This is a genomic window from Deinococcus marmoris (genome assembly GCF_001949125.1).
GTDB classification, from domain to species: domain Bacteria; phylum Deinococcota; class Deinococci; order Deinococcales; family Deinococcaceae; genus Deinococcus; species Deinococcus marmoris_A.
The window spans coordinates 1-53,892 of the sequence record NZ_MSTI01000035.1 but is presented as its reverse complement, the minus strand read 5'-3'; the positions used below and the strand labels follow the sequence as shown (position 1 = coordinate 53,892).

The 53,892-nt window shown below is 64.2% G+C and carries 62 protein-coding genes and 1 riboswitch (1 of these 63 only partly in view); of the genes, 36 read left to right on the top strand and 26 right to left on the bottom strand.

Annotated elements, in window-relative coordinates; translation table 11 throughout:
* The 5 genes from BOO71_RS05140 to BOO71_RS05125 all read left to right on the top strand — a co-directional run.
* A protein-coding gene (locus BOO71_RS05140; protein ID WP_075830886.1) for a TAXI family TRAP transporter solute-binding subunit crosses the window boundary here: on the top strand, window positions 1-827 show its 3' portion. It extends 154 nt beyond the left edge of the window; 827 of the gene's 981 nt are visible here — the last part of the coding sequence; its start codon lies beyond the left edge, outside the window; it ends in the stop codon at window positions 825-827.
* Window positions 828-969: 142 nt separating this feature from the next.
* The gene (locus tag BOO71_RS05135; protein ID WP_075830885.1) at window positions 970-3,093 is read left to right on the top strand and encodes a TRAP transporter permease; all 2,124 of its coding nucleotides are present in this window, start codon (window positions 970-972) and stop codon (window positions 3,091-3,093) included.
* 76 nt (window positions 3,094-3,169) lie between these two features.
* Entirely contained in the window at window positions 3,170-4,366 is a 1,197-nt protein-coding gene (locus BOO71_RS05130; RefSeq protein WP_075830884.1) for an AI-2E family transporter, read from the top strand.
* 70 nt (window positions 4,367-4,436) lie between these two features.
* A complete protein-coding gene (locus BOO71_RS26765) occupies window positions 4,437-4,589 on the top strand; it encodes a hypothetical protein (protein WP_368482864.1) in 153 nt (50 codons plus the stop codon).
* Window positions 4,590-4,624: 35 nt separating this feature from the next.
* Window positions 4,625-5,140 carry an AAA family ATPase gene (locus BOO71_RS05125; protein ID WP_303046715.1) on the top strand — a complete coding sequence of 172 codons (516 nt, stop codon included), beginning with the start codon at window positions 4,625-4,627 and terminating at the stop codon, window positions 5,138-5,140.
* Here BOO71_RS05125 and BOO71_RS05120 read toward each other — a convergent pair.
* Entirely contained in the window at window positions 5,137-5,715 is a 579-nt protein-coding gene (locus BOO71_RS05120) for a C39 family peptidase (RefSeq protein WP_254843030.1), read from the bottom strand. The genes BOO71_RS05125 and BOO71_RS05120 overlap by 4 nt on opposite strands.
* Before the next feature lie 123 nt (window positions 5,716-5,838).
* Between BOO71_RS05120 and BOO71_RS05115 the strand changes: the two genes are divergently transcribed.
* Together BOO71_RS05115 and BOO71_RS05110 are read left to right on the top strand one after the other, a co-directional pair.
* On the top strand, window positions 5,839-6,420 hold the full coding sequence (locus tag BOO71_RS05115) for a VUT family protein (protein ID WP_083653017.1): 582 nt from the start codon (window positions 5,839-5,841) through the stop codon (window positions 6,418-6,420).
* A gap of 154 nt (window positions 6,421-6,574) precedes the next feature.
* Window positions 6,575-7,060 (top strand): hypothetical protein, encoded by a 486-nt coding sequence (locus BOO71_RS05110; RefSeq protein ID WP_254843029.1) that lies wholly within the window; start codon window positions 6,575-6,577, stop codon window positions 7,058-7,060.
* 23 nt (window positions 7,061-7,083) lie between these two features.
* On the opposite strand, the gene BOO71_RS05105 is transcribed toward BOO71_RS05110, so the two are convergent.
* Together BOO71_RS05105 and fba are read right to left on the bottom strand one after the other, a co-directional pair.
* The gene (locus BOO71_RS05105; protein WP_254843028.1) at window positions 7,084-7,794 is read right to left on the bottom strand and encodes a hypothetical protein; all 711 of its coding nucleotides are present in this window, start codon (window positions 7,792-7,794) and stop codon (window positions 7,084-7,086) included.
* A gap of 171 nt (window positions 7,795-7,965) precedes the next feature.
* The gene (fba, locus tag BOO71_RS05100; protein WP_075830881.1) at window positions 7,966-8,883 is read right to left on the bottom strand and encodes a class II fructose-1,6-bisphosphate aldolase; all 918 of its coding nucleotides are present in this window, start codon (window positions 8,881-8,883) and stop codon (window positions 7,966-7,968) included.
* Between the two features lie 247 nt (window positions 8,884-9,130).
* Between fba and BOO71_RS05095 the strand changes: the two genes are divergently transcribed.
* The 7 genes from BOO71_RS05095 to dusA all read left to right on the top strand — a co-directional run bounded on the left by BOO71_RS05095 (window position 9,131) and on the right by dusA (window position 14,468).
* Window positions 9,131-10,357, top strand: a complete 1,227-nt coding sequence (locus BOO71_RS05095) for a PLP-dependent aminotransferase family protein (protein ID WP_439823016.1) — start codon at window positions 9,131-9,133, stop codon at window positions 10,355-10,357.
* The gene (locus BOO71_RS05090; protein WP_254843027.1) at window positions 10,357-10,662 is read left to right on the top strand and encodes a hypothetical protein; all 306 of its coding nucleotides are present in this window, start codon (window positions 10,357-10,359) and stop codon (window positions 10,660-10,662) included. Before BOO71_RS05095 ends, BOO71_RS05090 begins: the two co-directional genes overlap by 1 nt.
* A complete protein-coding gene (murI, locus tag BOO71_RS05085) occupies window positions 10,659-11,465 on the top strand; it encodes a glutamate racemase (protein ID WP_075830879.1) in 807 nt (268 codons plus the stop codon). Before BOO71_RS05090 ends, murI begins: the two co-directional genes overlap by 4 nt.
* Window positions 11,466-11,475: 10 nt before the next feature.
* Window positions 11,476-12,213 carry a ribonuclease PH gene (gene rph, locus BOO71_RS05080; RefSeq protein ID WP_075830878.1) on the top strand — a complete coding sequence of 246 codons (738 nt, stop codon included), beginning with the start codon at window positions 11,476-11,478 and terminating at the stop codon, window positions 12,211-12,213.
* 254 nt (window positions 12,214-12,467) lie between these two features.
* Window positions 12,468-12,827: a DoxX family protein gene (locus tag BOO71_RS05075; RefSeq protein WP_075830877.1), complete on the top strand. Its 360-nt coding sequence runs from the start codon at window positions 12,468-12,470 to the stop codon at window positions 12,825-12,827.
* A 279-nt stretch (window positions 12,828-13,106) separates the two neighbouring features.
* Window positions 13,107-13,334, top strand: a complete 228-nt coding sequence (locus BOO71_RS05070) for a hypothetical protein (protein WP_075830876.1) — start codon at window positions 13,107-13,109, stop codon at window positions 13,332-13,334.
* Between the two features lie 66 nt (window positions 13,335-13,400).
* Window positions 13,401-14,468, top strand: coding sequence for a tRNA dihydrouridine(20/20a) synthase DusA (dusA, locus tag BOO71_RS05065; protein ID WP_075830893.1), 1,068 nt, complete (start codon window positions 13,401-13,403; stop codon window positions 14,466-14,468).
* On the opposite strand, the gene BOO71_RS05060 is transcribed toward dusA, so the two are convergent.
* From BOO71_RS05060 to BOO71_RS05045, 4 genes are all read right to left on the bottom strand, one after another.
* A complete protein-coding gene (locus tag BOO71_RS05060; RefSeq protein WP_075830875.1) occupies window positions 14,455-15,456 on the bottom strand; it encodes a hypothetical protein in 1,002 nt (333 codons plus the stop codon). The genes dusA and BOO71_RS05060 overlap by 14 nt on opposite strands.
* A 140-nt stretch (window positions 15,457-15,596) precedes the next feature.
* Window positions 15,597-15,980 carry a Fur family transcriptional regulator gene (locus tag BOO71_RS05055; protein WP_075830874.1) on the bottom strand — a complete coding sequence of 128 codons (384 nt, stop codon included), beginning with the start codon at window positions 15,978-15,980 and terminating at the stop codon, window positions 15,597-15,599.
* 96 nt (window positions 15,981-16,076) lie between these two features.
* Window positions 16,077-16,880 (bottom strand): hypothetical protein, encoded by an 804-nt coding sequence (locus BOO71_RS05050; RefSeq protein WP_075830873.1) that lies wholly within the window; start codon window positions 16,878-16,880, stop codon window positions 16,077-16,079.
* Window positions 16,880-17,860, bottom strand: coding sequence for a phage holin family protein (locus BOO71_RS05045; RefSeq protein WP_075830872.1), 981 nt, complete (start codon window positions 17,858-17,860; stop codon window positions 16,880-16,882). The genes BOO71_RS05050 and BOO71_RS05045 overlap by 1 nt, the downstream gene beginning before the upstream one ends.
* 87 nt (window positions 17,861-17,947) lie before the next feature.
* On the opposite strand from BOO71_RS05045, the gene BOO71_RS05040 reads away from it, so the two are divergent.
* Together BOO71_RS05040 and BOO71_RS05035 are read left to right on the top strand one after the other, a co-directional pair.
* Window positions 17,948-18,631: a class I SAM-dependent methyltransferase gene (locus BOO71_RS05040; RefSeq protein WP_075830871.1), complete on the top strand. Its 684-nt coding sequence runs from the start codon at window positions 17,948-17,950 to the stop codon at window positions 18,629-18,631.
* Window positions 18,632-18,746: 115 nt separating this feature from the next.
* Window positions 18,747-19,646: a phytoene/squalene synthase family protein gene (locus tag BOO71_RS05035; RefSeq protein ID WP_083653016.1), complete on the top strand. Its 900-nt coding sequence runs from the start codon at window positions 18,747-18,749 to the stop codon at window positions 19,644-19,646.
* Between the two features lie 104 nt (window positions 19,647-19,750).
* Here BOO71_RS05035 and BOO71_RS05030 read toward each other — a convergent pair whose 3' ends face one another.
* Window positions 19,751-21,313: a bifunctional metallophosphatase/5'-nucleotidase gene (locus tag BOO71_RS05030; protein WP_075830870.1), complete on the bottom strand. Its 1,563-nt coding sequence runs from the start codon at window positions 21,311-21,313 to the stop codon at window positions 19,751-19,753.
* A 363-nt stretch (window positions 21,314-21,676) separates the two neighbouring features.
* Window positions 21,677-21,788, top strand: a riboswitch (SAM riboswitch).
* 127 nt (window positions 21,789-21,915) lie between these two features.
* Here BOO71_RS05030 and BOO71_RS05025 point away from each other — a divergent pair.
* Window positions 21,916-23,277 carry an O-acetylhomoserine aminocarboxypropyltransferase/cysteine synthase family protein gene (locus BOO71_RS05025; RefSeq protein WP_075830869.1) on the top strand — a complete coding sequence of 454 codons (1,362 nt, stop codon included), beginning with the start codon at window positions 21,916-21,918 and terminating at the stop codon, window positions 23,275-23,277.
* Entirely contained in the window at window positions 23,274-24,290 is a 1,017-nt protein-coding gene (locus tag BOO71_RS05020) for an alpha/beta fold hydrolase (protein ID WP_075830868.1), read from the top strand. The genes BOO71_RS05025 and BOO71_RS05020 overlap by 4 nt, the downstream gene beginning before the upstream one ends.
* 132 nt (window positions 24,291-24,422) lie before the next feature.
* Here the strand turns inward: BOO71_RS05020 and BOO71_RS05015 are convergent, their stop codons facing one another.
* Window positions 24,423-25,145 (bottom strand): metal-dependent transcriptional regulator, encoded by a 723-nt coding sequence (locus BOO71_RS05015; protein ID WP_075830891.1) that lies wholly within the window; start codon window positions 25,143-25,145, stop codon window positions 24,423-24,425.
* Window positions 25,146-25,240: 95 nt separating this feature from the next.
* Here BOO71_RS05015 and BOO71_RS05010 point away from each other — a divergent pair, with 95 nt between their 5' ends.
* From BOO71_RS05010 to BOO71_RS04980, 7 genes are all read left to right on the top strand, one after another.
* On the top strand, window positions 25,241-25,852 hold the full coding sequence (locus tag BOO71_RS05010) for an RNA polymerase sigma factor (RefSeq protein ID WP_368482863.1): 612 nt from the start codon (window positions 25,241-25,243) through the stop codon (window positions 25,850-25,852).
* Between the two features lie 39 nt (window positions 25,853-25,891).
* On the top strand, window positions 25,892-26,149 hold the full coding sequence (locus BOO71_RS05005) for a hypothetical protein (RefSeq protein ID WP_075830867.1): 258 nt from the start codon (window positions 25,892-25,894) through the stop codon (window positions 26,147-26,149).
* Window positions 26,146-26,946, top strand: coding sequence for a transcriptional regulator (locus tag BOO71_RS05000; protein ID WP_254843026.1), 801 nt, complete (start codon window positions 26,146-26,148; stop codon window positions 26,944-26,946). Before BOO71_RS05005 ends, BOO71_RS05000 begins: the two co-directional genes overlap by 4 nt.
* Complete coding sequence (locus BOO71_RS04995; protein WP_075830865.1) at window positions 26,943-28,265, top strand: DUF1800 domain-containing protein; 1,323 nt, start codon at window positions 26,943-26,945, stop codon at window positions 28,263-28,265. Before BOO71_RS05000 ends, BOO71_RS04995 begins: the two co-directional genes overlap by 4 nt.
* A gap of 106 nt (window positions 28,266-28,371) precedes the next feature.
* Window positions 28,372-29,544: a DUF1501 domain-containing protein gene (locus tag BOO71_RS04990; RefSeq protein ID WP_075830864.1), complete on the top strand. Its 1,173-nt coding sequence runs from the start codon at window positions 28,372-28,374 to the stop codon at window positions 29,542-29,544.
* 11 nt (window positions 29,545-29,555) lie between these two features.
* Entirely contained in the window at window positions 29,556-30,008 is a 453-nt protein-coding gene (locus BOO71_RS04985; RefSeq protein WP_254843025.1) for a hypothetical protein, read from the top strand.
* Window positions 30,009-30,368: 360 nt separating this feature from the next.
* Window positions 30,369-31,376 (top strand): LacI family DNA-binding transcriptional regulator, encoded by a 1,008-nt coding sequence (locus tag BOO71_RS04980; protein WP_075830862.1) that lies wholly within the window; start codon window positions 30,369-30,371, stop codon window positions 31,374-31,376.
* A gap of 9 nt (window positions 31,377-31,385) precedes the next feature.
* Here the strand turns inward: BOO71_RS04980 and dinB are convergent, their stop codons facing one another.
* Window positions 31,386-32,456, bottom strand: a complete 1,071-nt coding sequence (gene dinB, locus BOO71_RS04975) for a DNA polymerase IV (protein WP_075830861.1) — start codon at window positions 32,454-32,456, stop codon at window positions 31,386-31,388.
* Window positions 32,457-32,599: 143 nt separating this feature from the next.
* Between dinB and BOO71_RS04970 the strand changes: the two genes are divergently transcribed.
* Entirely contained in the window at window positions 32,600-32,854 is a 255-nt protein-coding gene (locus BOO71_RS04970) for a ribbon-helix-helix domain-containing protein (protein ID WP_075830860.1), read from the top strand.
* A 46-nt stretch (window positions 32,855-32,900) separates the two neighbouring features.
* Window positions 32,901-33,254: a type II toxin-antitoxin system PemK/MazF family toxin gene (locus BOO71_RS04965; RefSeq protein ID WP_075830859.1), complete on the top strand. Its 354-nt coding sequence runs from the start codon at window positions 32,901-32,903 to the stop codon at window positions 33,252-33,254.
* A gap of 68 nt (window positions 33,255-33,322) precedes the next feature.
* On the opposite strand, the gene BOO71_RS04960 is transcribed toward BOO71_RS04965, so the two are convergent.
* The 7 genes from BOO71_RS04960 to BOO71_RS04930 all read right to left on the bottom strand — a co-directional run bounded on the left by BOO71_RS04960 (window position 33,323) and on the right by BOO71_RS04930 (window position 39,434).
* Window positions 33,323-33,703, bottom strand: a complete 381-nt coding sequence (locus BOO71_RS04960) for a PIN domain-containing protein (RefSeq protein WP_254843024.1) — start codon at window positions 33,701-33,703, stop codon at window positions 33,323-33,325.
* A complete protein-coding gene (locus BOO71_RS04955) occupies window positions 33,703-33,969 on the bottom strand; it encodes an AbrB/MazE/SpoVT family DNA-binding domain-containing protein (protein ID WP_075830857.1) in 267 nt (88 codons plus the stop codon). The genes BOO71_RS04960 and BOO71_RS04955 overlap by 1 nt, the downstream gene beginning before the upstream one ends.
* Before the next feature lie 103 nt (window positions 33,970-34,072).
* Window positions 34,073-34,462, bottom strand: coding sequence for a PIN domain-containing protein (locus tag BOO71_RS04950; RefSeq protein ID WP_217694847.1), 390 nt, complete (start codon window positions 34,460-34,462; stop codon window positions 34,073-34,075).
* Window positions 34,463-34,470: 8 nt separating this feature from the next.
* Window positions 34,471-34,671: a type II toxin-antitoxin system VapB family antitoxin gene (locus tag BOO71_RS04945; protein ID WP_075830855.1), complete on the bottom strand. Its 201-nt coding sequence runs from the start codon at window positions 34,669-34,671 to the stop codon at window positions 34,471-34,473.
* A 199-nt stretch (window positions 34,672-34,870) separates the two neighbouring features.
* Window positions 34,871-35,965 (bottom strand): AbiTii domain-containing protein, encoded by a 1,095-nt coding sequence (locus tag BOO71_RS26275; RefSeq protein ID WP_175607368.1) that lies wholly within the window; start codon window positions 35,963-35,965, stop codon window positions 34,871-34,873.
* Window positions 35,962-39,039, bottom strand: coding sequence for a carbamoyl-phosphate synthase large subunit (gene carB, locus BOO71_RS04935; RefSeq protein ID WP_075830853.1), 3,078 nt, complete (start codon window positions 39,037-39,039; stop codon window positions 35,962-35,964). The genes BOO71_RS26275 and carB overlap by 4 nt, the downstream gene beginning before the upstream one ends.
* Window positions 39,040-39,107: 68 nt before the next feature.
* Window positions 39,108-39,434 (bottom strand): hypothetical protein, encoded by a 327-nt coding sequence (locus BOO71_RS04930; protein WP_075830852.1) that lies wholly within the window; start codon window positions 39,432-39,434, stop codon window positions 39,108-39,110.
* Between the two features lie 168 nt (window positions 39,435-39,602).
* Here BOO71_RS04930 and BOO71_RS04925 point away from each other — a divergent pair, with 168 nt between their 5' ends.
* Window positions 39,603-39,893: a hypothetical protein gene (locus tag BOO71_RS04925; protein WP_075830851.1), complete on the top strand. Its 291-nt coding sequence runs from the start codon at window positions 39,603-39,605 to the stop codon at window positions 39,891-39,893.
* Window positions 39,893-40,333 carry a PIN domain-containing protein gene (locus tag BOO71_RS04920; protein ID WP_075830850.1) on the top strand — a complete coding sequence of 147 codons (441 nt, stop codon included), beginning with the start codon at window positions 39,893-39,895 and terminating at the stop codon, window positions 40,331-40,333. Before BOO71_RS04925 ends, BOO71_RS04920 begins: the two co-directional genes overlap by 1 nt.
* An 18-nt stretch (window positions 40,334-40,351) precedes the next feature.
* On the opposite strand, the gene BOO71_RS04915 is transcribed toward BOO71_RS04920, so the two are convergent.
* The 5 genes from BOO71_RS04915 to BOO71_RS04895 form a co-directional block, all read right to left on the bottom strand.
* Window positions 40,352-41,359 carry an alpha-ketoacid dehydrogenase subunit beta gene (locus BOO71_RS04915; RefSeq protein ID WP_075830849.1) on the bottom strand — a complete coding sequence of 336 codons (1,008 nt, stop codon included), beginning with the start codon at window positions 41,357-41,359 and terminating at the stop codon, window positions 40,352-40,354.
* A complete protein-coding gene (gene pdhA / locus BOO71_RS04910) occupies window positions 41,356-42,504 on the bottom strand; it encodes a pyruvate dehydrogenase (acetyl-transferring) E1 component subunit alpha (protein ID WP_075830848.1) in 1,149 nt (382 codons plus the stop codon). The genes BOO71_RS04915 and pdhA overlap by 4 nt, the downstream gene beginning before the upstream one ends.
* A gap of 286 nt (window positions 42,505-42,790) precedes the next feature.
* Window positions 42,791-43,717: a DUF4384 domain-containing protein gene (locus tag BOO71_RS04905; protein ID WP_083653012.1), complete on the bottom strand. Its 927-nt coding sequence runs from the start codon at window positions 43,715-43,717 to the stop codon at window positions 42,791-42,793.
* Between the two features lie 136 nt (window positions 43,718-43,853).
* Window positions 43,854-44,405, bottom strand: a complete 552-nt coding sequence (locus tag BOO71_RS04900; RefSeq protein WP_075830847.1) for a hypothetical protein — start codon at window positions 44,403-44,405, stop codon at window positions 43,854-43,856.
* A 247-nt stretch (window positions 44,406-44,652) separates the two neighbouring features.
* Window positions 44,653-45,258 carry an RNA polymerase sigma factor gene (locus tag BOO71_RS04895; protein ID WP_075830846.1) on the bottom strand — a complete coding sequence of 202 codons (606 nt, stop codon included), beginning with the start codon at window positions 45,256-45,258 and terminating at the stop codon, window positions 44,653-44,655.
* A 140-nt stretch (window positions 45,259-45,398) separates the two neighbouring features.
* Here BOO71_RS04895 and BOO71_RS04890 point away from each other — a divergent pair, with 140 nt between their 5' ends.
* Window positions 45,399-45,761: an FUN14 domain-containing protein gene (locus BOO71_RS04890; RefSeq protein WP_075830845.1), complete on the top strand. Its 363-nt coding sequence runs from the start codon at window positions 45,399-45,401 to the stop codon at window positions 45,759-45,761.
* Between the two features lie 24 nt (window positions 45,762-45,785).
* On the opposite strand, the gene BOO71_RS04885 is transcribed toward BOO71_RS04890, so the two are convergent.
* Window positions 45,786-46,361: a Uma2 family endonuclease gene (locus tag BOO71_RS04885; RefSeq protein WP_075830844.1), complete on the bottom strand. Its 576-nt coding sequence runs from the start codon at window positions 46,359-46,361 to the stop codon at window positions 45,786-45,788.
* Between the two features lie 41 nt (window positions 46,362-46,402).
* On the bottom strand, window positions 46,403-48,040 hold the full coding sequence (gene pgi / locus BOO71_RS04880; protein WP_075830843.1) for a glucose-6-phosphate isomerase: 1,638 nt from the start codon (window positions 48,038-48,040) through the stop codon (window positions 46,403-46,405).
* A 223-nt stretch (window positions 48,041-48,263) separates the two neighbouring features.
* Between pgi and BOO71_RS04875 the strand changes: the two genes are divergently transcribed.
* The 3 genes from BOO71_RS04875 (at window position 48,264) to BOO71_RS04865 (ending at window position 50,681) form a co-directional block, all read left to right on the top strand.
* The gene (locus BOO71_RS04875) at window positions 48,264-48,506 is read left to right on the top strand and encodes a hypothetical protein (protein WP_139322754.1); all 243 of its coding nucleotides are present in this window, start codon (window positions 48,264-48,266) and stop codon (window positions 48,504-48,506) included.
* 74 nt (window positions 48,507-48,580) lie between these two features.
* Window positions 48,581-49,093 carry an NfeD family protein gene (locus tag BOO71_RS04870; RefSeq protein WP_075830841.1) on the top strand — a complete coding sequence of 171 codons (513 nt, stop codon included), beginning with the start codon at window positions 48,581-48,583 and terminating at the stop codon, window positions 49,091-49,093.
* A gap of 49 nt (window positions 49,094-49,142) precedes the next feature.
* Entirely contained in the window at window positions 49,143-50,681 is a 1,539-nt protein-coding gene (locus BOO71_RS04865; RefSeq protein WP_075830840.1) for a carboxypeptidase M32, read from the top strand.
* Between the two features lie 57 nt (window positions 50,682-50,738).
* On the opposite strand, the gene BOO71_RS04860 is transcribed toward BOO71_RS04865, so the two are convergent.
* On the bottom strand, window positions 50,739-50,990 hold the full coding sequence (locus tag BOO71_RS04860) for a hypothetical protein (RefSeq protein ID WP_075830839.1): 252 nt from the start codon (window positions 50,988-50,990) through the stop codon (window positions 50,739-50,741).
* 333 nt (window positions 50,991-51,323) lie between these two features.
* On the opposite strand from BOO71_RS04860, the gene BOO71_RS04855 reads away from it, so the two are divergent.
* The 3 genes from BOO71_RS04855 to BOO71_RS04845 all read left to right on the top strand — a co-directional run bounded on the left by BOO71_RS04855 (window position 51,324) and on the right by BOO71_RS04845 (window position 52,724).
* Complete coding sequence (locus BOO71_RS04855; protein ID WP_029477988.1) at window positions 51,324-51,713, top strand: helix-turn-helix domain-containing protein; 390 nt, start codon at window positions 51,324-51,326, stop codon at window positions 51,711-51,713.
* A 208-nt stretch (window positions 51,714-51,921) separates the two neighbouring features.
* Window positions 51,922-52,302, top strand: a complete 381-nt coding sequence (locus BOO71_RS04850) for a helix-turn-helix domain-containing protein (RefSeq protein ID WP_075830838.1) — start codon at window positions 51,922-51,924, stop codon at window positions 52,300-52,302.
* Window positions 52,299-52,724 (top strand): type II toxin-antitoxin system VapC family toxin, encoded by a 426-nt coding sequence (locus tag BOO71_RS04845; protein WP_075830837.1) that lies wholly within the window; start codon window positions 52,299-52,301, stop codon window positions 52,722-52,724. The genes BOO71_RS04850 and BOO71_RS04845 overlap by 4 nt, the downstream gene beginning before the upstream one ends.
* Before the next feature lie 223 nt (window positions 52,725-52,947).
* On the opposite strand, the gene BOO71_RS27640 is transcribed toward BOO71_RS04845, so the two are convergent.
* On the bottom strand, window positions 52,948-53,892 hold a 945-nt coding region (locus tag BOO71_RS27640; protein WP_175607367.1), incomplete at its 5' end, for a hypothetical protein.

Below are 53,892 nucleotides of genomic sequence, written 5' to 3'. Positions count from 1 at the left end.
AGATGATGAACGACGCGGGCGGCGGCCTGCGCGCCAACGCCCGCTCCACAGGCGGCAGCGTGTTCAACATGAGCGCGATGGCAACGGGCGAGCTGAACGCCGCCGTGGCCCAGAACGACGTGGTGTTCTATGCCTACACCGGCACCGGCCTGGACGCCTTCAAGGGCAAGCCCGACAAGAAGCTGCGCACCATGGCCGTGCTGTACCCCGAAGTGCTGCACGTGCTGGCGCGCAAGGATTCGGGCATCAACTCCATTGCCGACCTCAAGGGCAAGAAAGTCGTGATCGGCGACCTGGGTTCGGGCACCGAGCAGACGGCGGCGCAGGTCATGGAAGCCTACGGCCTGAAGTTCGACGATCTGGGTCAGGCGCTGCGCGTCTCGCCGTCGCAGGGCATTTCGCTGATGCAGGACAAGCGCGCCGACGCCATGTTCTACACCGTGGGCGTGGGCGCAAGCGCCATTGCCCAGATCGCCCAGACGGTGGACGTGAAACTGGTGCCTGTGGCCGGCAATCAGGCCGCCAGCCTGATCAAGAAGTACCCCTTCTACGTGCGCTACAACATTCCCGCCAAGAGCTACAAGGGCATCGACGTGACCGTGCCCGGCGTGGCGGTGCAGGCCACTCTGGTGACCACCAGCGCCGAGAGCGAGGACACCATCTACAAGGCCATGAAGGCGGCCTTTGGTGACGAGAAGGCGCTGAAGGCCATTCACCCGGCGCTGGCCACCAACTTTAGCTACGCCAAGGCCGTCAAGGGCCTGCCCGCCCCGCTGCACCCCGGCGCGGTCAAGTTCTTCAAGGAAATGGGCGTCAGCGTCAAGTAAAGTCCGTTGACCAGAGAGGGGGGCAGCCAAACAGAACGCGGGAGGCTGGCCCCCTCTCCCTTGAAAAGGAGATGAGCAACCAGTGAGTGATCCCACAAGACCGATCAGCAGTGACCCGAGCCTGGAGCCGCCTGGCTTTGAAATGACCGAGGGCGAACGCCGCGCCCTGGAGATGGTGGAAGCCTCCGAAACCGGGGGGCGCAAGCTGTTCGGCTGGCAGAAACTGATGGTCACGGTCATCGCCGTGGCGTGGTGCGTGTACCAGATGTACGCCGCGCAGGTGGGCAACATCGACACCCTGACCCTGCGCGCCATTCACCTGGCGTTCGCCTTCAGCCTGGCCTACATGGTCTTTCCCTTCCGCAAGTCGCCGGGAAAACCGCAGACGAAAGTGCCGTGGTACGACTGGATTCTGGGGATTCTGGCCACCGGAACGGCCATTTACCTGATCGTCAAGTATCCGGCGATTGCCACCGTGCAGGGCGGCTCGCTGCTGCCCATAGACGTGTGGGTGGGCAGCGGCATGGTCATTTTGCTGCTGCTGGCGGCGTGGCGCACCATCGGGATCGCCATGCCCATCGTGGCCTCGGTGTTCATGCTGTACGCGCTGACCGGGCCGCGCGGCCTCATTCGCGGTGATCTGGGGCCGCAACTTCAGCTTCATGCCGGGCAGACGTGGCCGCAGGTGGTGGGGCAACTGTTCGCCAACACGGAAGGCATCTTCGGCACGGCGATTGGCGTCTCGGCGCAGATCGTCTTTCTGTTCGTGCTGTTCGGGGCCATCTTCGACAAACTGGGTGCGGGCGACTGGTTCATGAACGTGGCGCAGGGCGCGCTGGGCGGTTTCCGGGGCGGCCCAGCCAAGGCCAGCGTTCTCAGCAGCGCGCTGAACGGCATCATCAGCGGCTCGGCGGTCAGCAACGTGGTCACGGGCGGCAACATCACCATCGGCACCATGAAACGGGTGGGCTACAGCGCCGAGAAGGCCGGGGCCATCGAGGTGGCCAGTTCCAGCAACGGCCAGTTGATGCCCCCGGTGATGGGCGCGGCGGCCTTCATCATGGCGCAGAACCTGAACATCGAGTACCGCACGCTGATCCTGGCGGCGGCCATTCCGGCCTTTCTGTGCTACGGCGCGCTGCTGGTGGTGGTGCATCTGGAAGCGCTGAAGTTGGGGCTGAAGGGCCTGCCCAAGAACGAGTTGCCGCGCGTGCGCCAGACGCTGGTGAAGGGCTGGTACTACCTGATTCCGCTGGGCTACCTGATCGGCACGCTGACCATCAACCCGGAGGCCACCCCTGAACGCGTCGCGCTGAACACCATTTTCATGATGATCGCCATGATGTTCATTCAGGAAGTGTATTTCGGGAGAAAGAATGGCCTGAGCGTGACGCAGGGCCTGCTGGACGGCGGTAAAAAGCTGATCGACGCCTTCGAGGGCGGGGCGCGCAGCATGATCGGCATCGCCATCGCCACCGCCGCCGCCGGGATCATCGTGGGCATCGTGACCATCACCGGGCTGGGCTTCGGGCTGGCCGATATCGTGCAACTGGTCAGCAACGGCGTGCGCGAAATCCTGCTGAACGTGGCGGGCCTGATTCCAGGGGTGGACGCCGGGGCCGTGGCCGGATTCGGGGCCATCCTGATCGTGCTGATGATGGCGCAACTGATCGCGCTGATCCTGGGCATGGGCCTGCCCACCACCGCCAATTACATCCTGATGAGCGCGCTGATCGTGCCGATTATCGCCAAGATCGCCGGGCTGGACAACACCAACCCGGTGCAGATGCTGCCCGTCCATATGTTCGTCTTCTACTTCGGGATCATGGCCGACAGCACGCCGCCGGTGGCGCTGGCCGCCTTCGCGGCGGCGGCCATCAGCGGGGGCAATCCGGTGGCAACAGGTGTGCAGGCGTTCAAGTACGAGTTGCGAACGGCGCTGCTGGCCTACATGCTGTTCTTCAACCCGGAACTGCTGCTGATCGCCAACAACAAACTCAGCGGGCTGGGCTTCGGCGACGCGATTTTCATGATCCTGTTCGCCTTTACCGGGCTGGTGGCCTTCAGCGCCGCCACCATGCGCTTTCTGCACCGCAAGACCAACCCCTTGCAGGCGCTGATGCTGCTGGTGGCCTCGTTCATGCTGATCATTCCCACCAATATCCTGATCAATCTGCTGGCGCTGGGATTGATCGCCGCCGTGTACTTCTGGCAGAAGGCGGCCAGCCGCAGCGAGCCGCCGAGTTCGGTTCCGCTGGCGGCCTAGGCACCGCCCTTCCCTGCGCCCCCGGCTTGTACAGCGGGGGCGCACTTTTGCTGTCCCAAAGTGGCAGGATAGGGCCATGACCCAGCCGCCCTCCTCTGCCCCGCGCGGCCCTTCGGGCGACTGGAAAACCGCCAGGGACGTGCGTGACCTGATCCGGCGGCTGTGGGCCATGCCGCTGGTGCGGATGATCGTGTACGCGGTTCTAATCGTGGTGGCCGCGCGGGCGCTGCTGTGGGGCAGCCAGCTTCTCGCCAGCGTGATCCTGACCGTGCTGACCGCCTACGGACTGGCCTTTCTGGTCAACCCGATTCTGGAGTGGCTGGAACGCCGCCGTATCGGGCGGATGGTGGGCGTGCTGCTGCTGATTCTGCTGACGCTGGGGCTGACCACGCTGCTGCTGGTGACCCTCAGCCAGCAGGTGGCGGGGCTGGTCGCCGGGATTCCGACGATTGCGGTCAACCTCAAGATCGCGCTGTTCAATCTGCTGGACCGGCTGGACACCATTCCCGGCGTGCAGGGCCTCAAGAACAGCGTCAGCAGTTATATCGACGAGCAGACCACCAACATCACCCAGAACAGCGGACCCGTGCTGGAACGGCTGCTCAACTCCGGCCCCAACGTGCTGAACACGCTGTCCAATCTGGTGGGCTGGCTGGGGCAACTGGGCTTTATCGTGACGCTGGCGGCCTATTTCATGCTGGATTACGAGCGGGTGGGCCACAGCCTGCTGCGTGTGTTTCCGCGCGCCTCCCAGCCCACGGTGCTGCGGCTCTCGGAGGACGTCAGCCAGAGTTTCGGCGGCTTCCTGCGCGGCCAGTTGCTGCTGATGCTGACCGGCGCGGTGCTGTCCACGCTGGGTCTGCTGGCGCTGCATGTGCCGAATGCGCTGGCGCTGGGTGCGCTGAGCGGCCTGCTGAGTCTGGTGCCATACATCGGGATCGTGCTGGCCGCCGTGGTCGCCATGTTGCAGGCCATTCCGCAGGGCGGGCTGACCATCGGGCTGGTGGCGGCGCTGTTCTTTATCATCAACCAGTTGCAGGGCAACGTGCTGGGGCCGCTGATCATGGGCCGGGTGGTCAGCCTCAGCCCCGCCGCCATCCTGATCTCGCTGCTGGTGGGGCTGGCGCTGGCAGGGCCGGTGGGCGCGATTATCGCCATTCCCACCGCCACGCTGCTCAAGCGCTGGCTGGAAAGGTACTGGATGACCAGCGCGGCCTACCGGGGTGTGGCTGGCGCAGTGCCGGAGGATCTGGAAGTCAGGGTGGAGAAGTAGGAGGAGGGGGTAAGCCGGGCCACCCACCCCGTTCACCCCCACTTCCCCGCCTCCCGTTATCCTCGCCCCTATGACGGTGCATCTGGCGCTGGGCCGCAGCTACCCGGAAATGGATGGGATGAACAGCAGAGGCATCCACTGGGATTTAATTACTGATCTGCGCGGCGGCGGACGCCTCAGCACGGACGGGGATGTGCTTCAGGAGGGCGGGCGATTTCTCTGAAGACACAAGCTCTGAACGGCCCCATCTGGGTCCTGTTGGGAAGTCCGGGCGTGGGCAAGTCCAGCGTGGCGCACGCCCTGCTCCAGCACTATCCGCGCGGCCTGCACCTGCCTGTGGATGACCTGCGCGAACTGGTGGTGTCGGGTCTGGTGCATCCCAGTCTGGACAGCCCGCCCGAGGCCACCCGGCAATTCGCGCTGGCCCGCCGCGCCGCCGCCTTTCACGCCCGCCTGTACGCAGAGGCAGGCTTTGCCGTGGTGGTGGACGACGTGCTGTGGCCCACCGATCTGGAGGCGATGCGCGTTCACTGGGCCACACAGGAGGGGCAGGAGCTGGATGTGCGCCCGGTCTTCCTCTGTCCCACGCTGGAAGTCACGCAGGCACGCAACGCGGCCCGCGTGGGCAAGGCGTTCGACACCCTGAATCTGGTGCCGATGATCGCCGCCCTTCATCCGTCCATGCCGCCTGCCGATTACCGCGCCGCTGGCTGGCGGGTGCTGGACACCTCGAACCTGAATATCGAGCAAACTGTAGAACTGCTGCTGGCCTAGCCGATCACCTTGCGGACTGTTGCGGAGAGTCTGGGCGGGTACATCAGCGCGAACTGGCCCCGGTGGTCCGCCCAGACGCGGGCGAAGTCGTCATAGCCCATCGCCACATAGCCCAGCAGCGGGTCCATCAGGTAGGTCTGCCGGGCAGCGTCGTTGTAGCCCACCACCACGCGCCAGTGGGGAATGACCTGCCCGCTGGGGCTGACATAGGTTTGCAGGGCGATCACGGGAACGCCGTTTTTGATCGCGGTCCGCACCGTGTTGATCGAGCCGCCCGAATACAGCCGCGCCTCCATGCCCGCGCGCGGCGCGAAATCCAGAATCGCCTGCGCGGTCATGTACGAGGTCTCGGACGGGCGGGTGTAGTGGCTGACCGTCGCCATGTCCACATTCACGCCGTAGTACCGCAGAACCTGAGTCAGGCTGGCGGGGCCGCAGGCGTTGTAGCTCTGGCGGATCAGCGGCATGCCCGACAGCACGTAGCCGGGTGGGGACGTCGCGGCCTGCGCTGGGTTGGCAAGCAACTGCGCTGGATTAGTAAGCAACAGGGCGAGGAACAGAAAACGGGAACGCACCGCAGCAGTCTGCCGCACCGGGCATCACGGCGGTCTTTCAAGCCCCCCTGATCCGGCTGCGGGTCTGCTACCCTGATCGGCGGCCCGTGACCTTTGCAGTCGCCCAGGCCGGAGGTCAGACCCATGAACCATTTTTCTGCCCACTCCGCTGAACGGGGACGCCCTGCCCCATCTGGCAACACACGGTTGCCGCTGCTGCTGATCGCGCTGTACGCGCTGAGCATTCTGGCCGCCAACATCACCCTCAACAAATTCATCCCGCTGCCGGTGTACGGCCTGCTCAGCGTCGGCACCATCTTCTTTGCCGCCGTGTTCACGCTGCGGGACCGGATTCACCGCGCGGGCGGGTTGAGTGCCGTGTTTATCGCCATCGCCGCCGCGCTGATCATCAATACGCTGGCCGCCCTGCTGACCGGCACCGAATGGCGTTTTATCGGAGCGTCTTTTCTGGCGATCCTGGCGGGCGAACTGGCCGACACCGCCGTGTATCAGCGCCTGCTGCACCGCAGTTGGTGGACGCGGGTGCTGGCCAGCAACGCCGTGAGCGTGCCGCTGGACTCGGTGCTGTTCAATCTGCTGGCCTTCCTGGGAATCATGTCCGGGGGCGAGATCGCGCAGATCATCTTCGCGGATATTCTGGCCAAGTACCTGATCGCCGCGCTGTTCGCGGTGCGGGTCTTTCACACCAGCCGGGCAGCGGTCTGACGATTTCTTCACAAACCGTCGGGGGGAGTTGGATGGGGGTTCTGGAAAATCCTTTCCAGCACTACAATGATGCTCGGCACATCACGGCTGCCCCCACACCCCACAGGAGCCTCGAACACCCTTGACCCTTCCCGCCAGCGATCAAAATTCAACTGTGACCGCCTATCAGGTGGGGGTCTTTGCCCTGGTGCGGCAGCGCGATACCTACCTGATCGTGCGGCCCCGCGTGCCGCTGCTGCCGGGCGGGCTGCACGGGCTGCCGGGGCTGATTCTGGGTGCGCCCAGCGGCGAAAATCTGGTGGAATCACAGTTGCGCCGCGCCCTGCTGTCGCAGGTGGGGCTGGCGGTGGCCGAGTTGCGGCTGGTCGGCTCGCACGCGGCGCGCGGGGTGCAGGGCGGGAACGGCGACGCACGGCTCAACCTGATCTTCGGCAGCGAGTACTGTTCGGGCATCCTCAATCCCCAGGACAGTGAGCTGCTGGGGGCCGAGTGGATGAACGGCGCTGACCTGTTCCGCGCGGGCGTGCCCGAATACCTGCTGGCCGCCGTCCGCGAACTGGAAACCTCGATTGCCCCGGCCACCCCGCCAGCCCCGGCCAGCACAGGACGCTTTCCCCGGCTGTTCGGCAAGCAGAAGTAGAGTGGGACAGCCAACTCTGATCCTCAGCGTTCGTAACCGACGATGATCTCGCCCTCGGTCAATTTGCGGTTGATCATGCTGGTGCGGGTGTAATTGAGGACGATCATGCCGCTGCCCAGTTCCAGCAGGTTGAGGGTACCCTTGACACCGTTTCCGGCGGTGGCGTCGCTGCCGATCATTTTCCACTGAAAGCCGCTGCGGACATCCAGCACCCGGTCCGGGGCAGTGCTGGGCGGGACCAGGGTGGGCAGGGCGCTGTAGCCTTCCGGGCCGCGCATCTCGCCGGTTCGCAGGTTGATACTCACACCGTCCAGCACGCCGTTGAGGCCAGCGGTATTACCGAACAGCACGCGGGTGGTATCACGCGACAGCAGCAGCCGCAGGGTCTTGCCCGTGGAGGCCAGCACCGACTGGAACACCAGATACTGCTTGTATTCCTCCTCGGTGATGCCCAGCCGGGGATCGTAGGGCGCACGCACGCCCTTGCTGGCACTGACGATGACCTGATACAGCGCTTCCGGGCTGCCGCCCACCCGCAGCACCCGCGTCTGCAAGCCCACGGTGGACAGGTTGGGCCGCTTTTCCAGCACATTAGCAGACTGGCCCGGCAACGGCAGCAGGGCCGCCAGCCGCGACACATTGCCCGCCGTCAACGGGGACAGGACCTCGGTCGCCTGGGAGGAGACCAGGGTTGCCGAAAAGACCAGAAAGAGAAGAGTACGGGCCGCCTTCATGCCAGTTTCGAGCATAGGGCGCGCGGGTGAGAACTCCTGGTGGGAATGCTCACCTGAAGATCAGCAAAGGCGGCGCTGGAACGCCGGGCAGGCCGTACGCCCGTCTCCTCCGAAAGCCAAAAGAGAGGGCGGAAGCCGCAGCCCCCGCCCCACCTCTGAATTTGAAGGTGTTTAAGCCTTACCGACGCTGCCCAGCACGCCCATCTTGTGTTCGATCACCTGCGACATCACGTCTCTAGCACGGCCAAAGATCTTGCGCGGATCGAATTCCTTGGGTGTGGCCTGCAAGACCTCGCGGATTCCTACCGTACTGGCCAGTCGCAAATCGGTATCTACGTTGACTTTGGCGATGCCAAACTGCGTGGCGCGCTGCAAATCCTCGTCGGCAATCCCTGCCGCGTCGCCGATCTCGCCGCCCGCCGCGCGGAAACGCTCGACGATTTCCTGGGGCACGCCACTGGAACCGTGCGCCACGAGGGGAATCCCGGTCATGCTGGCAATCTTCTCGATGCGCGCGTGATCAATGTACGGACGGCCCTTGCCCTTGAACGCGCCGTGGCTGGTGCCGATGGCAATCGCCAGATAATCGGTGCCGGTCTGCTCGATAAACCGCACGGCTTCATCAGGATCGGTCAGGAAGGCGTCCTTCTCGTCCACGACGATATGTTCCTCGATGCCGCCCAGACGGCCAATCTCGGCCTCCACGCTGATGCCCATCGCGTGGGCGGCCTCGACCACCCGGCGGGTTTCCCGGACATTGCCCTCAAAGTCGGAGTGCGAGGCGTCGATCATCACGCTGGTAAAACCCATGCGGATGGCGTTCAGCGCCGACTCGTAGCTGCTGCCGTGATCGAGGTGCAGGGCGACAGGAACGGTGGCGCGCTTTGCCAGATCGATAACGATGTTCGCCAGATCCTGCCCGCCGTACTTGATGGCCCCCTCGCTCATCTGGACCATCACCGGGCTACGCAGCCGCTCGGCGGTGTGGATGATCGCCTCGGTGATCTCCATGTTGTTGGTGTTGAACGAGCCGACGCCGTACTTGCCAGCGCGGGCGGAAATCAGGATGTCATTACCGGTTACGAGCATGATTGCCTCCTTATAAGCCCCTCTACTGTACCCGGCTGACGCGGGCGGGGGTCAGGTCGTTTGAGCAGGGGTGTGGGCTGTGGGTTGTGGACTGTGGATTGGGAACTGTGGGAAAAGAGGTCTGGCTCAGAATCTTTTTCCCTTCTCACCTGCCGAAGAATGAGGAGACCACCGGGCAGACCGCCCCTCTGACAGCTTGCCGGGGCTTTCGAGCCTGCCGCCCCGGCCCCGGCGTACCATGAACCCCATGACCCCAGCCCGCCCTGCTGCCCAATTCAAGGCACCCGACTTCACGGCCCTGCTGTCTGACCGCGCCCGGCGCATGAACGCCAGCGCCATCCGCGAGATTCTGAAGATCACGCAGCAACCGGACATCATCAGCTTTGCCGGGGGGTTGCCCGCGCCGGAACTGTTCCCACTGGAGGAAGTGCGGCAGGCCACCAACGCCGCGCTGGACCGCTACGGCCCCGCCGCCCTGCAATACAGCACCACCGAGGGCCACCCGCCGCTGCGGGAATGGATCGGAAACAGGGCCGGGATTCCCGCCGCCAACGTGCAGATCGTGACGGGCAGCCAGCAGGGCCTGGATTTGCTTGGCAAAATCTTGATTTCAGAGGGCGACACCGTACTGGTGGAAGCCCCCACCTATCTGGGCGCGCTGCAATCCTTCCAACCCTACGGTCCCAGCTATGTTCAGATGCCCACGGATGACGGCGGTATCGACCTGGACGCGCTGGAAGCCATTCTCAGGACGACTCCGGCCAAGTTGCTGTACGCCGTGCCCAATTTCCAGAACCCCACCGGGCGCACGCTGAGCGCCGAGCGCCGCCGCCGTCTGGTGGAACTGACCGGGCAGTACGGCGTGCTGGTCATCGAGGACGATCCCTACGGCCAGTTGCGCTTCACGGGCGAGGCCGCACCCAGCCTGTACGAACTGGGGCTGGAGTACGCCGGGGACGTGAATGCAAACCATGTCATCTACTGCTCCAGCTTTTCCAAGACCCTGGTGCCGGGCCTGCGCGACGCCTGGGTGCAGGCCGCCGCGCCAATCATTTCCAAGCTGATTCAGGCCAAGCAGGGGGCGGATTTGCACACGCCCACCCTGAACCAGATGATCGTGACCGAGCTGCTGGACGAGGTGCTGCCCCGCCAGATCGAGAGGGTCAGGAAGGCATACGGCGAACGCGCTGCCCTGATGCTGGGGCACATCGAGGAGGAGTTCCCTGGCGGTGTGGACTTCACCCGGCCCGAGGGCGGCATGTTCCTGTGGATCACGCTGCCGGGGCAGATTGACAGCACGAAGATGCTCGTGCGCGCCCTGACCCGCAACGTGGCTTACGTGCCCGGCAACCCGTTCTTTGCCCTGGGCGGCGGCGAGAACACCCTGCGCCTGAGCTACAGCAACGCCACGCCGGAGCAGATTGAACGCGGCATAAAAGCGCTGGGCGAGACGATCCGCGAGGCGCTGGACTGATGTCTGAATTGATGACCGGAGCAACGGCGGGCGTCCTGGCCGAGATTCTGGCCGAACGTCAGCGGCAGAACGCGAAGTGGGGTCAGCAGGACCACGATCCTTCCACCTGGCTGATGGTGCTGGCCGAGGAAGTGGGCGAGGCGAATCAGGCCGTGTTCGAGACGCTGTTTCCCACCTACGACAAACGGGCGGCCCAGCGCGGCCCGCGCACCCTCGCGGAGTACCGCCAGGAACTGATTCAGGTGGCGGCGGTGGCCGTGGCCGCGATTGAAAGCCTGGACCGTCAGGATCAGTCGCCCGGATGAATCGCGCCCCCATCGGAGTCTTCGACAGCGGCGTGGGCGGTCTGAGCGTGCTGGCTGAACTGCGCCAACTGCTCCCCCACGAGGATTTTATCTATCTGGCCGACACCGCGCACATCCCTTACGGCGCGCGGCCCGGCGAGGAAATCCGCGAATTGACGAACCGGGCTGTCGCAGAACTGCACGCACGAGGGGTCAAGGCCGTGGTGGTGGCGTGTAATACGGCCTCGGCATTCAGCCTGGAACATCTGCGCGCCCGTTTCGAGATGCCGATCATCGGGCTGGTGCCTGCGCTGAAGCCTGCTGTGGCGGCCACGAAAACGGGCGTGGTGGGCGTTCTCGCCACCCCCGGCACACTGCGCGGCACGCTGCTTCAGGACGTGATCCACACCTTTGCGGGTCCGGCAGGCGTGCGAGTGCTGACTGCCGTGAGCGCGGAACTGGTGCCGCTGGTGGAGGCGGGGCAGGCAAACGCCGAACGCACCCGCGAAGTGCTGCGCGAAACGCTTACGCCGCTGGCAGAGGCAGGCGCGGACCAACTGGTGCTGGGCTGCACGCACTACCCGTTTCTGGCAGGCAGCATCCGGGCCGAATTCGGCGATACCTTCGCCCTGCTGGACAGCGGCGCGGCGGTGGCGCGGCACACGCGCAACGTGCTGGAGACTGCGGGGCTGCTGAATGACCATCATCAACAGGGCAAAGCGTCCTATTTCGTGACCGGGGATGTGGAGGCCGCCCGCCCCGTCTTCGCGGCCCTCAGCACAGGCCAGACCGAACCTCTGCATCTGGCGGCAGCCGGGGGATAAGCTGCGGGCCATGTCGTCTCCCTCTGGTTCCCATAAAGTGCCCGTCCGCGAGGGGCGTGACCTCCTCCAACCCCGCCCCCTGACCGTGCGGCGCGGCGTCAACCCGTATGCGCCGGGCAGCGCGCACCTGACGCTGGGGCGCACCGAGATTCTGGCCACCGTGACGCTGGAAGACAAACCCGCCCCGCACATGCGCGGCAAGAAGGAGGGCTGGCTGACCGCCGAGTACGCCATGTTGCCGCGCGCCACGCATGACCGGACGCCGCGCGAGCGTGGCCTGCAAAACGGGCGGCGGCACGAGATCCAGCGCCTGCTGGGCCGTGCCCTGCGCGCCAGCATGGACCTGCGTCCCTTTAAAAACCAGACCATCTACGTGGACTGCGACGTGCTGGTGGCCGACGGTGGCACGCGCGTGGCGAGCATCCTGGCGGCGCACGCGGCCCTGCACGACTTCTGTGACCGACTGGTCAAGGGCGGCACCCTCAGCGAGTGGCCCCTGCTGCACAGCGTCGGCGCGATCAGCGTGGGCTACGTGGGCGCGGAATTGCGCGTCGATCTCGATTACGCCGAGGACAGCACCGCGCGGGCAGACCTGAACATCGTCGCCACCGACGCCGGACTGATCATCGAGGCCCAGGGCGGCGCGGAGGATGGCCCGCTGACTGTGCCCGAATACATGGCCCTGCTGAACGCGGGGACCGAAGCCGTGCAGGGCGTGCTGCGCGAGCTGGGGCGGCAGTTGGCGTAGAAGAAACCCCCTCAGCTCCCCTCAAGAGAAGCCGAGAAGGCACTTCTGGCTGGGCAATTCCACAACTCCTGCCTCCCTTCTGAGGGGAGGTGCCCGCAGGGGGTGGACTCGCAGAGCTACGGAGCAGAGGGGTTAAGCCGTGGGGGCCACCCAGCCAAACTGCCGTCAGTAGAACCTCAACCCTGTCTTCACGTCGCCCCCGCCTCTCCCCGGCCCCCTGCGCTAAACTCCGCCTATTCCCAAGGAGGATCACCATGAGCGTAGCGAAATTTATCGGGCGGGCGCTGCTTGCCAGCATCTTTATCAAGAACGGTCTGGACCATCTGCAAAACCCTGAACCCATCGTGCGTGCCGCGCGGGGCGCAGAAATCCCGCAGCCCGAAGTGGCCGTCCAGATCAACAGCGGCGTGATGGTGGGCGCGGGCGCGCTGCTGGCGCTGGGGCTGCTGCCGCGTCTGGCCGGTACTGCACTGGCCGCCAGCCTGGTGCCCACCACCGTCATCGGCCATCCCTTCTGGGACAAGAACGGCAAGGAGCGCGAGCAGCAGCAGACGCAGTTCCTGAAGAATCTGGCGCTGTTCGGCGCGCTGATCTATGTGACCGGGCAGGACTGATACGGACTCCGATTGAAAGGTGTTAGAAACACTTGGAAATCCGAACGAGCGTCCAAGCGTCCTCTCTGCGAGCTGTACCAGTCATGGGCGCTGCTCTGGACAAGACAGTGAGCAGGAGAAAAACGGGTTCCAGGCGTGGAGTGCGGGAATCGGCGCTGTCCCGATTTCCGCATGGAACAGACGGAATCCGTATGAGCGCGCCAGTCGGGCGGGCCTTGCCGCAAGTGTGCGTAAAGGCCCGCCTTTCCACGCCGCGCGCCCTCATGCCTACACTGCCGTATGACCAAGACTCCGAATGACGATGACCGGCAGGGCGGCCTGCCCGACGATCTGGGCAACGGCATGAGTGACCGCAGTGGCTACTACGACGAGTCCGAGACGGGCATGACCGATACGCCCATTGGCCGCGAGCGCCCTTCCCCCAAGGCGGTGCCGGATCATCCCAAGGACACCGACAATTCGGGCACGACATTCGATGCGGATACAGGAACGGGACGGGAACTGTAGCCCCTGACAACGGGGAGGCGCGTGGGCACTTTTGCCCCACGCGCCTCCCTTTACAATTCCCCCTGCATGCCCGCCTCTGCCCTGCCCCGTCAACCCCTGCCCCCCCACACCCTGTCCGTCGCCCCGATGATGGACTGGACGGACCGCCACTGCCGGGCCTTCCACCGCACGCTGACGCGCCGCACGCTGCTGTATACCGAGATGATCACCACGGGCGCGATCCTGCACGGGGACCGTGAGCGGCACCTGTCGTTCGGGGAGGCCGAACATCCGGTGGCCTTGCAACTGGGCGGCAGCGACGCGGCGGCGCTGGCCGAATGCGCCCACATCGCCACGGGCTACGGCTACGACGAGATCAACCTGAACTGCGGCTGCCCGTCGGACCGCGTGAGTAGCGGCTCTTTCGGCGCGTGCCTGATGGCCTCGCCGGACGTGGTCGCCCGCGCCGTGGAAGCCATGTGCGGCGCAACCCCCCTGCCCGTGACCGTCAAGCACCGCATCGGCATCGACGATCTGGACAGCTATGAACACCTTCAGGGTTTTGTTCGGACGGTGGCGGCGGCGGGTTGCGAAACCTTTATCGTCCACGCGCGCAAGGCGTGGCTGTCGGGCCTGTCACCCAGAGAAAACCGCGAGATTCCGCCACTGCGCCACGACGTGGTGCGGCAACTCAAGGTGGATTTCCCAGACCTGACCATCGTGCTGAACGGCGGCCTGCTGACGCTGGAAGACGCGCAGGACGCCCTGGCCTGGGCCGACGGCGCGATGATCGGACGGGCGGCGTATGGGACGCCGTACCTGCTGGCAACGGCAGATCAGGATGTGTTTGGAGACGAGCTGACGCCGCCCACCCGCCGCGAGGCGATAGAGGCGTTTCTGCCCTTCGTGGCCGCCGAGTTGCAGGCCGGGCAGCCCCTCAACCGCATGATGAGGCACACGCTGGGGCTGTTCGCGGGGCAGCCTGGGGCGCGCCACTGGAAACGCACCCTCAGCGAGCGGGGACACAGGCTGGGCGCGGGCCTGGAAGTGGTGCGCGAGGCTCTGGCAGGCGTGCCGGAGGGCGTGCTGGACGCCCAACCAAATACGCTGCGAGGGCAGGAGCTTCAGCCCCCTGCCGACGCTATTTCAGGGTGACTTTCCCGCCGAACGTGGCCGAAACGTTGAACTGCTCGGGCAACACCTCGGCAAAACTGCTGAGGTCGCCGGACATGGCCGTGATCCAGGTGTCGTAGGAGCCAGCGGTCACCGCACTCCCCACGTTCAGCGTGGTCGGCAGCGCCGTGGAATACACCGAGACGGCCAGCGGGTCCTCGGGCTGTTCCGCCTGACCGCGAAGAACGGCGGTCTGGCGGCTGGTCAGGGACGAGGTCTCGACCCGGCTGTTGGCCACGTAGGAGTAGAGCCACTTCGCATCGGCAGGCAGCTTGCCCCCGAACGTGACCGCACGCTGGTTGATCGTCGCTGCGCCCCCGTCCACGAAACCGAGGGTCGCGCCGGGTTTGGGCAGGGTCGCCGTGGTCGCGTAGACCAGACCGTTCTGGATCAGGCCCGCGCGGTACTCTCCAGCCGGGTATTTGGTGGCGTCGGGCAGCGCCCACCAGCACCAGTTGTTGACATTCTTCGGGGACAGCTCGCAGCTCAGGCTTTCATTGCCGGGGGCCGTCACCGTGAAGGTCGAGGCCTGTGTCTCGCCGCTTTCCGGGCGGTAGCGCACCGCGATGAAGCGTCCCGGCGCGGCCCCGAAGGGTTGGAGATTCCACACGTAGGTGCCCACCGCCAGTTCCAGACCATAGGTGGAAACCGCCAGCGTCGCCGTCTTGCCGCCCGCGCTGGCCGTGATTTGTACCGGACTGTCGGTGGCGGTGAGCCGCTTGACCGTCAGGTTGCCCGGAGCGTCCACCCCGATGACACCGGGCTGGCTGGAGGTATAGGTCACCTGCGTCGGCAGGGCCTGACCGTTGGCGTCGCGCAGCACGGCGCTGAGCTGGGCTGGTGCGCCAATGGCCAGGGACGTGCCCCCCATGAGTTCGAGGGTGGCGGCGGTGGGCGTCAGATCACCCCCACCACAGGCACTGAGGACGGCGGTCAAGACGAGGGCGGCGGGCAACAGAACTCTGGGCATGAAGGCTCCTTAATTTTAAATCATAACCGGAATTTCTGACCGGGCAAACACCTGATGGGGGCATGACAGCCGGGCATTGTGCCAGACACCGTTATTTCAGACGCCGCTATTTTTAGACGCTGCTGTGTCTGGTGGTCAGTTCAGTTCGCCGCGCACTCCGGGCACTGGCCGTAGAGGGTGACCTCGTGCGCCTCCACCACGAAGCCGCCGGGGTAGACCGTGCCACTGGGCAGCGTGACAGGGCAGGTGTGCAGCGTGAACACGCGCCCGCAGCGGGTGCAGGAAAAATGATGGTGATGGCCCTTGCCCGCCGCCTCGTAGCGGGTCTCGCCGTCCAGCGTGACCGGGTGGATCTGGCCCTGCTCGGTCAGCAGTTTCAGGGTGCGGTACACCGTGGCGATGCCCAGGCCCGGCAGGTCACTCTGGGCCAGTCCCAGGATCTCGGGCACGGCCAGCGGCCCCGTTGCACGGCCCAGGACCTGGGCGATCACGTCGCGCTGGCGGGTGCTGCGGGTGGCGGTCATGGCACCGAGGCTAGCAGACCGGGCCAGCAGAGATCAAAAAGCAGCCCACCATTGCGCGGCGGGCTGCACTAGGGAGACTTCTGTAGGCGGATGAACTCAGCGCAGGTTGGGGTTGCCCTTCTCGTCGGGGGCGATGGCGCTGCCCTGGGCTTTGGCCTCCACCACGCTTCTGGGAATGGGGACCACGCCGGGATGATCGTGGCTGGCGGCGATGGGGGGCGCGCTGCCCTCGGCCCCTGCCTGAACATTGTGGCTCTCGGCCTGATCGTTGAAGCTCTGGGCCTGCCCGGTGGGGGCGCTGGGCTTCAGGAAAGAGGCGGTGGCGCTGGGACTGGTGGTTGCGGAAGTGGCAGACGCGGAACCGGTAGATGCCGTGCCCATCGGTCTGGGGCCACTGCCAGCCGACGCCACAGGAGCCTCGCTCTTGCTCAGCGAGGGTCTGGTTGAAGCTGCCGAACGGTCCAGCGGCCTGGGCTGAGCAGCTTTGGGGCTGGGAGCCTCGCCGGATTTTTCCAGCATGTTGTTGGCGATTTCTTCCAGCTTGGGGGTCAGCACGCGGTCCGACAGGGTCTTGACCGCCAGCGTGCCCAGGGTGGCCAGCAATGCGCCGCCCACGCCTCCGCCGCCCCGCTGGGATTTCTGGGCCTTGACCAGTTCTTTCTGGTACTTGACGGGACTTTCGGCGTCCACATAAATCTTCTTGGTCCGCTTGAACTGCGTGCCGATCAGCAGACCCAGAACCGCGCCCACGGCAGACGCGCCGCCCAGCATCTTGACCGGCTCCTTCTGCATCTGCACCTGAAGGTTGGCGCGCTCGGCCAGCACGTCCAGACTGACTTTCAGGCGTTCACGGGCGGCCTCGCGCTCCGTCAGACCAGAGGTGGAATTGGAGTCGGCCATCAGTATTCACCTCCGCCCTTTTTGATGTCGTCTTTGTAGGTGGGATCGGTGCTGACCGGGATGCCGGGAGCGTCGCTCAGCACGACGGGTTCCTGCAAGCGGGGATCGTGCTTCTTGCCGCCGTGCGCGCCAGTCTCGGCGTGGCTGGCGCTGGGCACCTCGCCCTTGTCCAGCTTCTCGTTCAGGGAGCCGCCGTACATTTTTGCGGAACCGTCCGGCTCGCTTTCATAGACCGGCACGGTGGAGGTGCCGCCCTCCACGCGCACAGTGGCCTGCTGGCCATTTCCACCCACGTAGCGGTTCTCGCCGCCAGCATACAGACCCGGATCGCGGGGCACTTCCACCGAGGTCCGGCTGGCGGGCTGGCGCGAATCCTGGTCTTTGGCCAGATCCGGTGCGCCCACCTGCGCCTGCTGATTCCCGGCGGTGTGTTGCACGGATGCGCCCAGGCCAGCGCTGCTGCTGCTGGCCTGCACTGCACTGGACTGCACCGGGGCTGGCTGAGCCGCAATGCCCTGAGCCGCAATGCCCTGAGCCGCAGTGGCCTGCGCTGCACGGCGTTCCTTCGCAGCCTTCTCGGCCTGTTCGGCCTGATAGTTGGCTTCCAAGCGCTCGTCCTCGCTCATGGAGGAAAGACTTTTGGCACGGGGTTCGTCGATTTCCACTTCCGCGCCCAGCTTGCGAATACCCAGCAGGACCATCACGCCCGTGACCACGAAGCTGAACACGGCGATCAGCAGCGCGGCGGCCCAGGCCCCCAGCCCCAGCCGCATCAGGCCGTAGAAGACGAACAGGATCAGGAAGATCAGCGCCAGCACCAGCGGCCCGGTGGCGGCCAGCAGCAGCACGACGCCCAGACCCTTGGCCTTGGCGATCTCGCTGAATTTTTTGACCAGCGCATTGATCTCGGATTTGACGAGGGTTACGCCCGCATCGAACACGTCGACAATGGCCCCTCCCATACTCTTGCGTTCTTCCATGCATTCCCTCCGGGGAGCGGCCCCACGCCCGAGCAGCGTGAACAGACAGGCCAGATAACGCCCAGCATAATAGTTAACGTGCCGCAAATGCCCCAGATGCAAGGAAACCTGAACCCTCACGCCGCCCCGCCGGAGCTGAGTCTGGCTCAGCACAGCAACAAACTGGAGTTGACCGCACGCGGTTACATGCTGTGGCGCGCGCAATCGCTGGGTCTGCTGAGCGGCGCGCCCTTCGGTCTGGAGCGTGAGGCCCGGCTGTTCCGTTCCCTGTGCAGCCCGCAACCGGGACAGGACTGGCTGGACGCCGGAACCAGCGCGGGCTTTTACGCGGGCATCCTGGCTGGGGCAGGCTGTCGGGTGCTGGCCGCCGATCTGAGCGCCCCGATGCTGCGCGAGGGCCAGCGCCGCGAAACGAGCGGCAAGATAGACTGGGCACTGCTGAATCTGGAGGACAGCGGCCTGCCGGAAGCGAGTTTTGACGGTGTGGCGGTGGGCGCGACGCTGAACGAGACCCACGATCCGGCCCGTTTCCTGCGGGAGCTGGCGCGCATGCTGCGTCCCGGCGGCCAGTTGTGGCTGATGTACCTGCCGCGCACGGGCGGCCCCCTGCAAAGCCTGCTCTCCAGACCCGCGCTGGGCGGCCTGAACTTCCCAGATCCGGCCTGGGTGGGGCGGCAATTGCCCGGAATGCACCTGACCGACGGCCTGGGCATCGGCGCAGTCAGGTTCGGGCGCTATGTCAAAAACCAGCCGGAGTCGGACGCTGTGTAAAGGATTGATCTCGTCTTCTGCACCCACACGCGTGCCCATCTGCCAGGAGTCTGTAAGAATGTGGGAGGTTTGCCGCTGCCAGACCCCCTAGACTCTGCGACAAGGAATTGTGCCCATGATCAAGACGTCCCTGCCCTCCTCCCACAACCCCGCTGCCCCGGTGCAGGCGGTGGCCTATTGCCGGGACGTGACGCGTGACCACAGCAAGACCTTTTTTCTGGGGTCACGCCTGTTTCCGATGCAACAGCGGCAGGCGGTCTGGGCGGTCTACGCGGCCTGCCGCACCGGGGACGACATCGCCGACGAGTCCACCGCTGACAGCGTGAGCGCCGAGCTGGACGCATGGTGGAACCGGATTCAGAGTGCTTTCGCCGGGCGGCCCGGACCCGATCCGGTAGATGCGGCGCTGGCCTGGGCCGCCGGCACCTACCCGATTCCGTTGTCGGCCTTTGCAGAGCTGCACGACGGCCTGCGGATGGACCTGGGGAGGCACGTTTACCGCGACATGGATGACCTGACGCTGTACTGCCGCCGGGTGGCCGGGGTCATCGGCTTCATGATCGCCCCGGTCAGCGGCTTCAGCGGCGGCGAGAAAACCCTGCAACACGCCCTGATGCTGGGGCAGGCCATGCAACTGACCAACATCCTGCGCGACGTGGGCGAGGACCTGACGCGCGGGCGGGTCTACCTGCCCCAGAGCCTGCTGAGCGAGTACGGCGTCACGCCCGCCGATCTGGAACGCGGCGTGGTGACCCCTGAATACCGCGCGCTGATGGCCCACCTGTGCGCCCTGGCCCGCAACTGGTACGCCGAGGGCCGCGCCGGGATTCCCTGCCTGCACGGCAGCGCCCGTCTGGCCGTCGCCACCGCCGCCCGCGCCTACGAGGGCATTCTGGACGATCTGGAACGCGCAGGCTACGACAACTTCAACCGCCGCGCCTATGTCAGCGGCACCCGCAAACTGCTGATGCTGCCCCGCGCGTGGTGGGAACTACGGGGCGCGGTGGGCGGCTAAGAGAAGTTCGACTCCACACTGAAATCTCAGCTTCACGCCGAAAAACCCCCTCCACCACACCGGGCAGAGGGGGTTTCCCTTGACTCCATCTCTCAGATCAAGCCTTACTTCGTCCCGTTCACAACCACGATGCGGCCTTCCGGCTCGGCGGTCAGATCGGGGTTGGCCTTCAGGTAATCCACCAGAATGTCGATGTCCAGCTTGCCGGTTTCCAGGATCGGCGCACCCTTGAACGAGGTAAAGCCGTCGCCGCCGCCTGCCGTGAAGTTGTTGATGGCGACCTTGTAGGTTTTGGCCTCATCCAGCGGCTGCCCGTTCAGGGTCACGGCGCTCACGCGGCTGCCCACCGGCTTGCTGGGATCGAAGGTGTAGCTCATGCCCTTGGAGACGTGCAGGAACTGGCCTTTATTCTCGCTCCAGGTGGCGACGCCGTATTCCAGGGCCTCCCGAATCTTTGCGCCGGTCAGGTCCAGGATGGTCAGGGTGTTGCCGAAGGGCTGCACGGTGATCGCCTCGTCGAAGGTGACCGGGCCGGCATCGAGGCTGGCACGCACGTTGCCGCCGTTGACCAGCGCCAGTTCTGCCCCCGCCTGCTTACCAGCGGCCAGCGAGGCGTCGGCCAGCACGTTCGCCATGCCGCTCTCGCGCTGGCGGACCAGTTCGCGGCTGCCGTTCAGGCCCTTGGGCGCATTGCCCACCACCTGACGGCGCAGGGCGGCAATCGGCACGGTCAGGGTGGTGACCATGCGTTTGGCGGTGTCGTCTTCGGGCACATCGGCAGACACGACAATCGGGTTGCCCTCCCAGGACTGCACGGCCCCGGCGTCGTCGAACTTGACCTGAAGGCGGCCCAGCACCTTGCCCCATTCCCAGGCGGCCACCAGCAGGGTCTTGTTGCCGTCGGGGTTGTTGACCACGGTGGGGTACGGCCCCTCGCTGGCGGGGAAATCCTTGTTGTCGAACTCTCCCAGCAGCGTGTGCGAGTGCCCGCCGACGATCACGTCGATGCCCGAGACCTTGGCCGCCACTTCCTGCTCCAGCGTGTAGCCCAGGTGCGAGACCAGGAAGACCTTGTTGATGCCCTGTGCCTTGAGCGCGTCGGCGCTGGCCTGGATGCTGTTCATGACGTCCAGCATCTTGACGTTGTCGCCGGGGCTGCTGATCAGCGGCAGGTCGGGGGTCACCGCGCCGATCACACCGACCTTCTCGCCGCCCACGTTGAGGATGGCGTAGGGCTTGATGCGGTCCTTGAGCAGCGGCTCGGCGCTGACGTCGATGTTGGTGGCCAGCACGGGGAAGTTGGCCTTGTCCACGAATTTGGCCAGCGCCGCCGGGCCGTCATCGAACTCGTGGTTGCCCACGGCCATCGCCTGATAGCCCTGGTAGTTCATGAACAGCACGTCGGCCAGCCCCTTGTAGACGTTGTAGAACAGCGTGCCCTGGAAGGTATCGCCCCCGGACAGCACGAGGGGGTTGGGGTCCTCGGCGGCGTACTTCTTGACCAGGGTGGTCTGGCGGGCGTAGCCGCCGTACGTGCCCTCACCGATCTTGGTGGGTTCCAGGTGGCCGTGCAGATCGTCGGTGTGCAGCACGGTGATGGTGATCGGCGCGGCGGACGCCGTACCCAGCAGGGCGGCGCTCAGCAGAAGGGAACGTGTGAGTTTCATAGAGCTTTTATCTTAACCCAGTAAAGATCAGGATTGGAAACCGCCTGCCGGGTCAAGCACCCTCAGAAAACGTATGCAGAGGATGCGTGAGCGCGGCGCGGTCCTGAGCGGCAGTTATGTTCCTGCACCGCCGCAACGTGCCGCAGCAGGAAGGCTCTGTGCGTTCTCCCAGGACAGCATGAGACGGGGAAATTCCCTTTTTATGGACTGATCGGCAGCGCATCGGTCTACCTCCGAGGCGGAACAGCGCGCCTTCGCCCCGTCCCCCCTATCCGGCCTGTCTACCCGCCCCGCCTTGACCCGCCCCCACCCTGACCGCTAACCTCTGCCTAGCTCCCGCGTGGAGTCTGAACCACCCAGCACCACCCACTTCAGAGCGCCCGAGAGACCTGGCTCGTTGACGGCGCGGCAACCGGACTTCATTGCGTCACGGTGCCAAGGCCAGCCCACCCGGCTTGCGGCTCAACGATGAGCGCCGCAGCGGGCGGGACCGAGCGGGAAGGTCACGCGGATGACGATATTCGCCCCTTCTCTTCTACTTCGAGAGAGGGGCGCTGCCGTATCACGGCGGCCCCCACCCAGCCCACAGCGGAGGCCCGCCCATGCCCCAGAAATTTGAGACCCTGCAAGTCCATGCCGGACAGAAGCCCGATCCCACCACGGGTTCGCAGGCCGTGCCGATCTACCCCACCAACAGCTACGTGTTCGAGTCGCCGCAGCACGCCGCCGACCTGTTCGGCCTGCGCGCCTTCGGCAACATCTACAGCCGGATCATGAACCCCACCAACGCCGTGCTGGAGGAACGGATCGCGGCGCTGGAGGGCGGCGTGGGGGCCTTATCGGTGTCCAGCGGGCACGCCGCGCAACTGGTGGCGATCCTGAACGTGGCGCAGGCCGGGGACAACATCGTGTCCTCGCCCAACCTGTACGGCGGCACGGTCAACCAGTTTCGCGTGACCCTCAAGCGGCTGGGCATTGAGGTGCGCTTCACGGGCAAGGACGAGCGCCCGGACGAATTCGCCGCCCTGATCGACGACAAGACCCGCGCGGTGTACTTCGAGACCATCGGCAATCCGGCGCTGAACATTCCTGATTTCGAGGCGATTGCGAAGGTGGCCCACGCACAGGGTGTGGCCGTCTTTGTGGACAACACCTTCGGCGCGGGCGGGTACTTCTGCCAGCCGCTGAAGCACGGCGCGAATATCATTGTCGAATCGGCCAGCAAGTGGATCGGCGGGCACGGCAACGGCATCGGCGGGGTCATCGTGGACGGCGGCAACTTCGACTGGGGCAACGGGCGCTACCCGCTGATGACCGAACCCAGCCCCAGCTACCACGGCCTGAAGTTCTGGGACACCTTCGGCGAGGGCAACCCGCTGGGCCTGCCCAACGTCGCCTTCATCACGCGCGCCCGCACCGAGGGGCTGCGCGATCTGGGGACCACGCTGGCCCCCCAGCAGGCGTGGCAATTTATTCAGGGCCTGGAAACCCTGTCCTTGCGGGCCGAGCGGCAGGCGCAGAACACGCAGGCGCTGGCAACGTGGCTGGCGGGCCACCCGGACGTGACCCGCGTGACCTACCCCGGCCTGAGCAACCACAAGCATTTTGACCGTGCCCAGCATTACCTGCCACGCGGCGCGGGCGGTGTGCTGACCTTCGAGCTGGCCGGCGGGCGCGAGGCAGGCGAGGCGTTCATCCGTAGCGTGCAACTCGCGCAGCATGTGGCCAACGTGGGTGATACCCGCACCCTGGTCATTCACCCGGCCAGCACCACCCACAGCCAACTCGACGAGGGCGCACAGACGGCGGCAGGCGTCACGCCGGGGCTGGTGCGCGTATCGCTGGGCATCGAACACATCGACGACATCAAAGAGGACTTCGCGCAGGCGCTGGCCGCCGCTCTGGTGGAAGGCACAGCAGAGACTCCCGGAGTCGCAGAGCCTGGGGTCACTGGGGGAGTGTGACCGCCCTGTCCCGCACCGCCGTTGCCCCGCCCCTGCCCGCCGAATCGGAGCGATGTTCCCCCACTGACCTGAAGGTTAAGGTGGTCACGCTGTTCCATACCTCTCCCCTGTTGCTGGACTGCGGGCGGCCCCTGAGCGACGTGCGGGTGGCCTACCACAGCTACGGCGAGGCGCGGGAAGAAGCCACGCTGGTGCTGCACGCCCTGACCGGCGACAGCGCCGTACACGAGTGGTGGCCGGACTTCCTGGGTGAGGGACGGCCCCTGGACCCCACGCGGGACTACATCGTCTGCGCCAACGTGCTGGGCGGCTGCGCGGGCACGGACGGCCCGGCAGCGCTGGGGGACATTCCCATCTCTCTGCGGGACATGGCCCGCGTGGGACGGGCGCTGCTGGAGCATCTGGGCGTGCGGCGCGTGCAGATCATCGGCGCGAGCATGGGCGGACTGCTGGCCTACGCGTGGCTGCTAGAATGCCCCGATCTGGTGATGCGGGCCGCTGTGATCGGCGCGCCCGTGCGCCATTCACCGTGGGCGGTGGGCCTGAACAGCGCCGCCCGCGCCGCCATCCGCGCGGCCCCCGGCGGCGAGGGCCTCAAGGTGGCCCGCCAGATCGCCATGCTGTCCTACCGCAGCCCGCAGAGTCTGGCCGCCACGCAGACCGTGCAGCGCAGGCCAGGGGTGCATGCCGTGACCTCTTATCTGGAGTATCAGGGCGAGAAACTGCTGGCCCGCTTCTGCGAACGCAGTTACGTGACCCTGACCGGCGCGATGGACGGATTTCAGCCGAACGACGCCGAACTGGCCTCGATCCGCACGCCTGTTCTCGCCATCGGCATTTCCAGCGACGTGCTGTATCCGGCTGCCGAGGTCCGGGCGGGGGCCGCCGCGCTGCCGAACGCCACCTACTGGGAACTGGACAGCATCCATGGCCACGACGCCTTTCTGATGGACGCGGGCGAGTTACCGGGGCGAGTGGGCGCATTTTTGCGGGGCGCGGCAGCAGAAAGCTGAGGCGGGTCACAACGCCTCTTTCCGGTTCAGGCCCGCTCGGTGTCGGCCTTCTCTGAGAAGGGCCTTCTGTCTTCTATTTGTTCTCTATAGCGTCCTGCCAGAACACCAGAAAGACGGGTTCTTCAGCCGCCTCTATTTCGCGGTGTCGGTGGCATGGGCGTGGACACCCACCTGCGCGGCCACGCTCAGCGAGAGGGTCAGCGCCTTGCCGCCCACCCTCATCCCCAGGGTGCCCAGGGCGATATCAACGGCGTCCACCACCACCTGCGCGCCGGGGGTCAGGCCCGCGCCGACCAGGGCACGCAGTTGGGCGGCGTCGGCGTCGGGCACGCGCGCGACCACACCGCTGTCCCCGGCGGCCAGTTGCGACAAGCGGCGCTCGGCGCGGGCGGGCAGATCGCCCTCCAGCGTGGGAATGGGGTCGCCGTGCGGATCGTGGGTGGGATCGCCCAGCCACGCGGCAATGCGGGCCTCCAGACGCTCGCTCAGGGCGTGTTCCAGCCGCTCGGCTTCCTCGTGGACCTCGTCCAGCGGCACGCCCAGGGCGCGGTGCAGGAACAGTTCCAGCAGGCGGTGGTGCCTCAGCACTTCCAGCGCCACACGCTCGCCCTCGGCGGTCAGGGCCGCGCCCTGGTACGGCGCGTGCGACACCAGCCCCTGCTCGGTCAGCTTGCGGAGCATGCCGGTCACGCTGGCAGGGGCCACTTCCAGCGCGTCGGCCAGGGCCTGGGTGCTGACTTTCTGGGTGCTGAACTTCTGGCTGCCCTTGCCCGGAGCCTTGTCGGAGTGGCCCAGCATATAAAGCTGCTTGAGATAATCCTCGGCAGAGCGCGAGAGTGGGGCGCGGGCAGTCATGGCCACAGTGTAACGGGCAGGCACCATAACGGGCACACTCCGGGAAGGGCCGGGAACTTTTTTTCATCTCGCGCCCTCTAAGGTACGAGGTGAGCTTGAATGATCCCCCGGCCTCCAACCCATTCGCCGTCCGCCCGTCCGCACAGGACGCGCCGGAATCTTCTGGGCTGCACCCCACCGATCTCCAGCTTGTCCGTCAGGCCGTGCGCGACGACCACGCCTTCGAGGCACTGGTGAGGCGGCACGCGGCGGGCGTTCACCGGCTGGCTGCCGGAATGGTGGGGCCAGGGGCGGCGGACGACGTGGTGCAGGACGTGTTCATCGCCGTCCATAAGGGTCTGAAAGGGTTTCGGGGGGAGGCGGCCTTCAGCACCTGGCTGCACCGGATCACGCTGAATGCCTGCCATAAGGCGCTGAAAGGCAAGGGCCATCCCACCGTTTCGCTCGCCCAGACTCCCGAACCCACCGCCCCCCACAATCCCGTCCAGGCCGGAGAACAGGCCGATCTGCGCGCCCGGCTGGCCCAGGCCCTGCAAACCCTGCCCGAAGACCAGCGCGAGGCCGTCTCGCTGCGCGAACTGTCGGGTCTGGAGTACGCCGAGATCGCCGCCATCACGGGGGCCGAACTGGGCACGGTCAAGAGCCGCATCAACCGGGGCCGCGCCGCGCTGCGGGACTATCTGACGAAAGTGGGGATCGTGCCGTGAACAACTCCCAGACCCCTGTGCCAACCAAAGGACTTTCCCATGAATGACCACGATCTGGACACGCTGTTTGCCCAGGCCCGCACCCCGACACCCGCCGACGAGGGGGCCGCCGGGCGGTTTCTGAGCGGGCATCGGCAGAGACGCACCCGGCAACGCAACATCCGCGCAGGCTGGATCAGTACGCTGCTGGCCTCGGCGGCGGCAGTGGCGGGGCTGACCGTGCTGCGGCCCGCGCCGGACCTGCCCGCCAGCGCGGCGTATGGGGTGTACCAGAGCGCCTGGGGAGACGGCTGGTGAGGGCACTGGTTCTGGGTCTTCTGGCCCTGTCCGGGATGGCAGGGGCCTCCGACATGGACGATCTGCTCTCGGCACTGAAGCAGGCGCAGACGCTGGAAGCGCGCGGCGTGGTAGAGGTCACGGTGCTGTTTCCACCACGCGAGTTGCCCACCAAATCAGCAAAAGCGCTGCCGCGTGTGCCCTTTCGCCCCGGCCTGCTGGCGCGCAATTTCGGCGTCAGCCGGGCAAGGCAGGAAGCCGTGGCGGGCCGCCCCGCCACCCGCTTCGAGCTGACCCCGAAGAACACCCAGGCCGCGCGCTGGACCCTGTGGATCGATCAGGAGTGGAACATTCCGCTGGGCTACCAGGAAAGTTTCCCGGACGGCACCCCCGCCCGCCGCGCCGTGTTCCAGAAGGTCAATGCACCGCCAGTTCGGGTTCAGGTTGCTGTGCCCGCCGCTCCCGAGGGTCTGCGCGCCGCGCTGATAGCCGCCCTGCCCGGTCTGCGCCTGTCCGCCGGGGTGCAGCCGACGGCAGTCAAGAGCAGGCCGAACGGCGGACTGGAAATCAGCCTGACCGACGGCGTGAACGTCTTTGCCCTCGTCACCTCTCCCAGAGGCGTGCGCGCCGCGCCGGGCATCGCCTCGCGCCGGGTGGGCACAGGCTTCGTGTGGCTGGTGGGCAACCTGCCGCAAAGCGTTCTGGATCAGGCGCTGGCCCGGGTCAGCCGGGTCGATACGGCGGGGCTGGGAACTTTCCTGAAGGTGGACGCCTCTAACGCTCAGAACACCCCCACTCTGCACAAGGAGACCCCGTGAGCCTGCCCCCCTACACTTCAAAACTCAGCCCCGAAGACGCCGCACATTTTCTGCGGCGCACCGCCTTCGGGGCCACCGACGCCCAGATTCGCGCCCTGGTGGGCCAGGACGCCCGTGCCGTGGCCCAGGCCGCGCTGAAGTTCGATGCCCGTGCTGCGCCTGCTCATCCTGTTCCGGGCAACCCCTTCGATCCCTCGTCCGGGGCCACTCCCGGCGCGATGCTGCAACTCACGCGCGCCGCGTGGCTGTTTGAGTTGATGTACAGCCCGAATCCGCTGCGCGAGAAGCTGGCCCTGACCTGGAGCAACCACTTCGTGATCGGCACCGAGAAGGTCAAGAACCACCCGGCCCTGGCCGCCTACCTGGGGCTGCTGAGAAAGCACGCCGCCGCGCCCAGCTTCGAGGGGTTCACGCTGGCCGTCGCGCAGACCCCGGCCATGCTGCACTACCTGGACAACGACAAGAACAGAAAGGGCAAGCCCAACGAGAACTTTGCCCGCGAATTGATGGAACTGTTTACCATCGGGATAGGCGCACCCGGCAGGCCCAATTACACCGAGCAGGATGTCCACGAGGGCGCGAGGGCGCTGACCGGCTGGTCCCTGGAGGGTGGGCGCGGCAACCCCCGGAACACCTATCTGGAAGCCGTGAGGGCCAGCTACAACCCCAAGCAGCACGATGACGGCCCAAAAACCTATCTGGGACAGACGGGCAAACTGAGCTTCGAGGACGTGATCCGCACCGCCGCCACGCATCCGCAGACTGCCGTCTTCGTGTCGCGCAAGTTGCACCGCGCCTTCGTGGCCGACGTGCCCAGCGCCAGTGTTTCCGGTGAACAGGCCGTGCAGGGCAGCGCCGAGACCTTCCAGCGCACGAACGGCAACATCGGCGCGGTGCTGGAGGAACTCCTGTCCAGCGCGGCCTTTTACGCCCCGCAAAACCGCGAGGCCATCATCCGGGGGCCGGTGGAATACATCGTGGGCGCAGTCCGCACGCTGGGGCAGCCCAGGCTGGAGGTCAAGCAGGTGCTGAATCTGTCCCAGACGGCGGGCAAGATGGGCCAGACCCTGCTGCAACCCGACACCGTCAAGGGCTGGGACGGCGGGCGCGAGTGGATCAACGACTCCACCCTGCTGACACGCATGCAGGTGGCCGCCGCCCTCTCGCTGGGCAAGACTGCCCCCACGCTGGACGCCGCGCCTAGCGATCTGGCCCTCTTTGGCAGCGAGAACAGCCCGGTGCAGGCTGCCCTGAAAGGTCTGAATCCCAAACAGCGGGTGTATCTGGCGCTGGTCAGCCCCGAATTTCAACTGGCGTGAGGGACAGGGCTGAAGGTCTGCAAGCCAGATCGCAGACCGCCTGTCCTGTTTAGCCCTTGTGACCCTCAGACCTTTTGACCCTTAGACCCTCCGAAGGAGCTTCCCCATGCCCAATAGACGTGATTTTCTGAAACTTTCCGCCCTGGCGGTGGCCGCCACCACCGGGATGCCCGGCTTTCTGGCGCGGGCAGCGGCGCAGGCGGGCGGTGACAAGACGCTGGTGGTGATCCAGTTGACGGGCGGCAACGACGGCCTGAACACCCTGATTCCCTACAGCAACGGCGCGTACTACGCCGCGCGGCCCACCATCGCCATTCCCAAAAAAGACGTGCTGACGCTGACGCCGGACCTGGGCATGCACCCTTCCCTCAAGCCGCTGATGGACCTGTGGGACGGCGGCAAGCTGGCCTGGATGGAAAACGTGGGCTACCCCAACCCCAACCGCTCGCACTTCGCCAGCATGGCGATCTGGCACACCGCCGATCCCACGCAGGCACAGGCCGACGGCTGGATCGGGCGAATGGCCGAGAAGATCGGTGATCCGTTCTGCGCCTCCAACATCGGCTCGTCCACGCCGCGCGCCCTCCAGGCCGACGCCTTCAGCCTACCCAGCATCGACGGAATCGACGGTTTTCAGATCAAGTTGCCGCAGGGGGTGGACGGGGCTTTTGAAGCCATGCTGGGTGCGCCGCGTGAGGGCGAGGCCGATTATCTGCTGCGCGCCACCCGCCAGATGATGAAAAACACCGCGCGGGTGCAGCAGAACGTCAAGAAGTACAAGGCAGGTGCGAGTTACCCGGACCACAAGTTCGGCGCGCAACTGCGCGACACCGCCCGCCTGATCGCCGCCGGGGTAGGCCAGCGCATCATCTACCTCACGCTGGGCAGTTTCGACACCCACGCCGGGCAGCGCGGCGAGCAGGACGGGTTGCTGGGCACGCTGGCGGGTGGCCTGAGCGCCTTTTACGCGGACCTCCAGAAGCAGGGGCTGGCCGATCAGGTGCTGGTGATGGGCTTTTCCGAATTCGGGCGGCGGGTGGCCGAGAACGCCAGCGCCGGGACCGATCACGGCCAGGGCAGCGTGATGTTCGCGCTGGGCAATGGCGTCAGTGGCGGCATTCACGGCAGCAGCCCGGACCTCGAAGACCTCTCGATGGGCGACATCAAATACCGCCAGGATTTCCGGGGCGTGTACGCCGAGGGCCTGCAAAAATGGTTGAAGCTGGACGCCCGCAGCGTACTGGGCGGCGACTTCACGGGACCGGGATGGGTGGCCTGAAGGTCAGGATTGTGGCGGCGTCCCTGGTGGGTCTGGTAATCCTGAGCCTGCCCGCCGCCCTCGCCATGCCCAAGTACCGTTCTCAGGCCATCCAGCAGTTTCATTACGACGAGGGCAATCCGCTGTGGGAGCTGGACCGCCGGGTGATGGCCTGCACGTACTGCCACGTCAACGTGGGCGGCGGCGCACCCTGGAACCCGTTCGGTGAGGCCATCCGCGCAGGCTTCAGGGCCGACGCCGAAGCGGGCCAGCAGGGCAAGTTCCCCGATGTGCTGTACGCCGTATTAAAAGCGGACGGGGACGCGGACGGCGACGGCTACCCGGACGCGCTGGAGGTCTTTGCCCACACGTTGCCCGGCGACGCGGAAAGCAAACCCGCTACACCACTGGCCGACCTGAAAGCCGAGTTCGCGGCGGCGGGCGGTGTGGCGCAGTACGCGCCGAAGGCTGCAACAGGCCGCTGACAGGAAAAGGCCGGACCTCGCCGCGTGAGGTCCAGCCCAGCCCTCCCTCACGCGGCCCCAGGGCTACCGCAAAGTCCCCAAGTCCGGTTTTAAGTCTGCCATGCCCGCTTAACCCCTCCGGCCCTACGGCCCACCTCCCCTTAGAAGGGAGGCAAGGAGATTGCTGCGTGGCACGATGAATTGTACCTCTTGGCTCCCCTTGAGGGGAGCTGGCTGCGAAGCAGACTGAGGGGTTTGCCTTCCAGTGTGGCGCACTCCCAGTCACTCCCAGCCCCTTCACGCTGACTTTGCGGTAACCCTGCACGCGGCCCTGGGTCTTGGAATCCCTTCCACGTTCCGGGGTATCCTGGCCCCCTAACCATGAAAACCCCCACTATTCAGGATGTCGCCCAGCGCGCTGGCGTGGGCGTCGGCACCGTGTCGCGGGTGCTGAACAACCATGCGGCGGTCAAGCCCACGACGCGCGAGACCGTGCTGAAGGCCATCGCGGACCTCGACTACACGCCCAATCCTCATGCCCGGCGCATTGCAGGGGGCAAGAGCTACACCATCAGCGTGCTGCTGCCCGTGCTGACCACCGAGTTCTATGCCCGGTTGCTGGACGGCCTGGAAACGGCTTTTCAGGAGGCGCGCTACGACGTGGCCATCTTTCCGCTGCTGGACCGCTCGCGGCTGGAGCGCTATCTGGCCTCGCACACGCTGGCGTATCAGGCCGATGGGCTGGTGATGGCCACGTACAACCTGACCAAGGTGTTCCACGAGCGAAGGTTGCGGACCCAGCAGCCCACCGTGCTGGTGGACGCCCACACCGACGACGCCGACTGCTCGTACATGGACAATCTGGCCGGGGGGGTGCTGGCCGGGGAATACGCCGCCACGTTGCCGGGGGGGCTGTACGCCATCTGGGTAGAGACCGAGCTGGACCAGTTGTTCACCACCCATGTTTTCGAGGACCGCCGCACCGGCTTCCATCAGGCGCTGGCCGCAGCCGGGCGCAGGGTGGAGACCGAGTACACCGCCAGTTTCGACACGCTGGCCGCCCGCAACACCGCCGCCGCGCTGCTGGACGATGTGCAGCGCAGGGAAGGTGGCCTGCCCTGCACGGTGTTCGCCTCTGCCGATCTGCTGGCCGGGGCGCTGCTTGACGAGGCGCGGGTGCGCGGGCTGACGCCGGGCCAGGACGTGTACATCATCGGTTTCGACGATCAGCCGTGGGCCGCCGCGCGTGGCCTGACCACCTTGCACCAGCCCGTGGAGGCGATGGGTTACGAGGCCGCCCAGCTCCTGCTGTCGCGCCTGGGAGGTTACCGGGGGCCAGCGCGTGCCCGCCGTTTCCAGCCGCATCTGGTGGTGCGGGACAGCGCCTAAAGGACTGAATCAGTCGAACAATCCCGGCTGCGCGGGCCTCTCCCCCACGCCACACAGGCCCGATGCTGTAATCCCGGCCAGCCGCACGCCCCGCCCGGACAGCAGTTCCGGCGTCAGCGAATGCGCGGCGGCGCGGGCCAGATCGGGGGCCAGATGAACCGGGGCGGGCAGCGTGACGCGGCGGGTGATGATGGCCCGGTCACTGAACTTGAGTTTTAAAACCACGGTGCGCCCGGCCAGCCCCGCACGCTCCAGCCGCCGCTCTACCGCGTCTGCCAGCACGAGCAGGCGCTCCAGCACCGGGGCCACCCCCCGCAGATCGTCGCCGTAGGTTTCCTCCGCGCCGATGCTCTTGTGGGGGCGGTCCGGGTCAACCGGGCGGTCATCCAGGCCGTGGGCGATGCGCCAGAAGTGCTGCCCCATCTTGCCGAACTGGGCGGTGAGCGCTTCCGGCGAGGCGGCGCGCAGGTCCGCCCCGGTGTGGATGCCCCGCGCGGCCAGCTTGGCGGCGGTGGCCGGGCCGACGCCGTGAAAGTCGCCGACGGGCAGCGAGGCCAGCAAGTCATCCACGTCGGCAGGCAGCAGCACGGTCAGGCCATCGGGCTTGTTCATGCCGCTGGCCAGCTTGGCCAGGAACTTGTTGACGCTGACCCCGGCGGTGGCGGTCAGCCCGGTCTCGGCCCGGATGTCGGCGCGGATGGCCTGTGCGATGCGGGTGGCGCTGTGGCCGCCGCGCAGGGGGACCGTGACATCCAGGTAGGCCTCGTCCAGTGATAGCGGCTCGATCTGGGCGGTGTAGCGGGCGAACACGGCGCGAATCTGGGTGCTGACCTCACGGTACGCCTCGAAGCGGGGCGGCACCACCAGCAGGTCCGGGCAGCGCTCCAGCGCCCTGTACAGCGGCATGGCGCTGCGGACGCCGTAAGGCCGCGCCTCGTAACTGGCGGTCAACACCACGCTGCGCCGCCCACCCCAGGCCACCGCCAGCGGACGCCCCCGCAACCGCGCGTCGTCCCGCCCCTCCACTGACGCGTAAAAAGCGTCCATGTCCACATGAATAATCTTGCGCGCGGTGGACATGGACCCATGTTACGGCAGGGGCGTAATCCAGTCGGGTTTTGCTCGAAGGTCAGGCGCAGCCCGCTCCCACCACGGGCAAAAGCCGAAGCAGAGCAAGCAGCACCAATCGCTCATCATATAAGTATGAATGATAGTATGAGTCTATGACCACAGATTCTGCACAGCGTATGACCATCAGTCTTCCGCCGGAAGCCGCCCGCTATCTGGAGGAGTACCAGCAGGCCCACCACCTGAGCAGCCGCAGTGAGGCGGTGTTGAAGGCGGTGCAAGCCCTGCGTGACCAGCAACTGGCCAAGGACTACGCTGCCCTGGCCCGCGAGAATGACCCGGAACGCGTCCGCTTGCTGGAAGGCAACACCGACGGGATGGAACCGGGTGACGGCAGCGAATGGCTGTAAGTCTGTCCAGGCTGTCGTTTCACTCGGTCATCAAAATGGTCTGTTTATGACATCTGCTGTAGACCTGATCCGGCGCGGCGATATCCTGCTGATCGAATTTGGCCCCGCCCGCCGTGCAGAAGCGGATTTTGTCCGCCCCGCCGTGGTGATCACCAACAATGTCGCCAACGCCGGAGCAGACGCGATCACGGTGATTCCGCTGACCAGCAATTTAAGCAGCGTGTACGCCTTTCAACTGCTGCTCCCCACCGAGCGCACCGGACTCAATCAGGACAGCAAGGCACAGACGGAATTGATCGGCTCTGTGGCCCTGACCCGTGTGCGCCAGCGCCTGGGCCATGTTCCCGAAGACCTGATGCGCGAACTGGACAGCAGAATCCGGCTGCATCTGGCGCTATAGCTCCCCAAACCCCCCGCCCCCACCACAGGCGAAAGCCGAAGCGCAGGGCAGAGGCACTACCGAATCAATTACACCTTAAACGGCAGGTCTGGAATCACGGCCCAGCCGCGTTCTGCCGTCAGCACGTCCAGTCCCAGCGCCTCCGCCGTTCCCAGGCAACAGGCGTCGCCCAGGCTCAGGTCATACGGCGATTTGCGGGCGTAATAGAACGCGGCCTTCTCGCGGCAGGCGGCGTCAAAGGGCAACTCCCGAACCACCGAAAGCAGTTTGGTGTATTGCTGTGCAACTTGCCCAGGCGTGAACTCGCCGCGCCCCACCAGTTTGCCTTCTACTTCCGTCAGGGTCACGCTGCTGACCGCGCACCGATACTGGAGCAATGCAGCGCTGACGGCCTCTGTCCCCGGTTCATTGGTCAGAAAGGCCAGAAACACACTGGCATCCAGCAGCACTACCAGCCCTTCCGGGCGGCCTCGGCGCGGCGGTCATCCAGCAGTTCCTGCGTCAAGTCGCGTCCGGCAGCAGCCCCAGTCTTCACCAGGCTCCCCCGGAGTTCATCAATCAACTGACGTTTGCTGGTCAGCCGATACCCCGTTCCGTCTTTGAGGAGGATCAGATCATCGCCTTCCTGCACGCCCAGATCGGCACGCACATCGCCAGGAACAACAACGCGCCCCTGGGCCTGAACTTTCAGATGATAGGCATGGGAAGAAGTCATGCCTGAGAATAGAGGCCAAGGCACGCCATGAACGTAACCCGACCATCCCCAAACCCCCCGCCCGCCCCCACCACGGGCGAAAGCCGAAGCGGACGCGGGAGCTTTAGACCTGTACGAGTGTCAGCGGAATGTATGCAGCATAGCGGGCGAAGTCCCGGTCTTTGGTCAGGATCGGCAGACCCCAGGTAACGCTACAGGCGCAGATCAGATAATCCGTGCTGCTGCCCTGAATGCCGTGGCTGCGGCACAGGTTGAAGAACTCGGCAGCCAATTCGTGTTCGGCCTGCATCGGCGGACGCTCTGGGAAGGCGGCCAGCGCCGCACGCAGGCGATCAAATTGGGCGCGGTCACGGCAACCCTGGAGCGCTTCCTGCCGAATACACCCCAGCATCTGCACGCGGCTTTCCCGGATCAGTTCGGTCAGGAGAGCGGCTTCGGGGGACGGCCCACCGCTACGCTTTCTCAGGCCCTCTGACCAGACATCGGTGTCCACAATGACATTCAAGAGCGTTTGCGCTGGGCGCGCATTTCCTCCTCACTGTCCATATCCAGGGTGCCAAACAGGTCAAGAATTTTGAGTTGCTCGCGGTGCTGGATGTATTCGGTCAGCGCCTCGTTCACCGTTTCGCGTTTGGTGCGCTTGCCGCCCACTTGCAGGGCGCGTTCCAGCAATTGGGGGTCAATCTGAAGATTCGTCGCCATGTCCAGAGTTTACACAGCGGCGTGTGTAGAATTGTCGCTGGGGTGGCGAAGCGGCCTCTAGCCAACCCCCAAACCCCCCACCCGCCCCCACCACGGGCGAAAGCCGAAGCGGGGGCAGATAGTGTTTAAACTTCAAGTTTTTAGCAAGTGTGATTTAGCAGAGTATTTATTTCAGTGTTATCATTTAAAAACACCCATTTTACCGCCTGTCCAATATCACCCCCTCTATGCCGCGAGTAACAACTGTAAAAGCTTCATCTCTATCCGCCCACGTTGAGATCGCCTTTGCATCAGTTGGCAGTGCCTGTAGGTGCATAAATTTACTGTCAGTGAGAAGAGATGTTCTAACGATTATCGGTATCACCACCGACTTGCCGATCCTATGATTTTCTAAAGCTTGATCAACCTCTATATCATAACAATAATCCGAAGCAATGAAATCAGAACTTATTAGAAGCAAAACTATGTCCGACTCCTTTAAATTATTGTCTATTTGATTCTTCCAATCTTGCCCAGCACTAATGCGACGGTCATGCCAAACACTGATCAATCCCCTACGATTCAGAATCTTGATGTGACTTTCTAAATCCTCGCGAAATTTCTCATCTTTATGGGAATATGAAATAAAGATCTTCATTGGCTTGGCAGCAATGGGTTTATCAGGACCTTTTTGGATTTTGGATTTGTTATCAATTAATATACTTGTTGCTTCTTTTGCATCCTTCAACTCAACATTTTCTAGTGCAGATTCTTTTAAAAGAAGTATAGGATTTTTCTTTTCCATATCTAGAATATAGTCTAGTATGTTATCTCTCACAGTAGAAAGGACGTATTCTAAAGCGCTGTCAGGCACTGTTTTCCATACTTGCATCGCCCTGTAATTCTCAAAAAACTGTGAGGCAATGGTTGCTACAAAATCAGGTGGCCAGGGCTGTCGCCAATCATCACCAGTTTTCTCCCTCATCCGTTCAATCTCGTTAATTCCAGCTTCTAGCCATAATTTGGATGCAAAATCCCGAGCGAACTCAGGAAGTCCTAAAGTATGGACCTCCACATTGTTCATTTGCCTACCACCCCACCCAATGAAGTGACCTTTGTTTAGTGCAGCAGAGACACGATATTCAGGATAGTCATCAAGTGGAACGCCGGTGTACCCTTTAATCTCTCTATTCACCCATTCTGCCAGAGAGTCGTCTTCAAGACTTACGGATAAAACCTTTAATTTTCGTAGTATGGAGCTTAGCTTGATGGATTCGTCCAATATGTCTCGTTTAATTTCTGCAAACAGAGTCATGGAGTGACCCACTCCTGCAAACTCCTGACCCCCAACTCCCCCACCCCTTTCGCCCCGGCGATGGCCTTCGCCGTCCATTCGGCGGCTTCCCGCGTACTCACGATGGGAACGCCCCGTTCCAGCGCCGTTCTCAGCAGGCGGCTTTCGGTCACATCAATCAGCAAGTCGGGCAACTTGTCGCCGTCCTGTTCGCGGATCACGCTCAGGCCCGCGCCTTCCAGCGTGGCGGCCACATCGTCCAGCCCGTCGCCCAGCAGCAAGGCCACGCCGCTCAGGGGCAGGTTGTTCTTGGCCCCCAACTGCGCCCGGTAGAACGCCAGATACGGGTCCGCGTCTATGCCCATGCTCTCGCCAGTGCTTTTCATCTCCGGCCCCAGGATGGGCAGCACGCCCGCGAATTTCAGGAAGGGCAGGTGAACTTCCTTCACGGAATACATAGCGGGAACCGGGGTCTCCAGCAGCCCGATCTGTTCCAGCGTGTGGCCCACGGCGATGCGGGCGGCACTCTTGGCAAGCGGGTGGTTCACGGCCTTGCTCACAAACGGGACGGTGCGGCTGGCGCGCGGGTTGGCCTCCAGGATGTACGCCACGTCGTCCTTGACCGCCCACTGCACGTTCATCAGGCCGCGCACACCCAGCGCCAGCGCCAGCCGCTCGGTGTCGGCCTTCACGCGGGCCAGCAGCTCGGCGCTCAGGCTGACCGGAGGCAGCACGCAGGCGCTGTCGCCGCTGTGAATCCCGGCGGCCTCCACATGCTCCATGATCCCGGCCACCACAGCGCGCTGCCCGTCGCACAGCGTATCCACGTCCAGCTCCAGCGCCCCTTCCAGAAACTGATCGAGGAGGATGCTGGGACGCCCTTCCACATGCTCGTAAACTTCATCCAAATAATGAATGAGTTCCGGCATGCTGCGAACCGTCCGCATTGCTCGTCCTCCCAACACATATGAGGGACGCACCATCAATGGAAAGCCCAGTTCGTCAGCGTATTGAATTGCTTGGTCTTTGAGGATGGCGACTTTACCCACAGGTTGCGGCAGGCCCAGGCGTTCGCACAGCGCGTTGAAGCTGGCGCGGTCTTCGGCCTCGTCGATGGCGTCGGGGCTGGTGCCGATGATCGGTGCGCCCGCCGCCTCCAGCCGCCGCGCCAGCTTCAGCGGCGTCTGCCCGCCCAGTTGCACGATCACGCCCACGGGCTTCTCGTGGTCCACGATGTTCATCACGTCTTCAAAGGTCAGCGGCTCAAAATACAGTCGGTCTGCCGTGTCGTAATCGGTGCTGACCGTCTCCGGGTTGGAGTTGATCATGATCGTCTCGTACCCGGCGTCCTGCAAGGCCCAGACCGCGTGAACGGTGGCGTAATCAAACTCCACGCCCTGCCCGATGCGGTTGGGACCGCTGCCCAGGATGACCACCTTGGGCCGGTCCGTGGGCGTGACCTCGTCCTCCCACTCGTAGGTGGAGTAGTGGTACGGCGTGTACGCCTCGAACTCGGCGGCGCAGGTGTCCACCGTCTTGTAGACCGGGGTGGCCTTCGCCTCTTTCCGCAGGGCGCGGACTTCCAGCTCACTCAGGCCCACGATCTCGCCGATGCGGGCGTCGGAAAAGCCCAGCCGCTTGACCTCGCGCCAGTACTCGTACTTCCAGCCCTTGATCGGCCCCAGCTCCAGAATTTCGCCCTCGGCGGCCACGATCTCGCGCAGTTGGCCCAGGAACCACGGGTCAATCTTGGTGGCGTCGAACAGTTGCTCCAGTGTTTCACCGCGCCGCAGCAGCTCGATCACCGCTTCCAATCGGCGCGGATTGGGGTAGAGGAGGCCACGCAGCTCGTCTGGCGACATGGCCGCGAAGACCCCGCGCACGTCGCTTTCCACACTTCGCATGGCCTTTTGCAGCGACTCCTTGAAGGTGCGCCCAATCGCCATGACCTCGCCCACACTGCGCATCTGCGTTCCCAGGTGATCGGAGCTGCCGGGGAATTTCTCAAAGGCAAAACGCGGAATCTTGGTCACCACATAATCAATGCTGGGTTCAAAGGCGGCGGGCGTGACGCGGGTGATGTCGTTTGGCAGTTCGTCCAGCGTGTACCCCACCGCCAGCAGCGCGGCGATTTTGGCAATCGGATACCCGGTGGCCTTGCTCGCCAATGCGCTGCTGCGGCTCACGCGCGGGTTCATCTCGATCACGATCACGCGCCCGTCCACCGGGTTGACCGAGAACTGGATGTTGCTGCCGCCCGTCGCCACGCCGATCTCGCGGATGATGGCGAGGGACATGTCGCGCAACCGCTGGTATTCCACGTCGCTGAGGGTCTGCGCCGGGGCCACGGTGATGCTGTCCCCGGTATGCACGCCCATCGGGTCAAAGTTCTCGATGCTGGTGATGATGATGACCGTGTCGGCGGTGTCGCGCATCACCTCCAGCTCGTATTCCTTCCAGCCCAGGATGCTTTCTTCCAGCAGCACGGATGTTACGGGGCTGTCGCGCAGGCCGCCCTCGGTGATGCTCAGGAATTCCTCGTAGGTGTGCGCGATGCCGCCGCCCGTGCCGCCGAGGGTGAACGAGGGCCGGATGACCACTGGCAGGCCCAGTTCCTTCTGATACTCGGCAGCCTCTTCCATGCTGTGAACCATCTTGCCCTTCGCCGTTTCAATGCCGATTTTCTTCATGGCGGCCTGAAACAGCTCGCGGTCCTCGCCCTTGTTGATGGCCTCCACGCCCGCGCCGATCAGCTCCACGCCGTACTTTTCCAGCGTGCCGCGCTCGTGCAGTTGCATCGCCAGGTTCAGCGCGGTCTGGCCGCCCAGTGTGGGCAGCAGGGCGTCGGGCTTCTCCTTGATGATCACCTTCTCCACAAATTCGGGCGTGAGCGGCTCCAGATACGTCGCGTCGGCCAGATCGGGATCGGTCATGATGGTCGCCGGGTTGCTGTTGACCAGCACCACCCGGTAGCCCTCTTTCTTCAGGGCTTTCAGCGCCTGCGTCCCGGAATAGTCGAACTCGGCAGCCTGCCCGATCTGAATGGGGCCGCTGCCGAGAATTAGGATCGTGTGGAGGTCAGTTCGCTTGGGCATTCCAGAGAAGGAGTATGTCACGCGCGGGGGTGAGGCGGGGAGGGCATGGGTAGGTAAGGGCAGACCTTCTAGTGAATGCCCCACATGATGCCCAGCCGCCGGGGCTGCGGATCGAGGTCATCGGCGGCGTCGTGCCCGCCGAGAGTGTGCAGACGCTCGATGTGGTGGGCCTGCTGCCGCCAGAGACGGTGAGAGCGTCCGGCCACCTTGCTCATGCGTTTGTGGATGGAACCGTTGATGGCCTTGCGGGTGGCCTGAACGACTTGTTGCCGTTGAATTTCCCGGTTGCCTGTGGGGGCATCTCTCAAACCCCTGACCCACCACCCGCCGATGCTGACGCGCCGCCGCGCTTCCCGCCGATCCCAGCGGGCACGTTCATAACTGTGTTTTGCCATGTGTGGTGCGCTCCAGTCGCACTCACAGCCCTGGTCCACCTGTTGTCCTCATGGCTGGAGCATAGGCCCTCTGCCGCAGGAAAGCATCTGTGAAATGGCCCATTTCTTCAACCAAATTCTGACTATACTGGTGTCTACTTTACCGATCAACCCTGTGGAGGCCAACCCATGACCACAACCGCCAGAAAACCGAAACCTACCGCCCCACCTGGCTCGCCCCGCCGTGTGGGAATCAAGGAATTCAAGGACAAGGCCACGCAACTGCTGGCCGCCGACGAGCCGTTTGTGGTGGAGCGGCATGGGAAGGCCATTGGGTACTACACGCCGTTCAAGCGCCCTGACCCTACAGAGATTCGGGAGGCGGCGGATAAGCTTAATGCGACGATGGAACACGCGGCGCGGGCAATGGAAATCTCCGTGGATGAATTGGAAGACATCCTGTTTGCCCCGATGCCCTGATGCTGCTGGTGATTGATACCAATATTCTGGTGGGCGAGTGCCTGCGCAAACGCGGACTCAAACGCCTGGACGATCCACGGCTGGAGCTGCTAATCACAGAACGCGCCGACGGTGAATTCCGCCATGAATTCGCCCGCCGCCTGAAGTTCGTGGCTCAGCGCTCCAACCTCTCGCCAGAGGTTCGGCAGGGCATTGAAACCGATGCGCTGGACCTCTACGCCAGAAAGATTTTCGTGGCCTCAGAAAATCAGTACCAGCATCTGGAAGCCCAGGCCCGTACCCGCATTCCCGATGATGCGGACGATTGGCCCACCTTGGCGCTGGCGCTGGCCTTGAGTGCCGAAATCTGGACGGAGGACCGCGACTTCTTCGGCTGCGGCCTGAGCGTGTGGCGAACCGATGTGCTGTACGGGGTTCTGGACGGAGCAGAGGCGGGTTAGCCTCCACCCCAACTCAGCTCAGTACCCCATCACCGATTTAATCGCCCGCGCCACCCGCACCGCGTTCGGGCGGTACACATCCTCAATGGCTGTAAATGGCGGATATGGCGCGTCGAAGCCCGTCACGCGGATGATCGGGGCGCGGAGAAATTCAATGGCTTCCTCGGCAATCACGGCGCTGATCTCGCTGTGAAAACCGCCCGTGCGCGGCGCTTCCGTGACCACCACGGCGCGGCCCGTCTTCTGGACGCTTGCCAGAATCGTATCGGTGTCCAGCGGCACCAGGGTTCGCAGGTCAATGACCTCCACGCCGATTCCGGCACTCTGGGCAGCGGCGGCGGCTTTCTGGGCCACCTCCACCATGCCGCCGTAGCAGATCACGGTCACGTCATCGCCCTCGGTCACGATTCTGGCCTTGCCCAGCGGAATGCGGTAATCGCCGACTGGTACGTCTTCCTTGACACTGCGGTACAGCTTGATGGCCTCAAAGAAGAATACCGGGTCCGGGTCATGGATAGCCGAGAGCAGCAGGCCCTTGGCGTCGGCGGGCGTGCTGGGAATGACCACCTTGATGCCGGGGGTGTGCGCCAGGATGGCCTCGGGGCTGTCGGCGTGCTGCTCGGGGGTATGCACGCCACCGCCGTAGGGTGCGCGGACCACCATCGGCAGGTGGTAGCGGCTGCGGGTGCGGTGGCGGTAGCGGCCCAGATGCGACAGCACCTGATCCAGCGCCGGGTACAGAAAGCCCGCGAACTGGATTTCCGCCACCGGCTTCAGCCCCGCCAGCCCCATGCCGATGCCCATGCCCACAATCGCGGCCTCGGCCAGCGGGGTGTCGAACACGCGGTCTATGCCGTATTTGGCCTGCAAGCCGTCGGTGGCGCGGAACACGCCGCCCATCACGCCCACGTCCTCGCCGAAGATGTGGACGGTGTCGTCCTGCTCCAGCGCCAGATCCAGGGCGTTGTTGATGGCGGCGATCATGGTCATGGTCTTGGTGTCTGTTTTTGGTGCGGTGGCGGTCATGCGTTGTCCTTGTTCGAGTCCTGCTCGCTCAGAATCTGCTCGCGCTGCCGCCTGAGCTGCGGTGTCGGCTCGGCGAAGACATGGTCCAGAATCTCGGCGGGTTCGGGGTCCGGGTAGCTGTCGGCTTCCTTGAGGGCAGCCTCGAACTCATCGGCCACCTCTTTCAGCAGCGCGGCCTCAGATTCCGCCGTCAGCAGGCCCTCGCTCATCAGGTGGGTCTGGAGCCTCAGCACCGGGTCTTTGGCGTCCCAGCCCTCGTTGTCGGCGTCGGTGCGGTAGCGGCTGGGATCGTCAGCGACGGTGTGCGGCTTGACGCGGTAGGTCACGGTTTCAATCAGCGTCGGCCCCTCTCCCCTGCGCGCCCGTTCCACCGCCTCGCGCGTGACGTGGTACGTCGCCAGCACGTCGTTGCCGTCCACGCGCACGCCGGGGATGCCGTAGCCGTCGGCGCGTTTGGACAGATTGGTGGCCTTGGTCTGCGAACGCGTCGGCACGCTGATGGCCCAGCCGTTGTTCTGGAGGATAAACACGCACGGAGCTTCCAGCGCCCCGGCGAAGTTCAGCGCCTCGTGGAAGTCGCCCTCGCTGCTGCCGCCGTCGCCGATGTAGGCCATCGCCACGTTCTTCGTTCCTTTGCGCTTCTCGGCCAGCGCCGCCCCCACCGCATGCGGGTACTGGGTGGCAATCGGGATGTAGAAGGGCAGCACCTTCAGGTTCTCGGGCATGGCCCAGCCGTGCGGAGAGGTCCGCCAGTACGCCAGCGCCCGCGCAATCGGCAGGCCCAGCGTCAGGGCCGCCCCGGTATCGCGGTAGGTGGGAAACAGCCAGTCGTCGGCGGTCAGGGCGGCAGCGGTGCCCACCTGACTGGCCTCCATCCCCCCGAAGGGCGGAAACACGCCCAGGCGGCCCTGGCGGTACAGCACCCAGCCGCGCTCGTCAAAGTGCCGCGCCCGGCGCATCTCGCGGTACAGGCGCAGGCGGGTCTCGGGGTCCGGGAGTTCGCCCGCACCCGTGCTGGTGCCGTCTGGCGCGATCAGTTGGAACATGTCCCCCGCCTGCTCGTAGGCGGCGGCAGCGGCGTCAAAAGCGGCGTCGGTGGGATTGGGTTCAGTTTTGGGCCTGGGCTTGGATTTGGAACGGGTCATACAGCCTCCGGTAGAGCGTGGGAACGAAGGGGAAATGCCGCCCGGATACCCACAGGCGGCGGACACGCCAGCAGTCAGGGCGCGCGGCGCTGGTTGAGCAGGCGGCTGAGCTTGTGGGCTGTGGGCTTGGCAGGCGAATGCATCGGCAGAAAGCTCCAGTGGGGACGGGTCAGTGTGCGCCCAGCCTAGCAGATGACCCCGGCGGCACCGAATGCTCCAGCGCCCGGCAAGACAAAAAAAGAGACCCCGCAGAGCCTCCTCTTTCTATTCCAGATTGTCGGTGCGATCAGTCGCGTTCCAGTTTGATCTCCACACCGTTGCCCTTGCGCTTGACCTGCAATTCGGCCTCGTCGTTGCCCCGGCGGTACTCGCTCTCGATCTCGTTGTTCTTGATCTTCAGCTTGGTCTGCGTGTAGCCCTCGGCCTTCAGGCGCGCGGCATAGCTGTCGTGCAGGGCGCGCAGGTCAGAGGGGGCGCTGACCACGGTCTGCCACTTGCGGGCGTTGCCCCAGGGATTGCCGGGCTGCGTGGGCAGGGCGGGAACCGCCGCACCTGTGCGGGCCACCACCTGATAGAACGCCGTGGCGCTGTCCCAGGTGTTCTGCGGCACTGGGGTGACCACGATGCTCAGCGCCTGCGCCAGCCCCTGCTGCCCCTTGACGTTCACGTCGGCGAAGCTGTTCTGGCCGCTCTTGAAGGTGGCGATCTGGTCCAGATTCAGCTCGGTCTTGCTTGCCAGCGCCAGCACCTTGTTCAGGCCGTAGGGGGCGGCGATGTCGAAGGTGAAGGGATCGCCCGCTGCTGGAAACACCTTGACTGCGCCCGCCTTCAGAAAGTTCGCGCCGCCCTGATAACGGTTGGGCAGAATCAGGTCCACCTGACCGTTGGGATCGACATTGAACAGGTACACGTAGGCGTCCTGAGACACGCTGGCGTACAGGCGAATGCGCTCGCCGGGGGCGTAGGACGGCGTGCGCGTGCCGCTGCTGTCGCGGTCTGTCCAGACCTTGACATCCACCGTGGTCTGCACCGGGTTGACGATGATGCTCTGCGCGCTGATCTTGGGCGCGGCCAGGGCGGGTCCACTGAGGCCAGCCGCCAGCGCAACGCTGAGGCCGAGAGCGATCTTGGCCAGTGATGACTTAGACAGTGCTGATTTGGCAAGCGCTGACTTAGACAGGGCTGATTTGATGGGCGAGGGGAAAGTTTTCATGCCCAGAGTGTGGGACGGGGTGATGATCCGAGACTGACCTGCGCGGTCATCTGGCGCACACCATGTTGCGGCGGGCAAAAGAAGGCGGGGCCAGCCAGGAAATGCTTCCCGACTGACCCCATTTTTGGGACTGTGTTTAGTTGCCTTTAGTGGCGTTCTGCGCGTCGTCCTTCAGGTCTTTGGCTTTCGCCTGCGCGTCCTGCTTCAGATCGGCAGCGGTGTCCTTCGCGCCGTCCAGAGCCTTTTCCCCGGCACGCTGCAACTCGCCGCCCGCACGTTTCGCGGCGTCTACCGGGCTTTTGCCGTCCATTACATCGGACGCAGCGTCCTTCACGGCGTCGCCCGCGCGGGTCAGGTTGCCCTTGATACCAGGGTCCACCCTGCCCAGCAGCCCGTCGATCTGATCGCGAATGCCCGCATTGCTGCGGTAGAGGGCGTAGGCTCCGCCCGCCAGCAGCACCAGCGTCCAGGGGAAGCCGCCGCCAGACTTGCGTTGCTTGCGGAGTTTCTTCAAATCCTGGCGAATGTCCCTGAGTTCGTTCTGCTGCTCGGCCAGCAGCGCCGTCATCTTCTTCTGACCCTTGACGAACGCCTTGCTGGCCTCTATCGCCGCCTTGCCCTCCAGACGGTGGGCGGAGTCCTGCACGCTGTCCTTGACATCCTCGATCACACTTTGAATGCTTGCCATGATGGTCCTCCTGTAAAAAACTCTTCTGTAAACAAAAACGGGAATTGGTCCGCTTTCACGGCCTCGCCCCTCAGTGGCGTGAGGGCAGTGGCGTGAGAGCAGTGTCGTGAATGGGGCGGCCCCGTTGCTGAAAAGCAGCTTGGCTTTCCGCTGACGCGCGCTTGAGCAAAGCTCCATGAATGGGCGCGGCAGGTCCGGGGGCAGGAGGCGGTCACGCGGCCCCCGCAGACATGCGCTGGAGATTGACCTAATTCACGTCGGCGACGTCGGCCAGCAGTTCGGCCAGTTGTTCCTTGGCGCGGAAGACCCGACTCTTGGCCGTGCCCACCGCCACACCCTGAATGCGGGCGATGTCCTCGTAGGGCATGTCCTCCACGAAGCGCAGCACCACGGCCTCGCGGTAATCGTCGGGCAGCTTCAGCAAAGCGCGCTGCACGCGGTCTTGGGCGTCGGCACTCTCGGCGGCCCGCACCGGGGAACGCGCTTCAGAGGTGACCTCGAAACCGATGTCCTCGCGCGCCTGCTCCAGGCTGAAGCGTTGCAGTTGCTTGCGGCGGTGGGACTCGATCTGGGTGTTGCGCGCCACCTGATACAGCCACGGCAGCACCCGCTCGCCGGGCCGGAAGGTGCGGATGCTGCGCCACGCCCGGTAAAACACTTCCTGGGTCAGGTCCAGGGCGTCCTCGGGGTTGCCCTCCAGACGGTACAGGTAACCGTACATGCGGCCCTCGTACTCCTGCACGAAGGCGTACCACGCGGCCTCGTCGCCCGCCGTCAGCCGGGAGAGCAACTCCAGCGAAACGACATCAGGGGCGGGGACAGGTGGGGCGGCAGGATCGGGCGGCGAGGTCACGTCCTGCCTACCATACCGTCCCGCCGCGCTGGGAGGGCAGAGGGAACAGGTCCCCGCCCACCTCTCCCCTTTTGTGCATAACATCCCGGCCATGCGCGCTGACAGGCGGCCCTGATAGGCTTTGCATCAGGCCATCCACTATGACTACCTCTTCTACCGTCGCCCCAACTTCCACCGATCCCGGCTTTCTCGACGCCCTGCGCCCGCTGCTGCCCGAGCTGAGCGTGGGCGCGCTGCTGGGCTTTGCCACCGCGCTGGCCGTAAAAGCCGTGGGGCGTTTTGTGCTGATCATCGTGGGGCTGCTGTTCATTGCGCTGCAACTGCTGTCGTATTTCGACATCGTGACCATCAACTGGCTGCACCTGCAATCGGTGGCCGAACCCGCCCTGAAACAGGGCAGCGAACAGGGGGCCGCGTGGTTTCAGCGCGTGCTGCTGGCAAATCTGCCCTTCGCTGGGGCCTTCACGGCAGGCTTTTTGCTGGGTCTGCGAATACGGATCTAGAAGGCGGGCAGTCAGCTTCGGCGCTCACTCTTCCACGGCTGGCTCCACACGCACCCCGGCGTAAATCTCGGCCAGGGACAGGGCCACATTCACGCACGGCAGGGTCAGGGTGTCCTGAACGGTTTCCTGCGTCCAGCCGCCGCCGGGTAAGCGGCGATACAGTTCCGCCGCCTGCGCCTCGCTGTCCACCAGCAAATAGCCCTGAAGGCTGGGCAAACTCAGGTAGTCCTGCGCCTTGAAGGTCATGTCCACCTGCCGGGTGGAGCGGCTGAGGATTTCGACGATCAGACAGGGACGGGTTTCGGCGTGGGTTTCTGTGTTGTCCTCATCGCAAACCACCACCAGATCGGGGTAGTAATAGCGCAGGCCACCAGCACGCCTCAGCTTGACTTTCATGTCACTGGCATAGACCCAGCATGGGCCGCCTTCAGTGGCATTCAACAGCACCCGTAAAATATTGCTCGCCACACGGCCATGCGTGCGGCTGGCCCCGGCCTGCGCGTACACGAAGCCGTCCACGTACTCGCGCCGCACCGGGCTGAGTTCCTCGGACGCCAGATAATCCTGTTCGGTCAGCAGGCGCAGGGCGGGGTCAGACATGGAACCAGTTTAAGGCGAGCGGCCCCCCGAAGACTCAAGCCCTAGCGCCGGTCCCGGTACCGCCTGATCAGCGTGTTGGTGCTGCTGTCATGCGCCAACTGTGGCTCCGCGCCTGCCTTCAGCTCCGGCACGATCTTCCCGGCCAGCACCTTGCCCAGCTCCACACCCCACTGGTCAAAGGAATTGATGTTCCACACGGCCCCCTGCACGAAGACCTTGTGTTCGTACAGGGCGATCAGGGCACCCAGCGTGCGCGGTGTGAGCCTGTCGGCCAGCAGGGTATTGGTGGGCCGGTTGCCGTCGAAGACGCGGTGCGGGGCCAGCGCCGGGTCCACGCCCTCGGCCAGCACGGCGTCCAGCGACTTGCCGAAGGCCAGCGCCTCGGTCTGCGCGAAGACGTTCGCCATCAGCAGATCGTGGTGGGGCGGGCCGTCCGGCGTAGGCAGCGGATTCAGGGTCTGGCAGAAGCCGATGAAATCGCAGGGAATCAGCTTGGTCCCCTGGTGGATAAGCTGGTAAAAGGCGTGCTGGCCGTTGGTGCCCGGCTGCCCCCAGATCACCTGCCCAGTCTGGTAGTCCACCGCCTGTCCGTCCAGGGTGATGTGCTTGCCATTGCTCTCCATGTCCAGTTGTTGCAGGTAGGCCGGGAAGAATTGCAGGTACTGGTCATACGGCAGCACGGCGTGGGACTGTGCATCGAAGAAATTGTTGTACCAGACGCCCAGCATGCCCATCAGCACCGGGAGGTTCTTCTCCAGCGGCGCGGTGCGGAAGTGTTCATCCATCTCGTGGAATCCGGCCAGCAGTTCGGTGAAGCCGTCCGGGCCGATGGCGAGCATCAGGCTCAGGCCGATGGCGCTGTCCATGCTGTAGCGCCCGCCCACCCAGTCCCAGAAGCCGAACATGTTGGCGGTGTCGATGCCGAACTTCTGCACGGCGTCGGCGTTGGTGGACACGGCGACAAAATGGCGGGCGACGGCTGCCTCATCGTTCAGCGCCGCCAGCAACCACGCACGGGCCGAGGACGCGTTGGCCATCGTCTCCTGCGTGGTGAAGGTTTTGGAACTGACGATGAACAGCGTTTCGGCGGGGTCCAGATCGCGGGTCTTTTCCACCAGATCGGTGCCGTCCACGTTGGATACGAAGCGCACGGTCAGGTCACGCTGGGCGTAATGCTTGAGCGCCTCGTAGGCCATGACTGGCCCCAGATCGCTGCCGCCGATGCCGATGTTGACGATGTTTTTAATCGGCTTGCCCGTGAAGCCCGCCCACTGCCCGGCCCGCAGCGCATCAGCAAATTTCGCCATGCGGTCCAGCACCTCATGCACGTCCGGGACAACATTCTGGCCGTCCACCATCACGGTTGCGCCGCGTGGCTGGCGCAGGGCGGTGTGCAGGACGGCGCGGTTCTCGGTGACGTTGATGCGCTGGCCCGCAAACATGGCGTCGCGTTTGACCTCCACTCCGGTTTCATGGGCGAGCGCCAGCAGCAGCTTCAACGTCTCGTCTGTCACACGGTTCTTGCTGTAATCCAGATAAAGGCCCGCGCCCTCGGCATTCAGGCGTTCGCCGCGCCGGTCATCGCCTGCAAACAGGTCGGCCAGCAGGGTGTCTTTCATCATCCGGTAGTGGCTGGTTAAAGCCGTCCAGGCGGGCATTTCGGTCAGGCGGGTGGACATGGGAAACCTCCGTGGGCAGGGGTGTGGGGCGGCAGAAACAGGGCGGTCTGGAACAGTCCACCGGAGCATAGCGCCCACCCCCGGGCCGGGGCATAGGGCGTTCAGACACCTGAACTCGGCCCCAATCCGGCGCGGACCCCCCCGCTCCCTAAACGGCCCGGCCCCGACCTGCCGCCGCCCACGCGTCAGAGCGCTGTGCCAGGGCGTTTTCTAGACTCGGGCCATGATCAGGTCCTTCGATTCAGGCAGACGGTGGAACCTCCAGAAAAGCACCGTGCTGGGCAGTCCTGAACTGCACGAGTTTCGCCCCCCCCCGCTACAGTCCCAGACCACTCCCCTCCAGGCCACCCCGCCCCTTCAGTTCTGCCCCGAAAGCCTGAGCCGCGCCCTGCTGGCCGAGGAAAACCGCCAGACCCTCAAACTGGTGGGCCGCCTGCGCTGGGCCACCCAGGCCACCAGGAATTGAGCCGGACGCAGGGCCGGACGCTGGCAACCTTTCCCCCCCCCGCCGCGTAACAGGCGGCAGAGGGGGACTTTGCTGTGGGCATCTATCTGATCTGCTTGATCGTGGGCGGCGTGCTGTTCGGGCTGTCGTTGCTGGGCGGGCATGATGTTGGTGGGCATGACCTCACCGCAGATCATCCCGGCTCGGGAGACATCGCCTCGTGGTTCAGCCTGCGGGCGCTGGTCAGCTTTGCCACGTTTTTTGGGCTGGCCGGGGTGCTGGGCGGGCTGATCGGGGCGTCCGTGACGGTGCAGTTCGTGATGGCGCTGGTCAGCGGACTGGCGGTGGGCGGCTTCACGGCGTACCTGTTCCGGCTGGCCCGCACACGCGGCGAGGTCAGCGGCGGCATGGGACGGCTGGCGGGGCGCACGGGCGAGGTGCTGATCTCGCCCGCGCCGGGGCGTCCGGGCCGGGTGGCCGTGACCATTTCCGGGCAGGTCACGCAACTGGCGGCCCACAGCGACGACGCCCTGCATCCCGGCGACGCGGTCATCGTGATCGGTCAGCAGGGCGGCGTGCTGGACGTGAAGCTGTGGGACGGGGCGTGAGGCGTTCGGGACTCTAGCCTGAGCGCTGATTCCGGCGTTACCCTGAAGCATGACCACAACCGAATCCAGCTCCACACCCGAAACCGTGACCGAGCCATCCATGACCGAGCTGCGCCGCCGTCTGGGTCAGGTGTCCGATCTGGGCGCGGCGGAGGCGCTGATGTCCTGGGAGCAGGAAACCAGCATGCCCGACGAGGCCGCCCGCGTGCGGGGCCTGCAACTGTCCACCCTGGCGGGCCTGACCCACGCGATGTTCACGGACGACAAAACCGGAGAGCTGCTGGACGCCGCCGCGCCGCAGGACGACACCGATCAGGCCATCGTGCGCGTGGCGCGGCGTGATTTCGAGAAGGCCACCAAGTTGCCCACCGAGTTCGTGGAGGAGCGGACCCGCGCCCAGAACGAGGCCCACCACGCCTGGATCGCGGCACGGAAGGGAAGTGATTTCGCCACCTTCGCCCCGCACCTGACCCGAATGATGGAGCTGGCCCGCCGCGAGGCCGATCTGCGCGGCTACGACGAACACCCCTACGACGCGCTGCTGGACAATTACGAGCCGGGAATGCGGGCGGGGGCGGTCAAGACCATCTTCGCGGACCTGCGGGACCGGACCCTGCCGCTGCTCAGGCGCATCGCGGCGGCAGAGGACGCGGCGGATTACGGCGTGCTGACGCGGCCCTTCCCCGCCGAGGCGCAGAAAGCCTTCGCGTGGAAAATTGCGGGCGAGGCGTTCGGACTGAACAGCTCCTTTGCCCGCCAGGACGAGAGCGCGCACCCGTTCATGACCAATTTCAGCCGCTCGGACCTGCGGATCACGACGCGGGTGGAGCCGTACTGGCCCGCCTGCCTGTTCGGAACGTGGCACGAGACCGGGCACGCCATGTACGAGCGCGGCGTCTCCGGGCGCTGGGAGCGGACCCCGGTGTCGGGCGGCGCGAGTCTGGGCGTGCATGAAAGCCAGTCACGGCTGTTCGAGAACCTGCTGGGCCGCAGCCTGCCGTTCTGGGAACGCTACTTCCCGCAGTTTCAGGCTGCCGCCCCCGAAGTTACCGCCGGACTGGACGCGCAAACCCTGTACCGCGCCGTCAACCGCGTCAATCCCAGCATGATCCGGGTGGAGGCCGACGAGGTGACGTACAACTTCCACATCATGCTGCGCTTTGAATTGGAACTGGCGCTGCTGGAAGGAACTTTGAAGGTCTCGGAACTGCCCGAGGCGTGGAACGCCAAGATGCAGGAGTACCTTGGGCTGACGCCGCAGGGCGACGCGCAGGGCGTGTTGCAGGACGTGCATTGGTCCGCCGGGCTGATCGGCTACTTTCCCACCTACGCGCTGGGCAACCTGCTGAGCGTGCAACTGCTGGAGGCGGCGCAGGCGGACGCGGGGGTTGCACAGGGCATCCAGAACGCCGAATACGCGCCGCTGCTGGCGTGGCTGACCGAGAATGTTCACCAATTCGGGCGCAGCCTGACGCCCACGCAGATCACCGAACAGGCCACCGGACGCCCGCTGAGCGCCGATCCGTATGTGGCGTATCTGCACAAAAAGTACGGCGAGATTTACGGGCTGGACGGGGCGGAAAGCTAAACACGAAACAGAGGAACGGCCCGGAACCTAATGTCCGGGCCGTTTTCCCTCTTCCTTTCAGACCGCCTGTTTGCGCTCCGCCTGCGTGATCAGGTAAGCGCGGGCCGCGCCCAGCCAGCTCTGGGCCAGCGCCGTGTTGGGGTGGCCGCGTTCGCGCAGGGCGTGGGTGCCGAGGCACAACTGACGCTCCACACGGCGCACGGCCAGCAGGCCGCCGTCGTTTTCCACTTCGATCAGGGTGTTTAAAACGGTGGTGGGGTGAACGTACCCCACGCGGATGCTCTCGGCAATCGTGTCCAGTGCGCGCATAACTGTGGACTCCTTCCAGCCTGAGGGGGCCGCGAGGGGGAAGAGATAGGAAAATCGACTTTGGAGAAAACCTTCTGCTGATTACGACTATAGCAGAGCGGCGGACGGCTGTGCAAGAACTCTGCCCCCCGTATTCTGTATTGACCGTAGTGGAGAACGGTGTTACACTCCAACCAAGGCTGCCCGATTCTGCCCACAGGCAAACGCCCCCACTCGGGGCCGCGCCCGCAGAAAAAGAGCAGTCCCAGGCGGCACGCCGAATCTGTTTTCCCGCGTTCAGCACGCGAATAAAGCAGAGCCAGTGAGGCCAAGCCGCAGCCAAGGAGGTGACACATGAAATTGCACGAAAGACTCCGCGAACTCCGTAGCGAACGCGGGCTGCGGCTCAAAGACGTCGCCGAGACTGCCGGGATCAGCGTCCCGTACCTCAGCGATCTGGAACGTGGCCGCACCAACCCCAGCCTGGAAACCCTGCAAACCCTGGCGGCGTCCTACGCCATCACGGTTCATGATCTGCTGGAGGGCGTCGAATTTTACGGCGCGTCCACCGAGGGGTCCATGCCCAAGGGACTGGCCGATCTGGTGGCCGATCCCACGCTGGGGCCGCAGATCACGCCCGACTGGGTGCAGACGCTGTCGCGCATCGAACTGCGTGGCAAACGCCCGCGCGACAAGGGCGACTGGTACGAGATTTACCTGCACCTCAAGCGCATCCTGAATTAAGGTTGAGCGAGAATAGAAAGGCCGGAGACGTGGTTCTCTGGCCTTTCTTCTTTTTGGTTCACGGCCAATGGGGAAACCAATGGCAAGCACCCACAGATGCGCCCGCCACCACAGGCGAAAGCCCAGGCAAGAGCGTGGGCAAGAAGCAACCGTGAATCCCACTGCACGGATTCCTTCTGAGAGTATTATCATTCTCTCGGAGGGAATCATGACTGGAGAGATGCGGGTGGAGCTGGCAGGGTTATTACGGCGGTACAAGATCACGCAAAAGCAACTGGCGCAGGCGGCCCGCATGCGCCCGGCCACCGTCAACGCCCTGTACAACGCCCGCGTGGAGCGGGTGGAACTCAGCACCCTCGTCGATCTGGTGATCGGTCTGCGGCGGCTGGGCGTGCAGGCGGATGTGGGCGACATCCTTCAGGTGGTAGATGTCCCGGACGCCGCCGAGGCGGCAGCCCGCGAACGCGCGCTCAGGTTGCTGGGCGGTGAACCGTGGGGGCTGAAGGTTCAGGGGGCCGCCGTACTGGCCCCGGTCAGCGGCCCGCCGATTGAAGACGTGTTGCACGAACACCGGGGGCCGGAGCTTTGACGCTGCTGTACCTGGACACCTCGGCCCTGGCCCGGCTGTACACCGATGAACCTGGGCATGAGGACGTTCGTGTGGCCCAGGCCCAGGCCAGTGGGGACATTACCCACGCCATCACCTACGTTGAACTGCATTCGGCACTGGCGGGCCGCAGACAGCGCAAGGCCATCAGCGAACGGGCGTACCGCGCGGCCCTGCAAGACATCGGGCGCGATTGGCCGACGATCCGGCACGTCGCCGTGGACGAACAACTGCTCCAGGACGCCGCCCACCTGGCCACCGCCCACACCCTGCGCGCCTATGACGCCGTGCATCTGGCCGCCGCCCAGGCCATTGCGCCCCTGGGATTGCAGTTCATGACCTTTGACCTGAAATTGCGCGAGGTGGCTGAAGAGGTATTGGCGGGGATGGTCTGGCAGCCCTGAGCCGCGTGCTGCGCCGCTTGGGTCACGTTCCCGAAGACCTGATGTGCGAGTTGAATGGCAGGATTCGGCTGCATCTGGGGTTGTAAGTCCAGCCGCCCCAGCCAACAATACAAGCGGAAGCCGGAGTAGATTCTAGATTCTATAAATGATAGTAAGCTTATTATGTTAATGTATGAATTACAATATGTTGATTGGCACATTTATAATCTTTAAAGCTAAAAGATTATTTCTTACGAAAATTTGTGAGAAATCCTTCCGCCTTAGAGAGAAATGAGATAGTTGTACTTACAGCGCGATTTGCAATATTATTTGCCATATCATCAATATTCTCTCGATTTTTACCACCAATTTTATTTCGATTTATCAGCACATCTCTATTTAAATAGTTTGATAACTGCTCTATTGTATCGATTTTTAGATTAATATAGTTAGTCCGCTCTAACGAGTGAAGTCGCTCCATCTCAGATAAGAGCGCGTTTTTAAAAATTATATTTGTATCACTGAAATCGATATTTTCGGGAAAAATAGCTCCTGGATCAATAATATTTACTTTCTTTATTTTAAAATGCTCTTCTAAGTAGCTAATCACGCCTTCCTTTAACGCTGCTGCCGAATTCTCATCAAAATTGTTTAGTAAATTTAGACATATAATATTTTTATAAAAGTCTATTACATCCCTATTATTTCTCGCAAGCAAAGCAGCTAATGTATTGAGAGCGCCAGCCATTTCCCAATTATCAATTTCTTCCCTGTTAATGAAGTACCCTCTAATACTTGAGGCTAATACTTCGCTAGATTGATTTTTTCTTTTTAAAATGAAGCGACTGACCTTATAAAACTCAAATGAGCTTTTAATATCTTCAATTTCAAAAAGCTTGACAAATTCTGCATCTATGAAATTGATGAAAATAAATAAATCACCATTGAGAGATATTCCATCACCCACTCTATTAAAGAGCCTATTGGACAAATCTTTTAGGAAATTTCGTATATCTACCGTGTTTAATTCTTTCAGAATATATTGTCTAATTTCTTCTTCTGCATCATCAAAATTTCTTACAGAAATATATACTAATGCGAGTTGTCTATATCCATTAGGATCGCCCATTTTAATAGCTTCTAGGGCATATTCTCTAGCAACACGATAAGAGTGTGGAATCTCAGATTT

Excerpts from the sequence above, each read along its gene's own strand:
- BOO71_RS04885 (WP_075830844.1), bottom strand. The coding sequence starts at position 46,361 with ATGTCTGACCCCGCCCTGCGCCTGCTGACCGAACAGGATTATCTGGCG.
- BOO71_RS04920 (WP_075830850.1), top strand. The coding sequence starts at position 39,893 with ATGCTGCTGGTGATTGATACCAATATTCTGGTGGGCGAGTGCCTGCGC.
- BOO71_RS04915 (WP_075830849.1), bottom strand. The coding sequence starts at position 41,359 with ATGACCGCCACCGCACCAAAAACAGACACCAAGACCATGACCATGATC.
- fba (WP_075830881.1), bottom strand. The coding sequence starts at position 8,883 with ATGCTCGTAACCGGTAATGACATCCTGATTTCCGCCCGCGCTGGCAAG.
- BOO71_RS05025 (WP_075830869.1), top strand. The coding sequence starts at position 21,916 with ATGCCCCAGAAATTTGAGACCCTGCAAGTCCATGCCGGACAGAAGCCC.
- BOO71_RS04865 (WP_075830840.1), top strand. The coding sequence starts at position 49,143 with ATGACCACAACCGAATCCAGCTCCACACCCGAAACCGTGACCGAGCCA.
- BOO71_RS05045 (WP_075830872.1), bottom strand. The coding sequence starts at position 17,860 with ATGGAAGAACGCAAGAGTATGGGAGGGGCCATTGTCGACGTGTTCGAT.
- BOO71_RS26275 (WP_175607368.1), bottom strand. The coding sequence starts at position 35,965 with ATGACTCTGTTTGCAGAAATTAAACGAGACATATTGGACGAATCCATC.
- BOO71_RS05095 (WP_439823016.1), top strand. The coding sequence starts at position 9,131 with ATGACCCCAGCCCGCCCTGCTGCCCAATTCAAGGCACCCGACTTCACG.
- pdhA (WP_075830848.1), bottom strand. The coding sequence starts at position 42,504 with ATGACCCGTTCCAAATCCAAGCCCAGGCCCAAAACTGAACCCAATCCC.
- BOO71_RS04875 (WP_139322754.1), top strand. The coding sequence starts at position 48,264 with ATGATCAGGTCCTTCGATTCAGGCAGACGGTGGAACCTCCAGAAAAGC.
- BOO71_RS04965 (WP_075830859.1), top strand. The coding sequence starts at position 32,901 with ATGACATCTGCTGTAGACCTGATCCGGCGCGGCGATATCCTGCTGATC.
- BOO71_RS04855 (WP_029477988.1), top strand. The coding sequence starts at position 51,324 with ATGAAATTGCACGAAAGACTCCGCGAACTCCGTAGCGAACGCGGGCTG.
- BOO71_RS04890 (WP_075830845.1), top strand. The coding sequence starts at position 45,399 with ATGACTACCTCTTCTACCGTCGCCCCAACTTCCACCGATCCCGGCTTT.
- BOO71_RS05055 (WP_075830874.1), bottom strand. The coding sequence starts at position 15,980 with ATGACCGCCACCCGCAGCACCCGCCAGCGCGACGTGATCGCCCAGGTC.
- BOO71_RS05090 (WP_254843027.1), top strand. The coding sequence starts at position 10,357 with ATGTCTGAATTGATGACCGGAGCAACGGCGGGCGTCCTGGCCGAGATT.
- BOO71_RS05015 (WP_075830891.1), bottom strand. The coding sequence starts at position 25,145 with ATGACTGCCCGCGCCCCACTCTCGCGCTCTGCCGAGGATTATCTCAAG.
- BOO71_RS05060 (WP_075830875.1), bottom strand. The coding sequence starts at position 15,456 with ATGCCCAGAGTTCTGTTGCCCGCCGCCCTCGTCTTGACCGCCGTCCTC.
- BOO71_RS05035 (WP_083653016.1), top strand. The coding sequence starts at position 18,747 with ATGATCAAGACGTCCCTGCCCTCCTCCCACAACCCCGCTGCCCCGGTG.
- BOO71_RS04905 (WP_083653012.1), bottom strand. The coding sequence starts at position 43,717 with ATGAAAACTTTCCCCTCGCCCATCAAATCAGCCCTGTCTAAGTCAGCG.
- BOO71_RS26765 (WP_368482864.1), top strand. The coding sequence starts at position 4,437 with ATGACGGTGCATCTGGCGCTGGGCCGCAGCTACCCGGAAATGGATGGG.
- pgi (WP_075830843.1), bottom strand. The coding sequence starts at position 48,040 with ATGTCCACCCGCCTGACCGAAATGCCCGCCTGGACGGCTTTAACCAGC.
- dinB (WP_075830861.1), bottom strand. The coding sequence starts at position 32,456 with ATGTCCACCGCGCGCAAGATTATTCATGTGGACATGGACGCTTTTTAC.
- BOO71_RS05070 (WP_075830876.1), top strand. The coding sequence starts at position 13,107 with ATGACCAAGACTCCGAATGACGATGACCGGCAGGGCGGCCTGCCCGAC.
- dusA (WP_075830893.1), top strand. The coding sequence starts at position 13,401 with ATGCCCGCCTCTGCCCTGCCCCGTCAACCCCTGCCCCCCCACACCCTG.
- BOO71_RS04990 (WP_075830864.1), top strand. The coding sequence starts at position 28,372 with ATGCCCAATAGACGTGATTTTCTGAAACTTTCCGCCCTGGCGGTGGCC.
- BOO71_RS05005 (WP_075830867.1), top strand. The coding sequence starts at position 25,892 with ATGAATGACCACGATCTGGACACGCTGTTTGCCCAGGCCCGCACCCCG.
- BOO71_RS05030 (WP_075830870.1), bottom strand. The coding sequence starts at position 21,313 with ATGAAACTCACACGTTCCCTTCTGCTGAGCGCCGCCCTGCTGGGTACG.
- BOO71_RS04955 (WP_075830857.1), bottom strand. The coding sequence starts at position 33,969 with ATGACTTCTTCCCATGCCTATCATCTGAAAGTTCAGGCCCAGGGGCGC.
- BOO71_RS04900 (WP_075830847.1), bottom strand. The coding sequence starts at position 44,405 with ATGGCAAGCATTCAAAGTGTGATCGAGGATGTCAAGGACAGCGTGCAG.
- BOO71_RS05105 (WP_254843028.1), bottom strand. The coding sequence starts at position 7,794 with ATGAAGGCGGCCCGTACTCTTCTCTTTCTGGTCTTTTCGGCAACCCTG.
- murI (WP_075830879.1), top strand. The coding sequence starts at position 10,659 with ATGAATCGCGCCCCCATCGGAGTCTTCGACAGCGGCGTGGGCGGTCTG.
- BOO71_RS05135 (WP_075830885.1), top strand. The coding sequence starts at position 970 with ATGACCGAGGGCGAACGCCGCGCCCTGGAGATGGTGGAAGCCTCCGAA.
- BOO71_RS04860 (WP_075830839.1), bottom strand. The coding sequence starts at position 50,990 with ATGCGCGCACTGGACACGATTGCCGAGAGCATCCGCGTGGGGTACGTT.
- BOO71_RS04930 (WP_075830852.1), bottom strand. The coding sequence starts at position 39,434 with ATGGCAAAACACAGTTATGAACGTGCCCGCTGGGATCGGCGGGAAGCG.
- rph (WP_075830878.1), top strand. The coding sequence starts at position 11,476 with ATGTCGTCTCCCTCTGGTTCCCATAAAGTGCCCGTCCGCGAGGGGCGT.
- BOO71_RS04925 (WP_075830851.1), top strand. The coding sequence starts at position 39,603 with ATGACCACAACCGCCAGAAAACCGAAACCTACCGCCCCACCTGGCTCG.
- BOO71_RS05115 (WP_083653017.1), top strand. The coding sequence starts at position 5,839 with ATGAACCATTTTTCTGCCCACTCCGCTGAACGGGGACGCCCTGCCCCA.
- BOO71_RS04980 (WP_075830862.1), top strand. The coding sequence starts at position 30,369 with ATGAAAACCCCCACTATTCAGGATGTCGCCCAGCGCGCTGGCGTGGGC.
- BOO71_RS05040 (WP_075830871.1), top strand. The coding sequence starts at position 17,948 with ATGCCCCAGATGCAAGGAAACCTGAACCCTCACGCCGCCCCGCCGGAG.
- BOO71_RS05050 (WP_075830873.1), bottom strand. The coding sequence starts at position 16,880 with ATGGCCGACTCCAATTCCACCTCTGGTCTGACGGAGCGCGAGGCCGCC.
- BOO71_RS05075 (WP_075830877.1), top strand. The coding sequence starts at position 12,468 with ATGAGCGTAGCGAAATTTATCGGGCGGGCGCTGCTTGCCAGCATCTTT.
- BOO71_RS05130 (WP_075830884.1), top strand. The coding sequence starts at position 3,170 with ATGACCCAGCCGCCCTCCTCTGCCCCGCGCGGCCCTTCGGGCGACTGG.
- BOO71_RS04850 (WP_075830838.1), top strand. The coding sequence starts at position 51,922 with ATGACTGGAGAGATGCGGGTGGAGCTGGCAGGGTTATTACGGCGGTAC.
- carB (WP_075830853.1), bottom strand. The coding sequence starts at position 39,039 with ATGCCCAAGCGAACTGACCTCCACACGATCCTAATTCTCGGCAGCGGC.
- BOO71_RS04945 (WP_075830855.1), bottom strand. The coding sequence starts at position 34,671 with ATGGCGACGAATCTTCAGATTGACCCCCAATTGCTGGAACGCGCCCTG.
- BOO71_RS04970 (WP_075830860.1), top strand. The coding sequence starts at position 32,600 with ATGACCACAGATTCTGCACAGCGTATGACCATCAGTCTTCCGCCGGAA.